The organism is Methylobacter sp. BBA5.1 (genome assembly GCF_000746145.1).
GTDB lineage: Bacteria > Pseudomonadota > Gammaproteobacteria > Methylococcales > Methylomonadaceae > Methylobacter > Methylobacter marinus.
Window position 1 is genome coordinate 1 of the sequence record NZ_JQKS01000015.1, and the last position, 57,671, is coordinate 57,671.

49 protein-coding genes and 2 pseudogenes (1 of these 51 running past the window's edge) are annotated in these 57,671 nt (G+C 55.0%); 20 read left to right on the forward strand and 31 right to left on the reverse strand.

Going from position 1 to position 57,671, the window contains the following annotated elements:
• From EK22_RS10135 to EK22_RS10145, 3 genes are all read right to left on the reverse strand, one after another.
• A partial coding sequence (locus EK22_RS10135) for a helix-turn-helix domain-containing protein (protein ID WP_161786418.1) occupies positions 1–319 on the reverse strand: 319 nt, incomplete at its 3' end.
• A gap of 447 nt (positions 320–766) precedes the next feature.
• Positions 767–1,261 (reverse strand): MerR family transcriptional regulator, encoded by a 495-nt coding sequence (locus EK22_RS23635; RefSeq protein ID WP_081917839.1) that lies wholly within the window; start codon positions 1,259–1,261, stop codon positions 767–769.
• 310 nt (positions 1,262–1,571) lie between these two features.
• Positions 1,572–2,429 carry a 3-methyl-2-oxobutanoate hydroxymethyltransferase gene (locus EK22_RS10145; RefSeq protein ID WP_036250624.1) on the reverse strand — a complete coding sequence of 286 codons (858 nt, stop codon included), beginning with the start codon at positions 2,427–2,429 and terminating at the stop codon, positions 1,572–1,574.
• Between the two features lie 153 nt (positions 2,430–2,582).
• Between EK22_RS10145 and EK22_RS10150 the strand changes: the two genes are divergently transcribed.
• The 3 genes from EK22_RS10150 to EK22_RS10160 are packed head-to-tail and all read left to right on the forward strand — an operon-like array spanning position 2,583 to position 4,989.
• Entirely contained in the window at positions 2,583–3,542 is a 960-nt protein-coding gene (locus EK22_RS10150; protein WP_051961840.1) for a methylenetetrahydrofolate reductase, read from the forward strand.
• 46 nt (positions 3,543–3,588) lie between these two features.
• The gene (gene nrtS / locus EK22_RS10155; RefSeq protein WP_152565070.1) at positions 3,589–3,879 is read left to right on the forward strand and encodes a nitrate/nitrite transporter NrtS; all 291 of its coding nucleotides are present in this window, start codon (positions 3,589–3,591) and stop codon (positions 3,877–3,879) included.
• A gap of 39 nt (positions 3,880–3,918) precedes the next feature.
• Entirely contained in the window at positions 3,919–4,989 is a 1,071-nt protein-coding gene (locus EK22_RS10160; RefSeq protein ID WP_036250626.1) for a cobalamin-independent methionine synthase II family protein, read from the forward strand.
• 82 nt (positions 4,990–5,071) lie between these two features.
• Here the strand turns inward: EK22_RS10160 and EK22_RS10165 are convergent.
• A pseudogene (locus tag EK22_RS10165) lies at positions 5,072–5,934 on the reverse strand (IS5 family transposase).
• Positions 5,935–6,234: 300 nt separating this feature from the next.
• Positions 6,235–7,032 (reverse strand): class I SAM-dependent methyltransferase, encoded by a 798-nt coding sequence (locus tag EK22_RS10170; RefSeq protein WP_036250629.1) that lies wholly within the window; start codon positions 7,030–7,032, stop codon positions 6,235–6,237.
• 615 nt (positions 7,033–7,647) lie between these two features.
• Here EK22_RS10170 and EK22_RS10180 point away from each other — a divergent pair.
• From EK22_RS10180 to EK22_RS10195, 4 genes and pseudogenes are all read left to right on the forward strand, one after another.
• A complete protein-coding gene (locus tag EK22_RS10180; RefSeq protein ID WP_036250634.1) occupies positions 7,648–8,244 on the forward strand; it encodes a hypothetical protein in 597 nt (198 codons plus the stop codon).
• Between the two features lie 380 nt (positions 8,245–8,624).
• Positions 8,625–10,292, forward strand: coding sequence for a multiheme c-type cytochrome (locus EK22_RS10185; RefSeq protein WP_036250636.1), 1,668 nt, complete (start codon positions 8,625–8,627; stop codon positions 10,290–10,292).
• Complete coding sequence (haoB, locus tag EK22_RS10190; RefSeq protein ID WP_036250639.1) at positions 10,292–11,287, forward strand: hydroxylamine oxidation protein HaoB; 996 nt, start codon at positions 10,292–10,294, stop codon at positions 11,285–11,287. The genes EK22_RS10185 and haoB overlap by 1 nt, the downstream gene beginning before the upstream one ends.
• 265 nt (positions 11,288–11,552) lie before the next feature.
• Positions 11,553–11,918 (forward strand): annotated as a pseudogene (locus tag EK22_RS10195) (conjugal transfer protein TraM); the annotation flags it as partial.
• Between the two features lie 197 nt (positions 11,919–12,115).
• Here EK22_RS10195 and EK22_RS10200 read toward each other — a convergent pair.
• The 6 genes from EK22_RS10200 to EK22_RS10225 all read right to left on the reverse strand — a co-directional run bounded on the left by EK22_RS10200 (position 12,116) and on the right by EK22_RS10225 (position 18,726).
• Entirely contained in the window at positions 12,116–12,562 is a 447-nt protein-coding gene (locus tag EK22_RS10200; RefSeq protein ID WP_152565071.1) for a hypothetical protein, read from the reverse strand.
• Positions 12,563–12,615: 53 nt separating this feature from the next.
• The gene (locus EK22_RS10205) at positions 12,616–14,901 is read right to left on the reverse strand and encodes an RHS repeat domain-containing protein (protein WP_051961843.1); all 2,286 of its coding nucleotides are present in this window, start codon (positions 14,899–14,901) and stop codon (positions 12,616–12,618) included.
• Between the two features lie 12 nt (positions 14,902–14,913).
• Positions 14,914–15,411 (reverse strand): RHS repeat protein, encoded by a 498-nt coding sequence (locus tag EK22_RS10210; RefSeq protein ID WP_036250645.1) that lies wholly within the window; start codon positions 15,409–15,411, stop codon positions 14,914–14,916.
• A 135-nt stretch (positions 15,412–15,546) separates the two neighbouring features.
• Positions 15,547–17,235: a DUF6531 domain-containing protein gene (locus EK22_RS10215; protein WP_081917841.1), complete on the reverse strand. Its 1,689-nt coding sequence runs from the start codon at positions 17,233–17,235 to the stop codon at positions 15,547–15,549.
• A gap of 255 nt (positions 17,236–17,490) precedes the next feature.
• Positions 17,491–18,072 carry a hypothetical protein gene (locus EK22_RS10220; protein ID WP_036250651.1) on the reverse strand — a complete coding sequence of 194 codons (582 nt, stop codon included), beginning with the start codon at positions 18,070–18,072 and terminating at the stop codon, positions 17,491–17,493.
• Positions 18,073–18,222: 150 nt separating this feature from the next.
• The gene (locus EK22_RS10225) at positions 18,223–18,726 is read right to left on the reverse strand and encodes a hypothetical protein (protein ID WP_036250653.1); all 504 of its coding nucleotides are present in this window, start codon (positions 18,724–18,726) and stop codon (positions 18,223–18,225) included.
• A 949-nt stretch (positions 18,727–19,675) separates the two neighbouring features.
• Here EK22_RS10225 and EK22_RS10230 point away from each other — a divergent pair.
• From EK22_RS10230 to EK22_RS10255, 6 genes are all read left to right on the forward strand, one after another.
• Entirely contained in the window at positions 19,676–21,268 is a 1,593-nt protein-coding gene (locus EK22_RS10230; protein WP_036250655.1) for an arylsulfatase, read from the forward strand.
• 115 nt (positions 21,269–21,383) lie between these two features.
• Positions 21,384–22,403 (forward strand): HAD family hydrolase, encoded by a 1,020-nt coding sequence (locus EK22_RS10235; RefSeq protein ID WP_200882592.1) that lies wholly within the window; start codon positions 21,384–21,386, stop codon positions 22,401–22,403.
• A gap of 303 nt (positions 22,404–22,706) precedes the next feature.
• A complete protein-coding gene (locus EK22_RS10240) occupies positions 22,707–23,783 on the forward strand; it encodes a hypothetical protein (protein ID WP_152565072.1) in 1,077 nt (358 codons plus the stop codon).
• Positions 23,784–23,876: 93 nt separating this feature from the next.
• Positions 23,877–24,914, forward strand: a complete 1,038-nt coding sequence (locus EK22_RS10245; RefSeq protein ID WP_020161467.1) for a hypothetical protein — start codon at positions 23,877–23,879, stop codon at positions 24,912–24,914.
• A 341-nt stretch (positions 24,915–25,255) separates the two neighbouring features.
• Positions 25,256–26,383, forward strand: a complete 1,128-nt coding sequence (locus tag EK22_RS10250) for a sulfotransferase family protein (RefSeq protein ID WP_051954286.1) — start codon at positions 25,256–25,258, stop codon at positions 26,381–26,383.
• An 892-nt stretch (positions 26,384–27,275) separates the two neighbouring features.
• Complete coding sequence (locus EK22_RS10255; RefSeq protein ID WP_036250657.1) at positions 27,276–27,536, forward strand: hypothetical protein; 261 nt, start codon at positions 27,276–27,278, stop codon at positions 27,534–27,536.
• Between the two features lie 57 nt (positions 27,537–27,593).
• Here EK22_RS10255 and EK22_RS10260 read toward each other — a convergent pair whose 3' ends face one another.
• Complete coding sequence (locus EK22_RS10260) at positions 27,594–28,493, reverse strand: bile acid:sodium symporter family protein (RefSeq protein ID WP_232216417.1); 900 nt, start codon at positions 28,491–28,493, stop codon at positions 27,594–27,596.
• A gap of 356 nt (positions 28,494–28,849) precedes the next feature.
• Here EK22_RS10260 and EK22_RS10265 point away from each other — a divergent pair, with 356 nt between their 5' ends.
• Both EK22_RS10265 and EK22_RS10270 read left to right on the forward strand, forming a co-directional pair.
• On the forward strand, positions 28,850–29,245 hold the full coding sequence (locus tag EK22_RS10265) for a Rap1a/Tai family immunity protein (RefSeq protein WP_036250660.1): 396 nt from the start codon (positions 28,850–28,852) through the stop codon (positions 29,243–29,245).
• Between the two features lie 12 nt (positions 29,246–29,257).
• Positions 29,258–29,542 (forward strand): glycine zipper domain-containing protein, encoded by a 285-nt coding sequence (locus EK22_RS10270; protein WP_036250662.1) that lies wholly within the window; start codon positions 29,258–29,260, stop codon positions 29,540–29,542.
• Positions 29,543–29,622: 80 nt separating this feature from the next.
• Here EK22_RS10270 and EK22_RS10275 read toward each other — a convergent pair whose 3' ends face one another.
• From EK22_RS10275 to EK22_RS24255, 14 genes are all read right to left on the reverse strand, one after another.
• Positions 29,623–30,186: a lipid-binding SYLF domain-containing protein gene (locus EK22_RS10275; protein WP_036250665.1), complete on the reverse strand. Its 564-nt coding sequence runs from the start codon at positions 30,184–30,186 to the stop codon at positions 29,623–29,625.
• Between the two features lie 47 nt (positions 30,187–30,233).
• Positions 30,234–32,486: a tetratricopeptide repeat protein gene (locus EK22_RS10280; RefSeq protein WP_235209282.1), complete on the reverse strand. Its 2,253-nt coding sequence runs from the start codon at positions 32,484–32,486 to the stop codon at positions 30,234–30,236.
• A gap of 63 nt (positions 32,487–32,549) precedes the next feature.
• Positions 32,550–32,909 (reverse strand): SpoIIAA family protein, encoded by a 360-nt coding sequence (locus tag EK22_RS10285; RefSeq protein ID WP_036250670.1) that lies wholly within the window; start codon positions 32,907–32,909, stop codon positions 32,550–32,552.
• Between the two features lie 47 nt (positions 32,910–32,956).
• Complete coding sequence (locus EK22_RS10290) at positions 32,957–33,481, reverse strand: hypothetical protein (protein WP_051961845.1); 525 nt, start codon at positions 33,479–33,481, stop codon at positions 32,957–32,959.
• A gap of 143 nt (positions 33,482–33,624) precedes the next feature.
• The gene (locus EK22_RS10295; RefSeq protein ID WP_152565073.1) at positions 33,625–35,994 is read right to left on the reverse strand and encodes an arylsulfatase; all 2,370 of its coding nucleotides are present in this window, start codon (positions 35,992–35,994) and stop codon (positions 33,625–33,627) included.
• Positions 35,995–36,554: 560 nt separating this feature from the next.
• Entirely contained in the window at positions 36,555–37,460 is a 906-nt protein-coding gene (locus EK22_RS10300) for a transporter (protein WP_036250813.1), read from the reverse strand.
• A 98-nt stretch (positions 37,461–37,558) separates the two neighbouring features.
• Positions 37,559–38,359, reverse strand: a complete 801-nt coding sequence (locus EK22_RS24250; RefSeq protein WP_152565074.1) for a hypothetical protein — start codon at positions 38,357–38,359, stop codon at positions 37,559–37,561.
• Complete coding sequence (locus tag EK22_RS10310) at positions 38,356–39,204, reverse strand: DUF2092 domain-containing protein (RefSeq protein WP_081917842.1); 849 nt, start codon at positions 39,202–39,204, stop codon at positions 38,356–38,358. Before EK22_RS10310 ends, EK22_RS24250 begins: the two co-directional genes overlap by 4 nt.
• A 214-nt stretch (positions 39,205–39,418) precedes the next feature.
• Complete coding sequence (locus tag EK22_RS10315; protein ID WP_036250672.1) at positions 39,419–39,880, reverse strand: glycine zipper domain-containing protein; 462 nt, start codon at positions 39,878–39,880, stop codon at positions 39,419–39,421.
• Between the two features lie 57 nt (positions 39,881–39,937).
• A complete protein-coding gene (locus tag EK22_RS23155; RefSeq protein WP_051961846.1) occupies positions 39,938–40,648 on the reverse strand; it encodes a DUF3313 domain-containing protein in 711 nt (236 codons plus the stop codon).
• Between the two features lie 503 nt (positions 40,649–41,151).
• Positions 41,152–42,345 (reverse strand): patatin-like phospholipase family protein, encoded by a 1,194-nt coding sequence (locus EK22_RS10330; protein WP_235209283.1) that lies wholly within the window; start codon positions 42,343–42,345, stop codon positions 41,152–41,154.
• A 163-nt stretch (positions 42,346–42,508) separates the two neighbouring features.
• Positions 42,509–42,670 (reverse strand): hypothetical protein, encoded by a 162-nt coding sequence (locus EK22_RS24700; RefSeq protein WP_156965698.1) that lies wholly within the window; start codon positions 42,668–42,670, stop codon positions 42,509–42,511.
• The gene (locus EK22_RS10335; RefSeq protein WP_152565075.1) at positions 42,667–43,680 is read right to left on the reverse strand and encodes a TIGR03118 family protein; all 1,014 of its coding nucleotides are present in this window, start codon (positions 43,678–43,680) and stop codon (positions 42,667–42,669) included. Before EK22_RS10335 ends, EK22_RS24700 begins: the two co-directional genes overlap by 4 nt.
• Positions 43,677–44,015 carry a hypothetical protein gene (locus tag EK22_RS24255; RefSeq protein WP_036250677.1) on the reverse strand — a complete coding sequence of 113 codons (339 nt, stop codon included), beginning with the start codon at positions 44,013–44,015 and terminating at the stop codon, positions 43,677–43,679. Before EK22_RS24255 ends, EK22_RS10335 begins: the two co-directional genes overlap by 4 nt.
• Positions 44,016–44,620: 605 nt before the next feature.
• Here EK22_RS24255 and EK22_RS10345 point away from each other — a divergent pair.
• A complete protein-coding gene (locus EK22_RS10345) occupies positions 44,621–46,354 on the forward strand; it encodes an asparagine synthase-related protein (protein ID WP_036250825.1) in 1,734 nt (577 codons plus the stop codon).
• A 553-nt stretch (positions 46,355–46,907) separates the two neighbouring features.
• Here the strand turns inward: EK22_RS10345 and EK22_RS10350 are convergent.
• Genes EK22_RS10350 through ade form a run of 5 tightly spaced genes read right to left on the reverse strand, consistent with a single transcriptional unit; the run spans position 46,908 to position 53,638 of the window.
• Positions 46,908–47,855 carry an XdhC family protein gene (locus EK22_RS10350; RefSeq protein WP_036250679.1) on the reverse strand — a complete coding sequence of 316 codons (948 nt, stop codon included), beginning with the start codon at positions 47,853–47,855 and terminating at the stop codon, positions 46,908–46,910.
• Positions 47,848–48,330, reverse strand: coding sequence for a hypothetical protein (locus EK22_RS10355; RefSeq protein WP_036250682.1), 483 nt, complete (start codon positions 48,328–48,330; stop codon positions 47,848–47,850). The genes EK22_RS10350 and EK22_RS10355 overlap by 8 nt, the downstream gene beginning before the upstream one ends.
• Positions 48,318–50,570: a xanthine dehydrogenase molybdopterin binding subunit gene (locus tag EK22_RS10360; protein ID WP_036250684.1), complete on the reverse strand. Its 2,253-nt coding sequence runs from the start codon at positions 50,568–50,570 to the stop codon at positions 48,318–48,320. The genes EK22_RS10355 and EK22_RS10360 overlap by 13 nt, the downstream gene beginning before the upstream one ends.
• The gene (locus tag EK22_RS10365; RefSeq protein ID WP_036250686.1) at positions 50,560–51,963 is read right to left on the reverse strand and encodes an FAD binding domain-containing protein; all 1,404 of its coding nucleotides are present in this window, start codon (positions 51,961–51,963) and stop codon (positions 50,560–50,562) included. The genes EK22_RS10360 and EK22_RS10365 overlap by 11 nt, the downstream gene beginning before the upstream one ends.
• Positions 51,964–51,967: 4 nt before the next feature.
• A complete protein-coding gene (gene ade / locus EK22_RS10370) occupies positions 51,968–53,638 on the reverse strand; it encodes an adenine deaminase (protein WP_235209284.1) in 1,671 nt (556 codons plus the stop codon).
• A gap of 292 nt (positions 53,639–53,930) precedes the next feature.
• Between ade and EK22_RS10375 the strand changes: the two genes are divergently transcribed.
• The 4 genes from EK22_RS10375 to EK22_RS10390 all read left to right on the forward strand — a co-directional run.
• Positions 53,931–54,311: a Rap1a/Tai family immunity protein gene (locus tag EK22_RS10375; RefSeq protein ID WP_036250692.1), complete on the forward strand. Its 381-nt coding sequence runs from the start codon at positions 53,931–53,933 to the stop codon at positions 54,309–54,311.
• A 469-nt stretch (positions 54,312–54,780) separates the two neighbouring features.
• Complete coding sequence (locus EK22_RS10380) at positions 54,781–55,923, forward strand: MlaE family ABC transporter permease (RefSeq protein ID WP_232216418.1); 1,143 nt, start codon at positions 54,781–54,783, stop codon at positions 55,921–55,923.
• A 19-nt stretch (positions 55,924–55,942) separates the two neighbouring features.
• Positions 55,943–56,731, forward strand: a complete 789-nt coding sequence (locus tag EK22_RS10385) for an ABC transporter ATP-binding protein (RefSeq protein ID WP_036250693.1) — start codon at positions 55,943–55,945, stop codon at positions 56,729–56,731.
• Positions 56,728–57,671: the 5' portion of an MlaD family protein gene (locus EK22_RS10390; RefSeq protein WP_036250696.1), read on the forward strand. It continues 49 nt past the right edge of the window; only the first 944 of its 993 coding nucleotides appear in the window; its start codon is at positions 56,728–56,730; its stop codon lies beyond the right edge, outside the window. The genes EK22_RS10385 and EK22_RS10390 overlap by 4 nt, the downstream gene beginning before the upstream one ends.

Below are 57,671 nucleotides of genomic sequence, written 5' to 3' on the forward strand. Positions count from 1 at the left end.
GCTGTTGTTTCGCTCGCTCCAACGCGGCTTCTAATCCCTTTTCAACTAATCGCTGCCTAACTCTCTCTACCGTGCGCGTTGAAATGCCGAAGGCTTCACTGATCTGGCGATCTGTCCACTGACCTCCCAAGGGACTGACATCCGCTTTCAGGAGTATTTCCGCATGAAGCCTCTTGTAAGCCACCGCTTTTCCTCGCCGTACCAAGCCTTCCAAATCATTACGTTCTTCTTTACTTAGCCGGACTATATATTTCTTTGCTGCCAATTTCTCGGTTCCATTAACGGGGAAAGCAACAGATGTGGGGGCAATATCCGACATATCAAGTATGACTAAGTACTAGTTGCAAAACGCAATAAACCTGGGCATGAAATCCGGCAGGCCGTACAATGCATACAGTTCGGCCTCCGACAAAACTGTCAATCTCTCACTTTTGGCGATCATCGCGTATATTTTTGGATTGAGAATGTATTCCGATGAAATACGCCACCTATTCCGAATTGAAGACCGCTTACCGGTTTACTGATCACTTTATGATGATGTTAAGGAACGTGAATTTTATAACTCCCGCAACTGACTTGTCTTTCTGTCCCTCTTCGGCGTTGCGCAAACAGTTACATAGCTTGCTATGCGCCTGTTTGCGCGCCTTGAATAGGAACAGAAATCCTGCCTCAATTGCGGGTCTTATTTCATTCCCGTTCCTAAGAATCGTTATGGAGGTAAGATGCTTTACATTTTTGTGTAGCTAGCAAAGTAAGTTGTCCGTTTTTAAGATGCATCAGGATCCCAAATCAGGCGGGCAATATCGGTCAGATCAACATTCTTATCGACCGGACAATGAGGACAGTCCTTACGATTTGGGCGATTCGGACAATCACTGCATTGCCGGATCAGCATGTCGGCCCGCTCCAAATCCCGTTCCAGTTGTTCCAGATCTTCCAGCAGGCCGTGAATCCGGTGACGCAAGTCGTCCAGCAACGGTTGCATGGCTGCTGAGGCCGCTTTCCCCGAGCTGCATTCCTGGCGGGTGCACGCAAGCCGCTTTAGGAACTCCAGATCGATTCCGCACCGCCCCAGGCGTAGCGCGATAGCCATACGCTTCTTGTCTTTAGGGCCATAGAGACGCGTACCGCCTGGCGTACGGTCAGGAACAATGACGCCTAATTCTTCATACAAGCGTATGGTCCTAGGGGTTGTTCCTAGTTCATCAGCCAATTCACCGATTTTAAGGAAATCACGCTGTTCTTTCGGAGGTAGACGCATTACAAAATATGACCATTAGGAAAAATAAGAGTATCGAAAAGAGGTAGATTTAGTCGGGAAAATTTATGTTTTCTTAATAAAATTATTTCACAAAATATGCCCTATGAGTCAATATTTTCAATTAAATTCCTGTTCGGGCACAGGGGGACAAAACAGGGAGCAAACTTTGGAGCGCAACGCCATTTCAGCAATGCCTCGCTTTTTGAAGAGGCCGCAGATTTGGCCATGTTTACTTGGTATTTGACCAAACGATCACGTTCCAATTCTGCGGCACGGTGACTTGCTGACTGAATAGGGCTTGTATAGAAAACTAAGACTTGGCGACCAAATCCAGAAACTTTTCAAACTCGCCTTCCCGCATATGATGGGAATCTTCAGGATTCGGATACGAGCCTGAGCGGGCCGCTTCATAATACTTGCTGTAGGCATCTTTCATGTTTTGCCAGACATTTCCGAAGGGGTTACGCTTGGGCGGCGTAGGAAAAGCCGAGCAGCCGATAATATCGGAGGAAACGTGAAAAATGCCGTGCGCATAGGGGCCGGAACCCAGGCTTGCGACCGGCACCGGCAGATTTTCGTAACACCACTTGGCCAACTCTTCTGACGCGTGCTCCAGCAATACCGTGCTGATACCGGCATCAATGCAACTCTTGATGAGCTTGACAATGTCAGCGGCATCTTCCGCCGTGCGTCCCCTCGGTAAATAACTGCCTACCTGAGACCAACGTTCGCCTTGAACGCCGAAATGCCCGATGACCGGTATGCCCGCCCCGACGATAGCTTCAACCATTTTGACGGTTTTGTGATGAGGCTCGATATGCACCCCATCCGCACCGCGTCGTTGAATTTCCGAGGCATTGCGCACGGCATCGGCTTCGGATACGCAAGCGGTTGTATTAGGCATATTGCAACAAATAAAGGGGGTTGATGCGCCTCGCAGCACCGCCTCCAGAAAGTAGAGCTGTTCCTGAAAGTCCACAGTATTCATGCTCTTATGACCAAACAGCGCCATTGGGCCGGGACTACCCACGCATAAAAGATCCATGCCAAGTTCTTCCGCCATGATGGCGCTGGGCGTGTCATGGCATTCCATGCCGACAATCTTCTCGCCTCTTGCGATCTTATCGCCCAAGGTTTTGATGGTGACCTTTTTTCGTTGTGTGTTCATGTTAATGCTCCTCCGTTGTGTTGATATTGGAATCACGTCTTGGACGCGCTAACATAATATTACGTCAACGTTATATTATGAAATAAAAAAATAGTATATTATGGATATTTAAAAAACTAAAAACTTACATTAACGTAAAATAATGGTAGAGAAATGTTTATCCCTAACCTACAAAATCACGATGCGAACGACTTGGAAGCGCCCAACGACACTGAAGTAGCCACAAGGCTCAGATCGATACTTTCGGGGTTCAGCATCGAAATAACGACACGGGAAGCGTCAAAGATCGACGATTTTCGCCATTACCTGGGAGCAGGGACGGAGGTCTACATCGTGTCTACGCCAAACACGCAACCTGAAGAAGTTGTGGCCCTGGCAAAGCGCTTAAGAGACGAAGATATGGTGCCAGTCCCGCATATCGCGGCACGTGCGATAGCCAGTGAAGATAAATTGAATCGTTGGTTAGAAAATTTAAATCGGCAAGCAGAGATCAGGGCGGCGCTGGTGATTGCCGGGGGAAATTATGATCCGCCGTTGGGACCTTACAGTTCCTCTATGAGTATGGTTAAGAATGGAATTTTGGAACGCCATGGGATCTTCGATCTGCGCTTTGCCGGTCATCCGGAAGGACACCCGATAGTCGGCAGTACCGATCTCATGAATGCATTACTGGAAAAACAGGAGTACGGAGAGAGCAGGCAACTGTCTGTGTCTTTGGTTACCCAGTTTTTCTTCGACTTTGCGCCGGTAGCCGAATGGGCTCAACAGCTGAGTCGATCAGGCATCCGCCTTCCGATCAAGGTTGGCTTGCACGGTATATCGACCCTATCCGGTTTGATCAAGCAAGCCCGCTTCTGCGGGATCGGTGCATCCATAGACACGCTGGCAAGACATCCGGCCAAAATGCTCAGACTTGCCGCCGTAGCCGCTCCTGACAGCCTTGTTCTATCCATGGTTAAGCATTCTATGACTGCAGAACAAACCCATTTTTCCGGTTGCCATCTTTTTTCTTTGGGCAACTTCGAAAAAACCGCGCGATGGGCTTCGGCTATTGCCGGCGGCAACTTTGAGCTTGACGGCAAAGGAACCATAAAACTTCACGCAGACCTATGATCAGGCAATACAGGCGTGTTTAATTTTTTCAGAGGGCATATTGGCTGTGACTATCTCCAGAAATCAATGGTCGAATTGGCTGAATCTTCACCGGTTAAGCCGGCAAAATGGCACTTATGGCCGCTCATTCCGCGTCGCAATGATTGTAGGGACCGTCCAAAACCTGATCAACCAACCGGATGCCATGGTAAGTCTGGTTTTTCTCGATTTTCATAGCATCCAACGAACCCATGTGGTAAAGGCAGTATTGACTTACATAGTCCCATTTCTGGTGGCGACTTATGGCGCAATTACGGCGCTTCGCTTGCAATCGGAACAAGACAATTCGTCCTTGTAAACCATCTTCCATTAACAATAACACTAAAAGGTAAAACATATGTCAATTCCTACCGAATCCATAGGCAGCATACCCCGTCCACCTCAATTGTTAGATGCACTCCGTGAATTTCGGGAGGGACGGCTTTCGCGCGAGCACCTGGACATCTATTACGACGCAGCATTACGGGACACTATCGAGCGTTTCGAGCAGACCGGATCGCCTGTAGTTTCCGATGGCGAACAGACCAAACCCAGTTTTGCCACGTATCCGTTGCACGGTCTAAGCAATATTGCTCATGATGGTATGGTAATAACTTTCGCCGATGGCCATACGCGGCAATTGCCAAAGCTTACCTCCGGACCATTCCGTTACGGCGTTCATGCAGGCGATTACGTCCGTGCCGCCAAACGCTACACAAAGTTGCCGGTAAAACAGGCTGTCATTTCGGCTTCGGCGCTTAGCCTCCTCTACCCGCAAGAGGGCTTGGCCGGCTACTCGCGGGAGGCTTTCATAGATGACTTAATCAAGGAAACCGTGGCGGATATTCGCAGTTGTCTGACTCAGGGCGCACACCATGTTCAGATTGATTTCACCGAAGGCCGTTTGTCGGTCAAGATCGACCCGTCCAAGCAGTTGCTCCGGCAATTTATCGATTTGAACAATCGGGTGTTGGAGCATTTCACTTTAGAAGAACGCCGGTTGATCGGCGTACATACTTGTCCAGGCGGCGACCACGACTCTACCCATAGCGCCGACGTTGATTATGCCGATCTTTTGCCCGATCTGTTTCAGCTCAAGGCCGGTCATTTTTACATGCAATTGGCCAGTGAAAAGAACCTGGATCGGGTATTGGCAGTTGTCCGAGACAATATTCGCCCCAATCAGAGGGTGTATGTCGGCGTTATTGACGTGCTTAATCCGGAGGTGGAAGAGCCGGAACTGGTGCGTGATCGTATTTTGCAAGCCGCCGAATACATCCCGATAAATCAACTTGGCAGTACCGATGACTGCGGATTTTCCCCTTTTGAAGATGACCGATCTACGGGGCGAGATACAGCGTTTGCGAAAATCGAAGCAAGAGTCATCGGCACGAAACTGGCCGCATCGGCGCTCAAATTCGGATCGTAATGATAATGGCGAATCCGTCGAAAAAACGATTCAGGCTAACATCGGGTACAGCCGACATACAAGTAAAAATAGGACTTAGAGCTTATCCGTAAATAATATTGGGTTGGTTTTGTCGTTTAATTTTACGAAAAACAATTACAGAAGCGGCCAGCATCAATAGCCCCAGATAACTCCGCTCCATTTTCTCATAGCAGACCAGTATTTTCCGGAACCGATTAAACCAGGAGTGGCAGACTTCTACCACCCAACGTTTCGGCTTAAAATCGGGGTTCCTGGCTTTTTCTTCGACCTCTTCACCTCGGGGGCGAATATGGGGTACATAGTTTCTATCCAGCACCTCTTGTCTTGCCTGTTCACCGACATAGCCCGCATCCAGGCAAAGATGTGTTGCCTACTTTCTTCGACTTCTGGACGCTCTATGACAAGGGCGTCCAAAGTGGCTGCCAGTAGCTTGACATCATGCTTATTGGCACCGCTAAGGACAATAGATAATGACACGCCTTTCTGATCCGTCAGGAAACTGCGCTTGCTACCTTTTTTTCCCCGATCCGTCGGGTCTCTGCCCATAGACTCCAATGCCAAAGGCGCCTTGACCATCGCCCCATCCAAATTTTGCCATTCCCAGGCTATGCCTTCCATTTCATCGTATTCCCGCAGACTGATTTGCCATAACTGCTCAAATAAACCGGCGGCTTCCCAGTCCAGAAAATACTGATGAACCGAACTGCTGCTCCCGAATTCGCTTTTCGGCAGGGCCTTCCACTGGCAACCGGTTCGTAACACATACATGATCCCTTCAAAGACTTGCCTCGGGGGTAGCGGTTTTCTTCCGCCCCCGACTTGGCGTTGGTAAGTTTTGTTGGGATCTCACTGTGGTTGAGGTATCAACGGCTCTACACGTGCCCAAAAATCATCGGAAACTTTCCAGCTAGCTAATCTGTTCAAATTATGACGGTACTTAAAGCGTTAAAATCCGCAATTCTTCCATATGCAAAGTCTTTTTATAAACTTATTTACGGATAAGCTCTAAGTAATGGGCATGAAATAAATCAGGAAATTGTAGGTGCTATGCCCTATGGGTACTTGTGCCCTTCAGGGTATTCGCACCTACACCGGAAATCCATCCGCGCACTTGAGGAAGTTATTTTATGCGCGTTCCTAACAGATCATCCTGCATTGAGTCCCCTCTGCGCCTTGGTTATACAAAGATCAATTCCGATGACTATTTATCGCCTGAGAGCCGATTCAAATACAAATATCGAATAGCCATGCACCAGGGGTTTTCATGAACAGTTTCAACAGCAGCATCGGCGCTTTTACCGATCCGTATTCCACAGCCTTAGCGACGATGGAATGCTTTTGAGTGACCTGATAGCCGCAGCGGCAGAATAACTCGGCGGGATTAGGCAAGGTAAACCTGAAATCGGCGCCCAATCTGCCCAGTTTTTGCTGCAAGGTGAGGCTGTATTTGTTGAAAAACTTTTCCGTCACGAGGTCGCAGATCAGTTTATGCGCCGGAAACAGCCGATGTAAGGTTTGCAGGGTTTGCCTGACGGCATCCTCGTGCAGATAGATAAAAACACCTTCTATGACGACGATGACGGGCTCATCGGTGGAAAACGCCTGCAGTCTCGCTTCCAGCGATTCGGTTTCAAAATCGATCGCGATGCGTTGCAGCCGATTCTTGCATGCTTCAACCGGCAGTCGCTCGTTTTTATAGGCGATGATTTGCGGCTCATCCAGTTCGAGCCATACACCGCCGTCTAGCCGATAGGCACGGCTGTCAAAGCCGGCGCCGATCAGCACAATCCTCAAATCGGGATTATCAACCAGCGCCTGCCGTATGCAGTCGTCGATAATCCGATGCCGCGCCACATTGCCGGCGTTGGGATTGGTTTCCTCCTGGAAATCGGAAAAAATCCTCATCCCGGCCTCATTCATAAAAACTTTGGCATACGTGTCTTGGCAAACCGGGTTCGCCGTTTCGGCATCTTGCATGCGAACGCCGCAGCAATAAAAAGCGGTATTGGATATCGGTTTCATAACGTCCTTTTTGAGATAGAGAGAAAATGCCTGGTCGATTTTTGCTGATCCACAGCCAGCGGCATACTTGTGGACAGTACGCCGGGTAGCGGGTGCCAAAGCACTTGCGCGGCAAGGGACGTTATAAGACCAGGGACATAAAACGCCCCGACTGCCTGAAAAAACAACGGCAGCCGTTGCCGCTCAGCACCCGCGCTAGATTAAAGTTTAAGCACTTTCTGAATCGGGATCAATCCGGCATTCGCCCTTGGAAATATTCGCTAAATCCGCCCATCGGGCGCTTTTCGCGCAATATTGCGTGAAATCACCCGGTTTTGGTGCGTGAAATACCATAGTTTAAGTGCCACGCTCCGGGCGAATACCGCGGCGGCGCTGGTTTTTCGCAGGCAAAACTAACAATACAATGCAGGCTGCATGCCAATTGTAGAGACATTTTGCCGCGCGTCATCATGTCGCATTTTCAACGGGTTGCAGGATTAATACACTAACCGCGACTCTTGTATGCGCTCTTTATTGAGAATCAGAGTTACTCTATCCTTCCTCTCAAATGCGGACGAAATGTCCGCATTCTTTTTCGGCTCAATTTGAGTCCGGGCTGAATTATTAAGGAGTGTTATGACTTTTTCCGATAATCCGAATTTTCTATTTCCTAAAGACCTTGATCTGGAGAACAAGCTGTTTTTGCCCACATCGAGACTCTTTTCGCAATTGAACCTGCAATTGCAGGCGCTCTATCAGGATATCCGCACGGCCTTGATCGATTTCCATGCGTCGATGGCGTCATCGGCCAGACAATTGTACGACCAGCCGGGTCCGACTCTGGCGGCCTGGTATGATCAGGCGGCCAGGCGCTCCGATGAACTTTACACACGGATGAACGAAGAGCTGTTGCCGCAAGCCGAGGCCTCCTATCAACAGCTTGTGGCCAATGTGAACGATGCGGGACGGGAAACTCAGCTTTATCTGCAGAATTTCATGGAAAATCCCGAGGCGGTTGCGGCGGAAGCCATCGCGCCTGTCATGGCATATCTCGATGCGGCGACCAAAGCCACCGAACAGGCCTTGCTAAACAGTTTTTATGCCCTGAGCGACCTGTTCAACCTGTTCATGGAGCAGCCTACCGAAACCCTGGAGTCCACGTATTATTACCTGATGTCGGAACTGCTGGACCTTTATTCTCAGACCGTCTATTCATTACTGATGCAAATATAGCGGCCTCCATGTTCAGCCTCGCGTATTTTTAGCGCAAACCCCGCGAAGTTCACGATCCCAACCAAGCGTCAGACCTTACGCCGACTGCGGGGGCGACTGCCGGCAGCAGGCGCTTGACGTGAAGTCGTCCCCCGCAGGTAATAAAACCGCCTCCCCTTGCCGGACTTTATCCCTTCCCCTGCCGGCGTGAAAAGACCAATGAGCCAAATCGAGGCTTAAACTTCGAGTTATTGATCATGCGCAATCAATGCAATTAAACAGATTGCAACCGATGAAAGCCGCTAGTCCCCCTTACAATATTTGTTTTATTATGGATCGTATTGCGCTAGACTTTAGTTTCGAATCGATACAATAATTAAAAACGGCCATAGGGGTGTAGTATGAAACATAAGACGCTTAGCTTGCTGAGCCTGTTGCTATTCAGCTTGATAGGGTTCAGCTGTATCGGGTTTGCCAGCACGGAAACGCCCGATTTTAAACAACTCAAGAAAAACTATTATGACGCGCACCCGGGCAAGGGGTCGCACGCCGATTACTGGGAACCGATTCCCATCCAGAAGTACTGGAACCCCAAGGATTTTTACAAGCCGCCCACAACCATTAAGGGCGAATTCGGCCGCAACGACTGTGTCAGTTGTCATGAAGCCGCCACGCCGGGCGCTTTTCATGCCTGGAAAAACAGTGTCCACAGCGACCTGGCCGCGATTCGAAACCTGTCGGACAGCGATGTGCGCGCCTATAAGAAAGAAAAACTGGTGCAAGTCGAAGCCAACCTGGTCAAACTGGGCTTGCTTGAAAAAGGCCAGCAACTCGATCAGGTCGGCTGTATCGATTGTCACGGCGGCGTCGGCAAGGAAACCATCAACCACGCCGAAAATCTGGTAATGCCTGACCGTGCCACCTGCGGCTCGTGCCATTTGAATGAATTCGCCGAAGCGGAATCGGAAAGAGACCAGGAATGGCCGCAAAACCAATGGGGCAAAGGCCATCCTTCCCATGCGGTCGACTGGGAAGCGAACGTCGAAAACACCGTCTGGGCGGCCATGCCCCAGCGGGAAGTGGCGCAAGGCTGCGATATGTGTCATTACCAGCAAAACAAATGCGACGGCTGCCATACCCGCCACAGTTTCTCCGTCGCCGAGGCCCGGCAGCCGGAAGCCTGCTCCACCTGTCACAATGGCGCGGACCACAACGAGTTTGAAAACTTCATGATGTCCAAGCACGGCACCCAGTACCAGACGCAGGGAAAAGCCAAATGGAACTTCGAAGTCCCGCTGAAAGACGCCATCACCAAGGGCGGCTACACGGCGCCAACCTGTCAGGTCTGCCACTTCGAGTACAAGGGCGAATACTCCCACAATCTGGTGCGCAAAGTCCGTTGGGCATTCAACCCGACGCCGGCCATCGCCGACAACCTTGGCCATCCCTGGTTTGAAGACCGCAAAAAGGCCTGGATCGACACCTGCAGCCTGTGCCATTCGGCTAGCTTCGCCAAGGCTTACCTGGACGCTGCCGACAAAGGCACTATTCAAGCTCTGGACGTGGAACAGGAAGCCAAGAAAGTGGTCACCAAACTTTATGATGACGGCCTCTTGGTCGGCCAGAAAACCAACCGCCCCAACCCGCCGGCCCCGGAAAAAGACGCACCGGGCGGTTTCTTCCAGTTGTTCTGGGCCAAGGGCAACAACCCCAGCCATGTGGAACGCATCCATGCCGATATGTGGGAACATGACCTGATCAAGCACTATAAAGGTATTTTCCACGCCAATCCCGGCGGTTTCACCTACACCGAAGGCTGGTCGGAACTGCTGAAGGACTATACCGAAATCATGGACGAAGACACGCGCCTGCGCGAAGCGGCAGGTCAAACGACTGCAGCAGCCTCGCCCGCCTCAGCCAGCAAAAAAGACGAAGGCGGCAACAGCCTGCTTATCAGCGGCGTAGTGCTGATCTTGTTCGGTCTGGGCGTAGCTTATATGGTTCTGAAGCCCGGCCGGATTAATAAACCGGAGGATAAGGCCGACGAACAGGACAGTGAACAGGCGTGATGTCACGGAAAATAAGGAACGGGCTACTGCTGTCTCTCAGTGTCGTGCTGCTTGCAATGGGCAGCGCGATACTGTACCGGCAACTGGCATCTCCGACGGATGGCGGAAGCGGCGGCGACCAGCTCAGCGTCCGCCATGCGCCGGAAGCGCCAGCCGATGTGCAAGGCCATTTCCCTGCACAGTCGATCGAGCGCTATACCTTCAGCCAGGACGGCAAGAACCTGTTCAGCTTGCTGCTTGCCCGGTATCAGGACGATGAAGGCCGCCAGCAGGGCGCGGTGCTGTTCCCGAAGGACGCGCAGGCGATTGCTTCCAGCCCGACCGGGTTGCGGCACGATATCTGGCAGTCCGCTGCCGACATCATTGCCCGCAAGGCGCCGCGGGATGCCCTGTTCCTGAGCTGGTGGGACGACGGCCAGCGCATTCATTACCTGAGCGGCAAGGAGGCCTGGCTGCGCGAGCCGTCCGACCAGACCTTTGCCCATAATCCGGTGTGGAAAGCATTGCAGGACAGGTTGCCCGCGGCCTCGGACGGGGGGCGCACGCGCCTGGCGCAAATGGCGCGCTGGCTGACCATGGACAGCGACAAAGCCCTGGCCGAGATCGGCGCGCATTTTGGCGCGTCGCGGCCCGTCTATCTGCTGGTCAACAATGATCTGCTGCTGTATCTGGCCGAGTTCACCGCTTACGGCGGCACGCCCTTATCGCTGAACTCAAAAAATATCCCGTCGGGCAACGACCTGCACGGAGACATCAGACAGGTCAAGCGTTGGGCTTATGAAACCGGCGGGGGCAATTATCTGGCGCAGAAAGAAGGCAGTTATTACCGTGTCTGGTCCACGCCCGATGCGCAAGCCAAAAATACCTTGCTGGTCAGGCTGCTGCCGTTCGTCGATTCGCTGAAGCAGTTGCCGGAAGGTGTCAGTCTGGTCTACCAGAGCCATTGGGGCGGGTTTTTGTCCGTGTATAAAATCGATACCCCGCCAGCACGTTAAAATGCAAAACCCGGGCGGAGCTGACCGCTTTCAAGCATTTCGTGACGGCGCGGTTGAGAGTTTAAAACTGTCGCCTTAGCGAAATCGTTTTGCTTGGGAACGTGAATAAAATAACTTCCTCAAGTGTGCGGATGAATTTCTGGTGTAGGTGCGGATTTATTTATGCCCTATGGGTACTTGTGAATTCGCACCTACAATTCCCTGATTTATTCCATGCCCATTACTAAGGCAAATCCACACTACGTCTCATCCGCCATACAGCCATGATCCGATTTTGATTCTGCAAACGATCAATGAACGGTTGATGCAGGACAGCGCGGCCGCTCAGCAAGAAATTCTGGATCGCTTCAAGGAAGAGATGGAAGCCATCGCCCATCGCTGGGGCGATGACGCCAAAAACAAGGCTGAAAGGACGCTCAACGCAGCTCTGACAGCCAGCCGTGAAGCAATGATGACAACCATGCATGACTGTGCAATAGCGGCGCCAGAGTCGTTGCGCTGCGAAGTGGAATCAACTACAACCCGGCTCGCTTCCTCGATCCGTGAATCGCGGCGTGTCGCTACCATGAACTTGATAGCTGCCAGCATGACGATTTTTGCAGCAGGACTTGTTCTTTGGGTCTTGGGGTAAGGTGACCATGAATCCACAAATTATCGTAGATAATCCGGTAAATGGCACCGCCTTTGATCATATAGTCAGATAGCAGCAAACCGCCATTTCAAGCAGGCCAGTAATATTGCGGAGCATTGCGGTTCTAAGACTCCGTTTGTGGTGGATTGCCAAGGCAAATCCATCATACGATTCATCCGCCATATGGCCATTACAAGTTATGGGTTAAGCCAATTTTTAAGCCATTGATTATTTTCTAAATGTGGGGCAATAGAATAGGTAATATTCAAAAAGCTTTCTAGAAATTCAGACAACATATTTTTTAATTCCAAAGCATTTATTGTTTCATTGCTTGGATCAGGTTGCCAATTGGTCTGGCTAATGCAAGTTAATTTGTAGAAATCGCCATTCGGCTCTAATAAAAGCCTTCTCTCAATACCTTGTTCATAGAACTCAATTTCAGTTGAATTGCCAAGGGAAATTTGTTTTATTACGTTCGGCAATTGTTCTAAAAATACAGGCAAATCTGCATAGACTGTAACCGGCCAATATTCTTGACCGAACCCTGAAATTAAAAATTTGCACTTGTTTTCAATAAAATTACATATATCATTTAATATCGAACGAACATCGTCTAGCTCTGGGCTGTAAGATTTCGCTAGCATACGTTCATTCTTATTTAAATTATTCAGCGTTAGTTCTAGTAACATTTCTTATATTAGGGGATTGGATAAGCTGTACGTATTCCATCGGGTCCAGGAACTATAGTGGCTCGCGTTGCATTTACAATCGAACCATCCGGCATAACAACTTGCCCTAGCCCTTCCGGTATTTGGACAGATGCAGGGCCATCAACTCCAGTTTTAGTATCATTTAAAAACTCGGCTGCTTTTTCATTATCTTTCCATTGCCCTTGTGGATTACCTGTTCCTCTTGCTCTGTCAGCGAGTCTATCTGTGTTTTTTGCACCTGCCCCATGTGTATTAAAAGTATGTCCAAATTGCTTTACACTTTTCCAATTTACAGACTTGACGACTTTAGTAATTCCAGCCGTTATAGCCGCAATACCTTTAATTTGTGGTAGTGGGCAATTCTCCAAAAAATCTTCTGCTGCATTACCAGGCAAGTAATCAGCTTCCGATTCTGGTACACACTTGCCGCGCTGCCCTTTAGATTTCCAGGCTTGACCTTCAGGACATAACCCATCCGGATCGATTAAATTAAGCGGGTTATTCGCAACATAAATGTAAGTATTCAACCCACCCGCCAGCCCAATGGGGTCGCTCTGGCTATACCGCCCGGTCCGCGGATCATAATCGCGAAAGACATTGTAATGCAATCCGGTCTCGGCATCATAATACTGCCCCGGAAAGCGCAGATTGAACACAAACGTGCCCAGGCCAGAGGGGTTCTGATCCGGCAGGCTGGCGCCGAACGCTTCCGATTCCCAGGCCCAGACTACTTTGTTGTCGCCGGGCCGGCTGATCTGCCGCGGCGTGCCCAGCGTATCAGCATGGATATAGTAAACGTCAACGGTAGCGCTGACTGGCACGGTCGGTTTCAACACCGCTACCGGCAAGTCGCCCAGCCAGACGATCTCCTGGAGCAGCTGGCCCGAGGCGTTGTATTCGCCGGCCAGATGGCTCTGTTCGTCATAAAAGTAGCGCGTGAAGGGGCCGCCGATGACATTCTTTTTGACCCGCTGGCCGAGCGCATTATAGCCGTAGCTGATGACCCCGATGACGCTGGTGCGCCGCCCTTCCGGGTTATAGCTGTAACTGTGAGTGCCATCGCTGACCAGCAGGCCCATCTTGTCGTAGCTGTAACTGACGGCCTGGGCACCGCTCTGGCTTTGCAGCCGGTTGTTGCTAGCGCTGATGTTGTAGTTGTAAGTTGTGGCGTTGTCCAGGATTTTGCTGGTGCGGTTGCCGTTCAGATCGTAGCTGTAGTCGATGCGGCTCTGGGCCGGTTCGCCCCGCTCGCTGCCGGTCAGGCGGTCCAGCCCGTCATAGTCGTGCTGCTGGTTCAGGCCGGGATTGCTGTCATCGGTCATTTGGATGAGCCGTCCGGCCGCATCGTAACCATAGTGGCGGCTGTTAGGCAGCTGGGCGGCATTGAATCCCAGGCTGGCGAGCACAGGGCGCCCGACCAGGTCGTAGAAGCGCTCGTGCTGCTGGCCATTGCCCCAGGTCCAGCCGTTAATCTGACCATCCGGTTCGTACCCGATCTGGCTGATCAGCGTCTGGCCGTTGACCGTGATCGCGTCGATCTTGCCGTTCAGCCAGACGTAGCCGATGGTCTGGCCGCTCGGCGTGACCGTCTGTTCCCATTGGCCCTGTGTATTGTAGCTGTAGCTGGCAGTCAGCGTATTCATGCTGACCGATTGAGTCTTGCTGGTAATGCGGCCATGACTGTCGTAGCTGTAGCTGACAGTGTCGTAGTTGTTGGCCAGGCTGCACAGCCGGCCGATGCCGTTGAGGCAGTTGTCCCAGCTGTAGGTGACGGTCTGGGAGTCATAAACAGCCTGGGTGATGCGGTTGAGGCTGTCGTAACTGTAGACGGCGGTCTTGTTGCGGGCATTGGTGCGGGTTTTGACGTTGCCGGCGGCGTCATAGGTAAAACTGGTGGTGCCGGTATCGGGGCTGATCTGGCTGGTCAGATTACCGAGGCTGTCGACCTGATATTGGGTAGTGAGATTGCGCGGATCGGTGACGCTGGTGAGCTGGCCCAAGCTGTCATAGCCGATATCGATCTGTCCCTGGGTGCTACCGACGACGGTCGGATGCGGCTCCAGCTGGCGCACCGGCTGATCCAGGGGGTCATGCTGGTACTGGCGGATGCGTCCGAGCGGATCGGTGGACTTGATCAGGTTGCCGTTGGGATCGTATTCATACGTATTGACCGCCGGCGCCGCGTTCGCGGCGCTGATGAACTGCACCGGCAGCGGTAGGCTGGTCAGGATCGAGGCCAGTGTTAAAAAGAAAATTCTTGCCGTTAAGTTCATTAGGGAAACTCCTTATTCCGGTAATACCAGGTTTTGCAGACGCGACAAGGCGTCGTAGACACGGCTTTGGCTGCGGGCCAGCTGGCCTGTGGGATCGCGCACGTCCTCCTGGAGCCGGTTGCCCAGGGCATCGAGGGTATAAGTGACAGTATTGCCCAGTTGGTCCTGAATGCCGGTCAGGCGGTGGGCGTCATCATAGCTGTAAGCCAGATAGGCGCCATCGGGACCGGTGATACGCGTGAGCAGCCCGGCCGGATCATAACTGTAAGTGGTCGTTTCATCGCCGACCGTCAGGGAGGTGAGGCGCTGGCGGGCGTCGTAAACCAGGGTCGTGACCAGACCGTTCGGATCGGTCAGTTCTTCCGGCTGACCGTGGGCATTGTAGCGGCCGATCTGCGTGACATAGCCCAGGGCATCGGTGATTTGTTTGAGCTGGCCGCGGCAGCCGAAGTGGCCGCCCGCACAGGCGGCATCGTCCGGGTAATAGTCATAGGTCGTGACATCGGACACATCCGTGCGCGGGCCGTCTTCGACTTTGCTCAGCAGGTTGCCGGCGGCCGCATAGGTATAGGTGGTCGCCCAGCTGCGCGTCTGCAGGCTATTCAGGTCCTTGAGGCTTTTCAGTGTGACCTGGCCTTTGTCGTCTTAGTTGTAGCGGGTCTCCAGGCCCGGTTCGGTGAGCTTGACCGGCAGGCGGAAAGTCGGATGCCAGTCGATACTGGTTTTACGTTCGCTGCTATTGGCCGCAGGCGTGTAAGCCGCCAGATCGGCCGGACAGCTTGAACCGGGCGCCAGGCCTTCGACCCAGACGGTTTCCAGGTTGCGGCTGGTGTCGTAGGCGTAGCAGCTGAGATTGCCGTTGAAATCGGTGCGGCTGGCGACATTGCCGTTGGCGTCATAGGTCAGTGTCGAAGCCGAGGCATTGCAGCCGGAACCGCCGGGCTGGTCGCTGCCGGTGGGCTTGACCACGCCCAGAACGGTGGTGAAGTGGGTGGTGCGCACCGAGCCTAAAGGATCGGTGATGCTGGTATGGCTGCCATCCGCACTGTAAGACAGGAGGTATTTGTCGATGCCGCCGGTGGCATGTTCGGATGAAATAGCACGACCCAGGTTATCATAGTGCCAAGTGGCAAAGCGGGCATTATTTTCATCGGTAATCCCCGTCAGGGCGCTAGGGAACAGTATTTCCTCATAGTGATAGGTTTTTCGTGGATTATCGGTGAGATCAAGAGGGGTCGTGTCAGCGTAGATAACCTGGGATAAATTGCCATTCGCCAGATAGGCGTAATGAATCTCGGTGGCATCGGGGAGTACGATATGATCCAGGTTAGCGTTTGCAGCGGCGGAAACATAGAAAAACCCTAAAGTCTTGCCAAAGGTATCGATGACCTGGGTGAGCCTGCCTAGCGCATCGTAGCTTAGCGTTTGTCCCAAGCCATTACGGAGCTGGATGGAGATCAGCTTGCCTGAGCTATTATAGGTTTCAATAGTGTCGTCATCTTGAATAAGACGCCATTGACCGTTTGCAAGTGACGCCAGCTTCAGGCTAATGTCAGCATCAGGGATCCAGACGCCGTTTTGCAAAAGGAATTGATAAGCCGCCCCCGATGCACGCTCAGCGCTTATTTTGGTTGGGGTTATATCCAGCCGGTCGGAGAACGAACTGCGCCAGAACTTGCCGACCGCACTCGTCTCTGTCGCCTTGCTGTTGTAATGACGTTGAAATACCAAAGGATAAATGCCGGCGCCTTGGTAATCTGTTTCCAGTTGAACTTTATTGCTGGTTCCACCATTGATTGGGTTTGTGCCATTGCACGTGGCTGGAGAAGGGCCTTGGTTTTTCTTGGTTGCTGCAGGAGTGGGATCATAAAAGATCACCCGCGTATCAGAAGCACTGCATCCTGCTACGCTACCGGTCACCACTAAGGTATTGGCCCCGGGTTGTAATGTGACTGAAGCTGCACCTGAGCCCAAAAAATTGATCAAAGTCGTGAAAGTTCCGCTTTGACTAAAAAAGACAGTTCCGTTTACTGTTGCCGTTACTTGCCCCACATCATTAGGGTTTGCAGTTCCAGAGCCTGTGCCGGTCACTGTAATAGTGGGGGTTAAAAATGTCGCTCCTGCATCTGGTGAGGTAAAACTCAGGGAGCATGATTGGGCTGGCAAAGTGAAGGTGTACAGAAGAAAAATGGTAATAATGCCAAGTACATTAGCATGAGTAAAAATCTTGGAATTGCTTGCTTTTGAACTTAGCTTGCCTGTTTTCCTGACTTTTTGCCCATGCTTGAGGTCATCGCTCCAATTACTTTTCCGCGCGTTGTTTAAGCCAAACATATTTTAACTATCCTTAAGTTTTAAAAATCGTGCGTTGTGATGGCAATAGATTATTAATCAGCGCATCAACCCTAACAATCCATAAGATATCAACAGGATTCAATCCTATTAGGCATCATCCGTTAAGGCGGCCATGCCTTTCAGTCCGGCGACTATGCTCATGAGGCGCTAAGGCATTAAGACATTAAGCGCCAAAACCCTAACGTTCAAAATACTGCTCCAAAGCATAGTGGCTTTTGGGCTGTTGTCCTGGGTCTATCCTGTGAGGCTTAAATAAACGGCAACCTTTTGTTGTTTTTTGTGACTCAACCGATGTTTTACGGCAAATTCGACGAGAACGCGGGGTATTTTTGGTCTGAGATTTTTCAGTTTCGTAAAGAAAGAGAACGACAAGAGAACAGGGCAGGTCTTGCAAGCCAGTAATATCGCGGAACATGACGGTTTTGGCTCCGTTTGTTGGTGGATTGCTAAGGCGAATCCACCATACGATTCATCCATCATACGGTCATAGGCCATGCCGCCCTTCCCATCCGGTTGATCAATGCTGTTGCACGGTTGTTTGGATTTTTTGACATCGCAGGTGGTTGTGCGGCTTGAATCGCTGCTGGCCGTATAACCTTGGCCATAGACGCTCTCGGCTTGGGCAATGGGTGCCGGTTGCCAATCAACCCCTAACTTGATGCCGCTTTCCGGCACTAAAAAATAGCCACTGGCTTGGGCGTTGATCGCATCGGCGGTAAACCAGAGATCTTGCCCGAATGTCGGGTCTTGGATATGGTAAAGCTCGCCTTGCTTTTCGACGATGGCGGCGTAATGGTTAACGTTCCAATGGACCACGGCCGGTACCGGAATACTTTACCCGGCAGCACGGTAGACCGTCCGATAATGCATTTTTGCTTGTTCGGCCAATTGGCCCAATTCAATCAAATTAACGCCATTGACACCCGAGCGGTAAGCATCGAGCACTTGAAGCCCTTCGGCATCGGGTTATTGCCATTTGAGGAGGGAGTAAAGCGCTTTGGGACCGCACAAATAGGTGATGCCCGGATTGTTGCGCATCATCCACAGTCCTTCTTCAGCCCCGGCGACGGCGGCTGTGGCCGGACCGGTAAACGAGCGGCCTTTCACGGAGGCTAATAAGCTTTCCACCCGGTTCGCATGGCCCAACCGGGCATGCATGCGGATTAATTCGCCGAAAGCCCGGTCGGCTAAGGCTTTCGCTTCTGCTTCTGCTTCCTTGTGGTCTTTGCTGAGTGTCCACGCCTTTTCGAAGGCGTCGAAGGTTTGGCTAAAGTAGCCGTTGCGGTAATAGTCCAAACCTAAATTCAATTGAATGGAGGCTTCCCAAGGCGTATTACGGTTGAGCGTCTGATATTGGGACAAGCGTTCCAAGTCAGTATCCGAAGCCTGCGTTTCCGGTTTTACCAGGGGGATCAAATCTGCTGCCGCTGCATTGAGATAAATTAACGGCTCGTCAAATCCGGGAACCACGACGGGTTGAACAGCGGAAACGGCGCGAGGGATTGACTCTCGTCGCGCTTGGTGTTCAGGCCGCTAAATAGAGCCAAAAAAACAAAACGAACAAACCTTGACAGAAATGGTGAACTTTCATGAAATGCTTCCTTACTTCAATGGTGACAGGGCATTACCCGATCTTGGCCCTGAGTCGAGCCGGGGAACTTGAACCAGTTCCGAAGCTCATCCACCAAACTCCATTCCGGTTCGTTCAACGTCGCGCCGTTCCGATGCTGGTACTGTACATGACGAATGGGGGCAACTTATATCATATGCTAGTACTCAGTCAACCTTGTTCTGACGAGTAAAATTTGCAGAGCATTCATAGCGTGCGAATAGTGCGAATGAATTCGCACCTACAATTTACCCGCCATAATTAAATTGACTGAGTACTAGTACTCAGTCAGCCTTGTTCTGACGAGTAAAATTTGCAGCGTATTCATGGCGTGCGAATAGTGCGAATACCCTGAAGGGCATAAATAAATTCGCACCTAAAATTTAACCGCCATAATTAAATTGACTGACTACTAGTCCGCTGCCTTATGATCGATCATGGCCTCTCTGCTTTATTCTAAACATTGACACCGCGCCGCTTCCGTCGTTCCGATGCGATGAATTCCAGTTTGACGGGACTCGCGCCATTGGGATAAAGCTATAGTGACCAGATAAGGATTCGGCAAAAATAACCTCCGATATCCCTTCAGGTTAAGCCCCTTTCCGGCCAATGGCCGTCCCCGCGGCAGGCTTCGGAATAAAAAGAGTCAAGCTATGGCAGTTTGTCCCGCCCCCGGTTTCGACCCAATCGCGCAAATTGAACAACGCGCGATTCTAACTATCAAAATGAGGCGATAACCCAGGGCCTTTCGAAGTTATTTTTTAAACATTGCGTTGTTCATTTGCACCACCTTGAAACAAGGAGAAAAAAATGACTTGCATCAAACCTGCCCCGCTTGGGATCATCCTGATAATCAGCCTGATATTTACCCATGGATCCGCGGCGGCCCAGACTACCGCGCAGTCGCCCGAAAAGAAGCCGAACATCGTTATCATCTGGGGCGACGACATCGGCCAGTCCAACATCAGCACTTATTCAAAGGGGTTAATGGGCTATCGGACTCCCAACATCGACCGGATAGCCAACGAAGGTGTCACTTTCACCGACTATTATGGCGAGCAGAGCTGCACGGCAGGACGTTCCGCTTTCATCACCGGACAGAGCGTATTCCGTACCGGCTTGAGCAAAGTGGGCATGCCGGGCGCCGATTCGGGCCTGCGCAAGGAAGATCCGACCATCGCCGAGTTATTAAAAGCCCAAGGCTATGTCACTGGCCAGTTTGGCAAGAACCACCTGGGCGACAAGGACGAGTTTCTGCCCACCGCTCATGGCTTCGATGAATTCTACGGCAACCTCTACCATCTCAACGCCGAGGAGGAACCGGAATTGCCGGACTACCCGAAAGAAGCCGACTTTCCGGAATTCCGCAAGAAATTCGGCCCGCGCGGCGTGATTCATAGCTTCGCCAATCCCGACGGTACTCAGAAGATAGAAGATACGGGTCCACTCACCAAAAAGCGCATGGAAACCATCGACGACGATATTGCCGCACGCGCCGCCGAGTTTATCGACAAGCACGCCAAAGCCGGCAAGCCCCTATTCGTCTGGGTCAACTTCACCCACATGCATTTCCGCACTCACACGAAACCCGAGAGCCTGGGCAAGGCCGGGCGCTGGCAGAGTCCGTATCATGACACCATGATCGACCACGATAAAAACGTGGGCACCGTACTGGCCAAGCTCGATGAACTGGGCATCGCCGATAACACCATCGTCATGTACAGCACCGATAACGGCCCGCACATGAACACTTGGCCGGATGGCGCCATGACGCCTTTCCGCAGCGAGAAAAACACCAACTGGGAAGGTGCCTACCGCGTGCCGGCCATGGTGCGCTGGCCGGGCCACATCAATCCCGGCACGATCTCCAACGACATCATTTCCCACCTGGACTGGGCGCCCACCCTGTTGGCCGCAGCCGGGGCGCCCGACGTCAAGGACAAGCTTCTCAAGGGCTACAAGGCCGGCAGGAAAAACTTCAAAGTCCACCTGGACGGTTATAACCAACTGCCGCGTCTGACAGGCCAGGAACAAAAAAGTCCCCGCCAGGAGTTCTTTTACTTCTCCGACGACGGCGACCTGACGGCGTTGCGCTACGATAACTGGAAGCTAGTGTTCGCCCAGCAGCGGGAAGCGGGCACGCTGGCGGTATGGGGCGAACCCTTCGTCAAAACGAGGATTCCATGGCTGTACAACCTGCGCACGGATCCTTACGAAAAGGCGCCCATCACCTCCAACACCTACTGGGATTGGTATCTTGACCATGCCTTCCTGATGTTGCCGGCCCAGAGCAGCGTCGGCAAATTTCTGGCCACGTTCAAAGACTATCCGCCCCGCCAGAAAGCGGCCAGCTTCACTATCGACCAGGTCATGGAGCAACTGAAGACGCCGATTAACAGGTGACATCCGTTTGACAGGTTAATCGCGGCCGCCGAAAAAAACCGGCTGCCGCGTTTTTGGGCTTAAGTGTTTTAAACCTGGAAGCTTCCATGCCATTCAAAATGTTATAGAGGACAGCATGAACCCGTCATACCGCATGCGAACCGATAATGGCTGCCACGGTGTCCTGTGGCTGTTATTGCTGACATTCTCGATAATTACTCATGCCCGAACCGCAGATCCCCTACCCTCGTGGAACAGCGGACCGGCCAAGACCGCTATCGTAAAATTCGTCACAGAGACGACTCAAAAAGGCGGCAGGCATTTCATAGCGCCCGCCAAACGCATCGCCGTGTTCGACAACGATGGCACCCTGTGGTCCGAACAGCCTCTGTATGTTCAGCTCGCTTTCCCGCTTGATCGCGTCAAGGCGCTTAGCCCTCGGCATCCTGAATGGAAAGACACGGAGCCGTTCAAATCCGTGCTTGACGGAGACCTGAAGGCTGTGATGGCAGGCGGTGAACGCGCTTTGCTGGAACTGGTCATGGCCTCTCACGCGGGCATGACCACTGAAGAATTTGCTCAAATCGTCAAAGACTGGCTCGCTGAGGCAAAGCATCCGAAACACAACCGGCGCTATACCGAACTGGTTTATCAGCCGATGCTCGAATTGCTTGCCTATTTGCGCGGCAAAGGTTTCAAGATGTACATCTTATCCGGCGGCGGCATCGAGTTCATGCGGCCATGGACCGAGAAAGTGTATGGCATCCCGCCGGAGCAGGTTATCGGCAGCAGCATCAAAACCAAATTCGAATTTCAGGGCGGTAAACCGGTGCTTATGCGCCTGCCGGAGGTCGACTTTATCGACGACAAGGACGGCAAGCCAGTGGCTATCAATAAATTCATAGGTCACAGGCCAATCGCCGCATTCGGCAATTCCGACGGCGATCTGCAAATGCTGCAATGGACGACAGCCGGCGATGGCCCGCGTTTCGGGCTTCTCGTTCATCATACCGACGACAAACGCGAGACGGCCTATGACCGGCAATCCTCCATCGGGCGGCTTGACAAAGCGCTTGATGAGGCCGGGCAGAAAGGCTGGACTGTGGTTGACATGAAAAAGGACTGGAAGCGGATTTTTCCCTTGAAGAAACCCTGATCGGGCGCCCGTTCCCGTATTTTAAGCAGCAGCGTTTTATCCTGAAATGCCCCGCCGGATCTCAAAGAAATCTTCAGATAATAAACAAGAATTTGATAGCCCCGCGCTTTGGTCAATCACTCCGCGCGCTTCCGCTTCATCCATGCATATCATATTTTCATAAACCGCGCATTCCCGGAATGCAAGACGAATACGATAGGTATTTTACCCAAGTTATTTTGCCGGGCTTTTCCTATATTCTTTGCCGAAGCACAGTTTCAGATTTGCTTCCTCGATATCCCACAATACGATCGATCTTCCGTTATGGACAAATCCTACCGTGAGGTTTGTAACATACAGATAAAGCGCACAGTGATCGTTACCCTGATCGCTGTGGTGAGCCTGTCTATCTACGCGGCTGATTTGATCGATCGTCGGACCGGTCAATCCAGGGCGGACTATAGCGCATGGAGCAAAACCAACAAGCCGGCCAGCCTGGAAGATCGCCTGAAAGGCCCCGCGTTTCCGCCGACCGACGAGACAATGTTCCTGTCCCAGGTCTACCCTTCTGATCGGCCGGCAAATCCCGCCGCAGCCTCCGGCACGCCGATTACGGAGCAACAGTTGAGAGCCCAGGTCAATCAAATAGCCGGGCAGCCTGGACTGAAGATCATGGATGATCCCGCAATCCAGGCCAAAACGCGGGACCTTCTGTTGCGGGCGGCCTTAGCGACGACTGTCGACAGCACAGCGGGAGGGACGGCGGACGCCATCAAAAGCGACGTTTATTCCAGTGTCGCCTTCGGGCGTCTTGCAACTGGCGATGGTGTGGCCGCGCATGTTATTGACGATGGAACCGGGCACTTTAAAATCATTGTCAATGAGAACTACCGGCACGAGGATATCCGCCTGTTGGGCATCTTATTGGGGCATGAAGTCCTGCATCAGGATGCCAGGCTGTCCGTTCGGGAAGAATTGATAGCCCATACCTTTGAAATTTTGGCTTATGTCCGGCATGTCATAAAAGACCCCAGGCTGGCCAGCCAGGGTACGGAGCTGGTCCGCTTTTTGAACACTGTGGCGATGGGACTCCTGAACAGCCGGCGGCCTGACGGCTTGATCCATCTGCTGGAAGGGCGGGATGAAGCCATCTGGCCGGGATCGAACAGCTCAGTGGCTTATCTGGCGCAGAATTTCATTGAAGCCGGTTTGGGCCTCGACACGCCGGGCAACGAGGCCTTGCTTTACGCAATGCGCCAATTGACCGGGAATAAGGAAATAAAAGAAGCCAACTTTGACGACGACACCCTGATTTTGCTGGATGAAAACATCAACACCCTGCTCAGCCCTGAAGACTGGATCGCTCTGGCTGAAGCGCTCAAGCTGGATACCGGCACCTGAAATGACCGTTTAGCCGGATTGTTTTTCCCTACCCATGAACGTTTATAGTTTATTTTACTAGCCTGCACAGCTTGAAGATCGAGGAGTCGCACAATGTCAGGAATATTAAATCATGCTGCCGCCATCGCATGCCTGTTAGGCATCAGTTTTATTGTGACGGGAATTCCTGCTTTTGCTGAACCGCCGGCGGTCGAGGAGGTCTTGAGCGTATTGGAAATGGATGAGCGTCAGATTAACGAACTTGCACAAGGACAACCCGTCATTTATGCCTTGAGCGAGAACCGCTCCGATGAGATTGCCGCAGGCATTGCCTGGTATCTGCCGGTTCCCTTGGCCAAGGTGGCCGGACATTTGCGGACGGATAATCCGGATTTGCTCGACGTTGATGTCACTGTCCATGGGATGTTGACGGCGCACAGTAAAGTGGATGCCTTGTCGCCTGTCGTTCTGTCTGACGAAGAAACCGAGGCTTTGTTGGATGCCGAACCGGGCGACAAATTCAATCTCTCCGGCCACGAGATCGAGAAATTAAAAACTCTCAAGCGCACTTCCAATGGCTCCCCCCATAAAGCCATCCGGGACACAATCGAACAACGCTACCGTGAGATTCTTTTCGATCGATTTGAAGCCTACCAACGCAATGGAACCTATGCAATAGCCTCTTATGCGCGTGAGAAGAACCTGAATATCAAGCCTTCCGTGGAACTTGACCAGGCCGCAAACGCAAGCGTCATCCTGGCGCGCTACGTTCCAGACTTGCACAAAGCCTGGATAAACTACCCGACAACATTGCCGCCCAAAACGAACGAGATGTTCCAGTGGGTCGAAAAAAACGTGCAAAACCGGCCGGCCGTCATTCTCAGACACCACGTCAATTACGATTGGAACGGCGGGACATTGATTCTAACCCGTGAATTCTATGCGTCGCATTCATACAATTCCAGCCAATGGATCACCGGCTGTCTGGCGTTTCGCGATGGTACGGTGGTCTTTCAGCAAGTGCGCAGTTATGCCGATCAGTTAGCAGGAGTTGCAACCGATGTCAGGCATTTAATAGGCCGGAAGTTATTGAAAAACAAAATGCTCAAGTCTTTTGAACGGCTTTGCGGAGTCCTGGGGCAGTGCCATTGATTGACTGGCACTGCGGTTTTCAATCCACCAGGCCAATTGTCCTGGCCATCAGCCTGCCACGGCGATACAGTCCTTGCAATCCATAGCATCGCATTAACAAACAACAGATCGCCAACAGCGATTCAACCTTGATCACTGGCTGTGCCCGGCATCATCTGATCAATTGGCTCTGATTGCTCGTTGCATAAGAATTTTTCTTGCCATTGAAGGGTCTATTCAATGAGTTGACAAGATTATCTTATTTGATTGGCGACATACTTTAAATGCTAGAGACTTGTCATGAGCTCAGGAAAGCCAAACTGTCCAGATGATATCCATCGCCAACAATGGAGACTCCAGGTATGTATTTCAACTATCGCGATTTCCTTAAAGCCTTGCGTATTGCCCTGTTACAGAAACATTTCCGTTTACGCCGCTGGCTCTATGTCCTGTTCTTCAGCAATCTCTTTCTTTCATTCATAGTTTTGTTGGCGTTCTTCAGATGGCTGGACACCCTCTTGTTCCCCGGCTTTCGGAAAATCGTAGTCCGTCAACCGGTATTCATCATCGCTCCGCCCCGTAGCGGGACGACTTTTCTCCAACAAGTGCTATGCCAGGACGAGGAACGCTTCATCTACTGGAAAATGTACCAGACTATCTTCCCTTCCATCTGTTTTCAAAAGCTGATCGATGCTCTGGTTTACCTTGACCATAAGCTGGGCGGCCTATTCAGCAGGTTCCTGGATTGGTGTGAAAAAAAGTGGTTCGGCGGATGGGATGATCTGCACATGATGCGGCTGGACCAGGCGGAAGAGGACGGAGGCATCTATCTCTACGCGTTCGCTTCCGAAGCCATCTACCTGCTGTTCCCCTTCATAGAGCAACTTTGGAATGTAGGTTTTCCCGATGCCCTTCCAGCCGAAAAACGCCAAAAACTGATGGCCTATTACCGGAACTGTCTGCAGCGTCAGATTTATATCAACGGCCAGGGACGCACGATGCTGATAAAATCGACCCAATCATGCGGGGCAGTCGAGTCCATCAAAAAGGAATTCCCGGATGCGCGGTTCATTACTATCATCCGCGATCCCTTCGAATCAATTCCTTCCAATGTCAGCCTGACTGTTCCGGCCTGGCAGGCCCATTCCCCGGAAATTGCCAAGAATGGCCCAGAGTCTCGGTCTTACGCTGATCTGGTGGTGGAATGGTATAAACATCTGTTCCGTTTTCGCTCGCAAGTCTCTTCGGAAAATTATTTCTGCATTGATTACCGCGATCTCAGGAACGATCCCGTCGGGACTATTGAGAGGCTGTACGACCATTTCAGCTGGACCATGAGTGAAAGCTTTCGGGACAAGCTGAGGACTATCGGAGCCCGGAATCAGAATTATCAAAGTAATCATCACTACACACTGGAAGAATTCGGATTATCCCGCCAGACGATAGAAAAGGAACTGGCGCCCATACTGGAAGCTTATGGTCTAGTCTGAGCATGTGCCGAGTGATAAAGATAATGTCCAAAGTGACAAGTTAGCCTGAATATTTCACCACGAAGGACACGAACGCCTCCAAGGACAGGAAATGATCCCGTCATTTCTCTGCATTCACCCCATCCATGGGGATTATGGAGGCGGTAGAATTGCGTCTGGAACAGCAATCGAGTACACGAAGGCTTTTCAATTCAAATACTTAGAAATATTTCATGATGAGCTTATGAAGTTATCGGTGATAAATGATAACACCATGATTTTCTTCGTGTTCTCGGCAACTGCTCCTGCGTTGCTCTACCTCCCACATCCATGCGGTCGTTCGTGTTCTCTGTGGTTTCATGAAATATCCGGGTTAGTGTCAAAATGCCGACACAGATAATGTCAAAATCTTGCACTTTAGCTTTTATGCTGTGCTCAGGCAAAAACTCGGACGTCTGGCAACTTATCCGGTAGCTGATGACTGTTCGTCATATCGACGTGCTGAGGTTTGGGCAGGTTCCGTTGCTGAGCAAATAGTCGCCATCGGCACAGACCGTGTCAAAACGCATAAAATTTTCAACATTTTTTATCCGACCGCTGGTGATGAAGCCATCAGGCGGAGTTATCATGATTTTGGGCTTGCCCCAAAATAGGGTCATTACTGAAAACGGCTTCAGCAAGTTGGATAAGCCGTCGTACCAATAGCAACAGTCTGGGCCAAAATCAGCCACTCATGTGTTCGATCCATCCGCCATCTTATTCGCCGCAATGGCAAGCGCCGCGCTTCGTATACCTTCCGCAGTCTGCTCAACTAACGCCTCATCCGCTACTGCACGCGCCATGGTGACCTGAAATCGAGCTGACAACAAGGTTTATCGGCGGTGACGGACTTGTTCCGGTCAGTAAAGATGAATTGATCGTCATTGCCAACCGCGCATCAGGCAAAGTAACCGAAACTGTTTTTTCAGTCCGCAGTGACGACAATTGGAATAGCGCCAAAGTTACAGATGAATATAAGTTCGGAAAGGTTTATTTGACGACAGGTGCAATAAGAAAAGACCAGCTTTATGTCTTGCATAGCGATCTTGTTTCTTTGATTCAGGCTCCTCAAGATCAAAAAGCTAAACTGCGAACAAAAGCTACTATTCAACAGGTAGCTAACATTAGGCAGTAAAACATAGCTGTTAGATTAATCCGGCACAGTAAGGCGCATGGCTGTAGATCGACTACATCAACCGGTGGAGTCGGTATTCTTTTTTCTATCTGCCAAGCGATAAAAGGCAACATGAAGAAGCCCCAGAAAAATCAACAGGAGGCCATTTGATACAACCGCCGCCACCACCGGCGTGCCAACGAAACTGTCTATGGCGACAAGCAGCGCCAGGGCGATGTTCCGATTGGCAGTTCCAAAGGCGATCACTTGCCGACTGGCCGGCCTTGAACCGCCCAACGCGAGCCCTAACAAAAATGACAGTTCGCCCGCCAGGGCCATCGCCAACAGCGATTTCAAACCTGTCGCCACAATGCTCTCAAATTCCACATAGGTGACGAAGGCCAGAGATGCAGCACCGGCAGCTTCCGCCAGCCGTTCCAGAGGGCTGAGCATTCGGCAGGCCAAGACGGGTAATGCCTGGCGCAGAGCCATTCCTACAAGGATCGGAAGCGTCACTGTGTTAAAAAGAATTGCCAGGCTCTTCAAAGGAAAAAACTTTAGTGCATCGGCGTAGCCGGCATAAGAGAATCTTGAGAGGCTCGCCTCGAAGACCAGCGGGGTAAGAAAAGTGGAAAATATTGGGAAGATCGCCGTCAGGCCAGCGGCGAGCGTCAGATTGCCGCCAGCCATTTTGACGAAAACCGGCACGACCGGAGCAAACGGCGCTGCAGCCAGCAAAAGCATGCCGGCAGAAAGTTCCGGCGGCAGATCGAAACCCCACACGACAGCGGAAACCAATACGGGAACCAATATGAAATTAAGAGGCAAGACCACTAACAGCCGGCGCGACATAAGGGCCCGAGCCACGGACTGAAGATCGAGCCGCATACCGACCGCAAGTAAAAGTCCGCCAAGAGACAGCATAGTCAGGACGCGTATCAGGGTTTCAGGAGGGAATGGAATAAAATCAATCGACATTTAGCTTTAATGGACAATCTTTTAAAAATAATTGGAACAAGTGCAATATTAGATCACGCCCTGTGCCCCTTTTGATCCAGCGATTAAATAATCGCCTTCATTTTTGCTTTAGTTTCCCTTATTAACCGGAACAAGATAAGCGCAATGACATCCAATGTATGACACAAAGTAACCGCTTGAAGTAGATGTTTGCTATAGGCAATGTGAAAAGGATAGGGAGGAATGACTACAGAAATACACCACAGATAAGGAAGATGCTCTTCTTCAAATTGATAGAGCGGCGCATGTATAAATGCGATTTTCCTGTTGTAGAGAATTTATTTCCCATTAAAGCAAAAAAACTGAGGATATAACTTATGCAACTCAAACATCCCGCCCCCTTCTTCTTATTGCTCGCTTTATTTGTCACTGGCGCGGCAAAAGCCAACGTGACCGAGAATGATTTCGTAGCCAAGCAGACACAAAACCTAATCAATCTCTGTACGGCATCGCCGCAAGACCCCCATTATCGGGATGCCATCCATTTTTGCCACGGTTATCTGGTCGGCGCTTTCCATTATTATCAGGCCGCGACGGCAGATGAACGGGAAGTAAAGATACTCTGTCATCCGGAGCCCAAGCCCTCACGTAATGAGGTAATCGATATGTTTGTTTCATGGGCTCAACAACACCCTGAATACATGAATGAAATGCCGGTCGAAACGGAATTCAGGTTTTTAGCCGAAAAATATCCATGTAAAAAAACATATTAAAGGGGATATGACATGAAAAAATTTTATATTTTAGTCCTGGCAATACTGGCCTCTATTAATCTGGCAGGTTGTGCCGGCATGTCGGATACTCAGCAACGCGCTGTCACCGGAGGTTTGGGCGGTTCTGCCGCCGGCGCTGCCATCGGTGCAATGGCAGGCAATGCCGGCCTGGGGGCGGCAATCGGTGCAGCCGCCGGCACCACGGGCGGTTTTCTGTATGGCAAACACAAGGAATCCGAACAGCGGGCCTATCAGCAAGGACAAAGGGATGCCCTACAACAGGCGCCACGTTATTAAATCCATAAGAGCAGCACGGTAGGATGCAGTTACAATAGGAATCGCATCTTGTCGTGTTGTGTCATCAATGTCATATCCGGTTACGGATTGATCCTGGTGATCTTTGATCCCTCCAAATTAATACCTGCCATCAAGCCTCTCTGCCCGAATATGAATGCATAGACATCATCCTTGAGAGTCGTGGTACTCAGATTTCCCGCCGCACCTGCGTCCAGTACAGCCACTGTCGGACCTATGCCGAGTTCAAATCCCTCGCTGCGATCGAGATAGGCAAGCGCCTCATCGTTCATAAAGAACAGTGCATAATCAAATGATTGCACCCCGGCTTGCAGACCGAATGATCCTGCCACGATATTGTAATAACCCGCTGTCTGGCCCCTCTTGCGCAAAGCGCCTTTCCCGTACTGAGCGCCACCGATGAAGCCGGCCTTGACGATATTCGGAAACACCAGGATACCCTTCGCCTTGGACGCCAACAGTTTGGCCGAGGGCGTGGTTTCGTAAAGCTTCGCCAGGGCGGCGTCCACATCGCGGTCGATCTGAGCCGCATCTATCGCATCGGCTTGATTATCGCCGGTGGACTGGCAGCCGGTCAGCATCAAAAGAGTAATCAGCAACAGATTGATTATGAATGTCGGTTTCATGTGTGTATTCCTTTAGTTTCAGAATATTGCATTGAGTGGCAGTGTATTTATCGCTTGCTTATCTCCTTCGCCAACTGAGACCGTAGTTCGTTCAGTGAAAGATCACCCGGCGTCCGCATCAGTGCGGTCTCGACGATGGCCCTGGCCTCCCGCGCATGCCCGGCGCTCTGCAGGGCCACTGCATAAACATAGCTAAAGCGGGCATCATCAGGTGCCAATTCCAACGCCCGTTTCAGTGAACCCAGAGCCGCAGGCAGATTCTTCCGCCGCACCTGCAACAATCCGAGGCTGTGGTGCAGAATGGCCGCTTTCGGCTGGCGCGCCAGCCCTTCTCGTAGCAGAGACTCCCCTTCCCTATCGCGGTTCGTCTGGCGGTAGAGATCAGCGAGATTGACGTAGGCAGGCAGCCAATCGGGGTCGATGACGAGCGCCTCCCGGTATGACTGTTCAGCTTCCCTGGATTCGCCGCGCGCCGCATGGAAATTGCCCAGATTGACCTGCGCGGCCGGTTCGTCGGCGTTGAACCGCAACGACGCCAGATACTCGTCGATGGCTTTACTGAAATCGGCTCGTTCGCTCGGAGACACCTGTTCGATGCTGATTCCAGCCAGCGCGTCCGCCGCGAGCATACGCACCGTTCGCACCGAATCCCGCAGCAGCGGATGGACAAGCTGCCAAAGCTGTTCCGGCGGCAGCGGCGCCAAGGACTCGACCGCGGCGGCGCGCACGCGCGGATCGGCATCGCCAAGCGCTTCGGCCAGCACCGGGAGCGAATTTTCGCTCAGCCACTGACTCAACTCACCAGCCGCCGTGGCCCGCGCGATGGCCGGCTGTTCCTTATCGCGCAGCAAGGCGAGCAGACGCGCCTCGGCGTCGATTGCCCTCGTCCGTGCCGCGTGCAGGGTTTCGGTGTAATTCTGATAGCCCTTGGGGTCATGGCCGTACCATTGCCGCACTTTGTCCTCCGCCCAGCGGGCCGGCTTGTTGGCGTGGCAGTTCGTACAGGCATTGGGTGTCCCGAGCCGCGCCGAAAGGTCCGGGCGAGGAATGCGGAAACTGTGGTCGCGGCGGGGATCGACGACCATGTAGGTCTTGGCCGGCATGTGGCAATCGACGCATTGGGCGCCGTCAGAGCCGGTGCGGTGGAAATGATGCTTTTCGGTATCGTACTTGTTTTTGTTATGGCATTGCAGGCAGACCCCATTCCCCGTCGCGCGCAGCTTGAGACCGTGGGGCTCGTGGCAGTCGCTGCAGGTCACGCCGGCCGCGTACATCCTGCTTTGCAGGAAAGAGCCGTATTCGTAAACCTCACCCTCGATCTGGCCGTCGGCATGATATAGCGTCTCCTGCAACAGCGAAGGCAGATGGGTATCCATCAGTGGGCCATGGCGGTAATCGCCGGATAGCTGAGCGCGCCGCGCGTGGCAGCGGGCGCAGACCTGGATTTCCTTTTCGGAACCGCGCGGAGCGCCGCGCCTGGCATTGCCCGATGCAGGATCGATCGTCCATTGAACTCCCTGGCGATCATTCAAAAGGACGGTCAGGCCTCTGGTCCCGGCATCGATGCGCTCGTAGCCAGGCTTGCGTTCGGCCCAGGCCACATGATTGGAACCGGGTCCATGGCAGGCTTCGCAGGCCACGTCGATCTCTGACGCGGTAGTGCGGTAGGTGCGACTGGCCGGATCGTAGTTCTTTTGCAGGTTGATCGAATGACACTCGGCGCACATGAAGTTCCAGTTCTGCGAGCGTTTCGTCCAGTGCAGTTCGTCTGTGTGGTCGATTTTTTCGTTCGGATAGAGGTGAAACCAGCGCTGGCCGCCCTGCTCCTTCGGCCGGCTGTCCCAGGCGATGGACAGGGCCTGAAGCCGCCCGCCCGGAAGCTCGACCAGATACTGCTGGAGCGGCGTAAAGCCGAAGGTGTACTTGATCTCGAAATCGGCAGGCTTGCCGTCCGGGCCGTCGGTATGCACCATATAGTGTCCACCTTGACGGAAGAATCGGGTAACCACGCCGTCCTTCCTGAATTCGGCGTCGCGAAAATTCCCAAGCGCCGTCTCGTCGCTCGCCTCCTGCATGGCGAGGTCGTGGTGCGAGCCTCGCCACAGGCGATCCTGTTCGGCATGGCAACCGGCGCAGGCGTGGCGTCCCACATAGCTGGCATCGGTCTGGATCGGGGGCTGTACGAGAACCGGTGGAATGGCCGGAAGTTCGAGGTACGCGAGCCATCCCGCCGTAAGTACCGTGATCGCCAGCACGATAAGGACGGCCAGCAAGTACCTGTTACGTATAACTGCGGCCATTTCCGTGCGCCTTGTGCTTCGCGCGCAATGATTCTTGACGGACCTTGCGGACGCCATCCTGGCTCATGAACGTATCCATAACTCCGCCTCATCCAATGAAAGCAGCGGAAAAAACTCGATCTCGGTGGTCCGCAGTCCCTTGCCGGTAAACATGAAGACCTGCTCTTTCCAGCGTTCGTCGCCCACAATCGCCATCTTTACAATGGAGTCGCCATAGCCCGTCAGGAAGCCGACATCTTCCCATTCCTCCGCCTTTTCCCAGCCTTCAAAATTATCAGCCATCACCAGCAGCCTCGGTTTCATGCCCCGATCAATCAAATCACGGGCCGCTTGCTGCAACGCCTTTTGGTCGGCCAGCCTCATAACGCCTGAAATGCGGGCACGTATGATCTCGTTATCGATTCCTAAAATTTCGTAAGCCATTGATTAACCTCTCTTGTCATTATTCTTGGGAACTGAATTCCGCCTTCTTATCCCTTATCCGGGGTCGGCGCATCTCCGGGCGATGCCGTGACCAGTCTGCGAAGCGTCCCTTCGCCGAGACGGCGGTCGAGCCCCGCGTACAGGTGATACGCAAAAAACGCCAAACCGACACAGAGCACTTTGGCAAATATGAGGTTGCGATCCTTATGCTCCCACACATACGAGATAGCTTGCGTGAGCGTGCCGGTCTCACGATAGGCATGAAATAGTTTCTCCAGGTACAAGACGATAAACGTCACCAGGATATAGATCAGCGTCTTATACAGAGCAGCCAATCCCAGAGAATAGCCGGCGTCGAAGCGGCGGCCGGCATGAGTCTTGTCGAGAATGATCACAATTTTCGCGGCGATGAGCGCACTGATGGCCGCCGTCGAAAGGACTGAAACTTCGATCTGGTAGTCAGCCAGCAGTAGTTTCTTCAACGTGAGGAACACACTGAAACAAAAGAAAAAGTAAAGGGAAACCAGGCCTATTTCTTTGATTTCATGTTTCAACATGGGTGCCAGATTCATAATTTATTCTCTTCTCAATGATTGGCAACTTCATTCACATGCACACGGATTTCTTTAGTCCTGTCGGGAACAGTAGAGTGGCCATAAAGCGCACCATCCAATCTCCCGTCTTTCCAAGTAGTGCTCACCCCATTCTGCCGGGCTCATTTCACCTCGACCGTCACTTTCTCGATCTTGCCGGTGAAACGCGTTTGCGGGCCTTCGCCGATTCCTTCAACTACCGGTGTCGCGTCGTCGATGCCCACGTCGGCCGTTTCGTCGGCCGAGAATATCCTCGGTTGCGTCCGGTCGATTCGGCCTTCGGCGACTTTGCTGCCGTTGACGGACAATGTCCCGGTTCCGCCCTTGCCCATTCCTCCGCCGTCGTAGGCGAAGTCGAACACTAGCGTGGACTTGCCGGCCGGCAAGGCTTCCGTTGCGTTCACCGTGTATCGGTTCAGGCCGAGGAAGTTGTAGGTGTAAGCGGGCTTGCCGTCCTTCAGGTACAGGCTCCAGCCGCCGAACCGGCCGCCCTGGGCGAGAATGACGCCGTTGGCGCCGCCCTCGGGAATTTCCAGCTCGGCGGTAATGGTCTTGGAATGGTTCTTTACGTCGATAAAGACGTTTTCCATCATGCCGGTCATACCCTCGCCGAGAGTCAGCGAGGTGCGGCCGCCCATCACGTCAGGCCGCCCTACCTCGGCCGCTGTAATGCGTTCGAGCAGGCGGTCGTCGATCGGCAGAACGTTGTACTTGACCGCTTCAGTCATGAACAGCTTCTGCATTTCAGCGAGCTTCTGCGGATTGTCTTTAGTCAGGTCCTGGCTGAGGCTGAAGTCCTTGCGCACATCATAGAGTTCCCAGAGGTCTTCTGTCAGGGGGTGACGGGATTGAGACTCCCAGGGCGCCCGATGCACGGTGCCGGCCAGCCAGCCGTCGTGGTAAATGGCGCGATTACCGAAAATTTCGAAATACTGGGTGAGATGGCGGTCTTTGGCCTTGGCATCGCCGAACGTGTAAGCCAGACTCACCCCTTCGATGGGTTTCTGTATTGTGCCGTTAACCACTTTGGGTTCGGGGAGATGCGCCGCTTCGAGGATCGTGGGAGCAATGTCGATTACGTGGTGGAACTGGCTGCGGATCTCGTTTCTGGCCTTTATCCCTTTGGGCCAGTGAATGACCATGCCGTTGCGCGTACCGCCGAAGTTCGAGGCCACTTGCTTGGTCCACATGAACGGCGTGTCGAAGGCAACGGCCCAGCCTGCGGCCATGTGCGGATAAGTCTCGGGCCCGCCCCAGTGATCCAGGTGCTTGAGCTGATCTTCCACCGTTTCCTGCACGCCGTTGAAGTAGGTCATCTCGCTGAACATGCCGTTCATGCCGCCCTCGGCACTGGCGCCGTTGTCGCCGGCGATGTAGATGAACAGGGTGTTGCCCAACTCGCCCAGGTCCTCGATCGCCTTGACCAGGCGGCCGATCTCGTTGTCCGTGTGTTCGGCGAAACCGGCGAAGACTTCCACCTGGCGGATGAACAGCTTCTTTTCGTCCGGACTGAGCCTATCCCAGTCCTTGATGGCTTCGGGCTTGCCGGCCAGCGTGGTGCCGGCGGGTACAATGCCGAGTTCGATCTGACGTTTGAGCGTCTCCTCGCGCAGCTTGTCCCAGCCCTGGTCGAATCTGCCCTTATACTTGTCGGCCCATTCCTTGGGTACATGATGCGGCGCATGGGTGGCGCCAGGCGCGTAGTAAACGAAGAACGGCTTGTCCGGCGTCAGCGCCTGCTGATAGCGGACCCAGGCGATGGCCTGATTGGTCATGTCGGTGGTGAAGTGGTAGTTTGGATCGCGCGGCGGCTCGACCTTGGTCACGCCGTCATAAATCGACGGCGACCATTCGTTGGTTTCGCCGCCCATGAAGCCGTAGAACTTGTCGAAGCCCTGCAGGGTCGGCCAGCGGGCGAAAGGTCCCGAGATGCTGATTTCCCACGGTGCCGTTTCATGCCATTTGCCGAAGGCGCCGGTGCTGTAGCCGTTGAGCCGCAGCATCTCGGCCAAGGGCGCCACGCTGTTCGGCAGTACGCCGGTATCGCCAGGAAACGCCGTGGCGGTCTCCATGATCGAGCCGGTGTTGCCGGTATGGTGGTTGCGGCCGGTTTTCAGGGCCTGGCGCGTGGGCGAGCACAGCGCCGTGGTATGGAAGTTGTTGTAGCGCAGGCCGCCTTGCGCCAGCCGGTCCAGATTGGGCATGGCGACCGGGCCGCCGAACGTACCCGCCGTACCAAAACCCATGTCGTCGATCAGCACGATGACCACATTGGGCGCACTCTCCGGCGCCTTGACCTCGAAACGCGGCGGAGCCTTGGCTTTCCTCACGTCCAGTTCCTTGATCGGCGGATACTTGGGTTCGATAATGGGCAGGATGGTGCGATCGAGCTTGGCTGCTCCGGGTGCGGCCGCCCTTATTTCTGTCGGGTGAAAGCCGGCGAAGGCAAGCAGGATAAATAAGGCCATGATCAGATGCGCTTGTTTTTTCATTATTCTTATCCTTATTTCAGAATGTCTATGCTTCATCGATGGGGATAAAGATCAGTCCGGTCTGGATCGGCTGCATGTGCTTAAAGCGGCCTCAACGTGAGCGGGCCCTACGCTGGTTGACCCTCCCACCACCGCATCGGTTCCCGTATGCCCGCCCTAGTGGATGTAGGAAACAAAAAGCTGGCCATAACCAAACTTCATGTTTGTGCTGTATTTCTCCAGATTGCATCACATTCGGCGGTGAAGCTACCGCACACACTAACAAATAGACTACAGCGCCATACAGAACGTATTCGCCAAATTGTAGGAGCGACTTTATTTATGCCCTTTGGGATACTTGTGCCCTTTAGGGTACTTGTGCCCTTTAGGGTACTTGTGCCCTTTAGGGTACTTGTGCCCTTTAGGGTATTCGCCCAGGGCGACTTCCAACAGTAGGCGCTCTAGGCGAAGTCGCCCCTACAAAGGATTATTTATTCATCAAGATTCAGGGAAGTTATTAATTACCGCATCCTTAGTAAGTTTTTAGTTCATCATCGGTCTTTTCTAAATCGATATATCGATTAAAGTCCTCCGCCAAAGCGGTATTGCCAAAGGATCCCGGCCGCATCGAAATCGGTGCCGGCACGGGTCGACACACCTGTACTGAAGTAGAGCTTGACCGAATTGTTTCGGTTCACGGGCAATGCGAGTGTGGCCCCCAGACGCGTATTCTCCAGCCTGTTATTGCCTTTTACGCCATCCACGGTCGTCTGCCCGCCGGTATAAAATGTGGCGTCCATTGCCGCCCAGATGCCGTGACTGAAGCTGTAAATGAGGTGTCCCTGCACGGAGTAGATCGGATCCTGTTCGCGGACCTTGCCGCCGAAGAAGTCGTCGTTGTCGGTGTAGAAGCGGACGCCGCCGGCCAACTCCAGCGTCACCGATCCCAGATGCTTAGAAATCCCCACCTCCGGCTTAACCGACCAACGATTGGTACCGAGGTTGAGGAGTTTGTCGGCGTCGTACTGACCGCCGGGCGCAGTCACCTCGAGGCTGGCGCCGACGATGGTATCCTGCTGGTAGTTTTTGAAGTCTTCCAGGGAAAGCGCGGGGGCGCCGTAAAGGTTCACCGAAAAGCGCACTCTTGGATCGGCGAAGCCGGATACCTCGCGCTCCCGGAACTGCCCGATGGCCGTGGCGCTGCCTGAGGCCCAGGCATAGGGCACCACCACGTCGAACTTGGTGGACTTTCCGAAAACCTCCAGGGAGCGGACGTAGGCGAACACGGTGGAATGGACCTCGACCTGCGTGTTTTCGATCGGCAGCGCCGGATCGGTCGCCACGCCACCCTCCAGGTGGCCGTAGCCGGCGATCAGGAAATTGAGCCCGATGGGCGTATTGGCGTAGGTACGTGGTTCAAGATCCTGTCCGTGCAAGCCGGAAGCCACCGCGGCGAGCGATGCCGCGGCGAACCGAACGATCCGCAAGCCATCGAGTCGGCAATTTTTCTGTAGCCGACTGGATGTCCAGCCTATGAGATCGCTTCCCATCTCAGCTGATTAGACTCTGCCCTGACTACTTGCTATCAGGGCGGAGGCACGGGCATATAAACAGCGCCGCCGCTGCCGTAAGCTTGGGTATACCAAGTGGAACCGCACTGATAATAGGTCACGCCGGAAACGACCGTAGGGCTAGCCGCGCAGGGCAGGCTCGCGGAGCCCGAAGGTGGAGGTGGAGGTGCGGTCTGGATCACCGTCGTCGTGGATGGTGCGCTAGAGGCCGATGACTCGCCCGCCGCATGGCCCGCAACGGCACCCAGCGCCGCTGCGCCGACCGCCACGGCGGCGACTTCGCCATCGTCCCAATTATCATTGTCGTAGTAACCGGAGGGTGGCGGTGGATAATAGCCTGCCGGTGGGCGGTAGCCCTGTGGATACGCCCCCTGATAGGACTGCCCAGCTTGTTGCCGGCTTTGCTGTGCTTGTTGCTGCTGCGTTTGCCGACTCTGCTGCGACTGCTGTCCGTATTGTTGTCGGCTTTGCTGCTGTTGCGAGCGTGCCTGCTGAGCCTGTTGTTGCTGCTGCGAGCGTGCCTGCTGAGCCTGCTGCTGTTGCTGCGCGCTGGTCTGTTGAAGCTGCTGCTGTTGCTGCTGGCGGCTTTGCTGCATCTGTTGCGCCGAACCGGAAGAAGCCTGACGGGAAGCCCCTCCGCCCTGATAGCTTGACGCTCCAGACGAGAAGCTGCCGCTAGCCGCAACCCCACCTCGGGAATAGCCTCCTCCACCGCCACCCCCGCGGCCACGGGCGGCAGCTTCATCCACGGACCCTATGAGTAAAACGATGGTAGCCGTCATAGCTGTAACGATCACTGAAAGTCGGGGCTTCATTGCTGTCCTCCGGTTGGCTCCGATGGAGTTGTCCCTCGAAGCGAGAGTTGGGGCAGCTGTGCGAGAAAGGCGATCTTCTGCGCCCCTTCTGGTGGGGTGAATACGAATTGGGCGTCCTGGATTTCCGGCGAGAAGTTCCAATCGGCAAACTGCGCCCGGAACTGGGGCAGGCCCTCGGCATTCTTATAGGTCAGCACAATGCGAAGCGGCAACGGCTGGGCGCCCTCCGAAATCCAGACCTGATAATCCACCGTCTCGGTGCGGCCCGCCAGGTGATGAGCCGGTGTCCCGTCGATTGTGGTTCTCTCGACATAATCAAGCGCCTGGGTCCGACGTTCGAGTTCGGCTGGCAAGCGGCTGGTCAAGAGCATGGCGAGCGGCAAGCGCATGTGGAGATCCCTCAGGAAATACATGACCGCCTCGTCGATACCGCCGGGTTTGGCTGCCTGCGCATAGACGTTCTGCGACGGAGTGAACACGGTGATGTCCTTGCCATCATACAGGACGAGATGCTTGTCGCCATCGCTATGCTCCGATTCGACACGCAGCCCGTTGGGCCGGCTCACGATGATCTTCCGGCGCTCCCCGAATTCGATTTTCTGACCAGATGCCTGGACCGCGTCATAATTGTCTCGGAGATTCACGCTGAACCGCGGGGCATTGGCCAGAAACTCGGCCATGCGCATCAGGATAGCTTTAGGCTCCGTCGGCTCCGCCACGGCTTGCCGCGCCGATGTCTGAGCTGCCGCCGGTTCTGGACGTGTCGCCGCCCGCTCCTCCGCGCAGCCTGCCAGAAGCGCCACGCACAGCACGGCGAATAGTCCCGGATATCTTATTGGCTTCATGAACCGCCTCCTTCGATGATAGGGGTTGAAACTTCGTTAGCCCGTTGCCTTGGTCTACCGCCTTCCAGCCGATAGGGTCTCGCTGTTTTTTTCTCCTCCTCCCTTCGAATCATTGACACAGCACCGCGCCCATCGTTCCGGCGCGACGAGTTTCACATTGACGGACCTTACACCGTCCAGATGGAAGCAACGAGGAGCACAAGCCCCGATTCGGCTATTTCACGGAATAGCCTAACGCTTCCAGGCAGGACGCCATGGCCCGGTTATAGTTGTCGAGGCCGGGCGGGCTCGCTGCCGCATCTTGTTTTTGCTGGTCCCGCTCCTTGAAAGCACGGCCCATCCCGCCCGCAGTTGCGCCGATGGCGGCTCCCGTACCGGCGTCGCCCGCTATCGCACCAATAGCGGCCCCGGCGGCCGCTCCCCGTGCGCCGCCACGGAGAGCTTCCTTCCCGGTAGTGCCACGGCTCGATGACTGAACAGGCGGATTGGCCGGATCATAGCCGGACTGTTGCACCGCCCATGAATGACAGTGAGTCTGATCCTGTTGCTGCTGTTGGGGACTTTGCCCTGATTTGGGATAAATCATCAGGTCACCTTGCGCCGATGCGGACGAAGCGCCTACTCCGGCCAGAAATGAACCGATGACTATCGCTTTTCGAATTTGGCTGTTTAACATGCTCATTCCTCCGTATTCTCGATCTATATCGGATACTTGTTTGCCCTATCGGGCGCCTTACTCTTGTTCCGGCGGCATAGCGCCGCAGTTCGCCAACCGGTATGCCATTCGTCTCGCCCAAAAGTCAAAAGACTTATTCATACCGCCCCATTGCCGGGTATTGCCAGCGTGTGTTTGTTGCTCTATCCGGCGGTCGACAGCCGCGGCAATCCGCTCACCGGTCATGGCGTCGGTTATATCGACTTCGGCGCTGGCCTTGCTGACGAACTCCGCCGTTCCGGTCGCCAGTTCCCTGGGCTTGGACATGACCAGCATCTGCGGCATGAACGATGAGGAGGTATCCGGCACCGCCCAGGAACCTTCCGCCTCGGTGATCGCCGCCCTGATCCTTAATGTCCCGGGCTCAGGCGCCTGCACGATCTGATAGTATTTGCCCAGCTCACTCACCAGAGCCCCGTGCAGATAATTAACCAGGATCTGCCGATCTTCGGCCGGCAGATCCGCCAAGTCTTTATTTTCGCGAGTCCAGAGGGTGACAGGGTCGATCAGAACCTTGTCATAGGTCTTGCAGGCTTTTTCATAAGTTGGATTGATATAGAGTCTTCGCGCTTGTCCCTTTGCCCCTTCCTGAAGCATCGAGTAATCACCCAGGAAGCCGGATGACTTGACATCCCTCGCCTGCTCGGTCGAGGCGCATCCGCCCAGCATCAAGACGACTGGAAGAAGCCCGAAAATGCCATAGTTTTTTCGCTTGATAGTATTTTTCATCTTCAACTCTCCTGATTGATAAAAAACAGCTTTCGCCCTGACATAACCGCTTGCGGGCAAGAAAGACAGCCCGGAACGCCTCAGAGTATCGATGTCATGTCCGGTTACGGATTGATCTGAATCAGGTCTAAACGAGAATACTCAAGATCGAATCTCGCATAGGGCGCACCCGCGATGACGGCGGCAAATACCATCACATAAACCCGATTGCGCCCCCGGATATCTGCGCAAACAGGTTGGCGTTATACAGGGAATATTCGCCTCTTCCTGGTAAGTTTGTCTCGATTGATATCGCTTCAGTTCTAAAAAAATTGAAAGTTTCGAAATAGAACAGGGTCTTTCGCTTAGGAACGGGAATGAAATAAGACCCGCAATTGAGGCAGGATTTCTGTTCATTTTCAAGGCGCGCAAACAGGCGCATAGCAAGCTATGTAACTGTTTGCGCAACGCCGAAGAGGGACAGAAAGACAAGTCAGTTGCGGGAGTTATAAAATTCACGTTCCTTACAATCCCGGCGGTATTTTTTCCCACTGGTATCCTCTGACGGCCAGCTCGTAGCCGGTCTGGTACAGTTTGCGCATATAGTCCGTGTCGAATTCTTCCTTGTGAGGAGCATTGAAGCTTTTCGGAATGTAAGCCAGATTGAAATCGATACCATCCCGCTGAGTCTCCGCATAGATCCTGTATAAGTCACCTACGCCCTGACTTTGGATCAGTGAGTTAATGGCGCGACCGGCGATGTTCAGGGTGCGGCGTTCCACCTCCGCCCAGTCGGGGTCGAGGCGGGCATTGCGGATAAGATAGAGCCGACGCTGGCGGACAACGCCGTGCTGCTTGCTGATCTCGGCTACCTTAAGTGCAGGCGGGTAAAGAAACACCTGGGCCGTGGCGCCGCCGTCCACGTGCATTTCCTGGTAACGCTGGCCGTTCGCTTCCACGTCGACCATCACCGGCGGAAAAGTGCCCGGAATGGCGGCCGAGGCAAGCATGATCTTGCGGAACAGTTCCAGAGCCTGAGGATGGTCGCTGGCAGCGATCTTGCCCATGTTCCAGATGACCGCCTGGTTCGCATCCAGGTTGGTGGTGGCTATCAGCAGGAGGCGGCCCTTCGCATCCTCCTGGGCGATCTCCTTCAGCATGTCTTCTGTCACATATTTCTTCAGAAGCCGCTCCAGCGGCGCGTTGTCGGCCATGGCGTCTTCGAACGCCACCGCCAGGAAAGAGCGCATCTCCAGTATGTCCTCGGGCTTGCTACCGGTGAAGACCTCCTTGAGGGGCGCATCGTACTTCGACCCCAGAAACGCGAACGGCGCGATCAAGGCGCCGGTGCTGATGCCGGTAACGGCCTTGAATTCAGGCCGATCGCCGGCAGCGGTCCAGCCGGACAGGAGGCCCGAGCCGAAGGCGCCGTTATCGCCTCCGCCCGAAAGAGCCAGGAAGTAGGCCGTAGACGGCGTGCCTGTCTTGCCCTGCTGGACCAGGTAGGTGCGCTCCCGGTAGAAGCTTTCCATCGCATCCCGGATGAACCCCGGCATTTCGGCGCGAACCTCATAACGGACACCCGGCAGGCCGACCACTTCGGCTTTTTCGGACCAGGCTTGCGGGACGGCAGGTTGCCGGACGGGCAAGGAGCAGCCCGAGAGGATCAGGATCGTGCCGATAAAGATCGTAATGAGTGTGACAGATAGTCTATTCATGATGCTATTGCTGCCTTTGTATGAGCTTGTGAAAAAACCGATAGCGCCTTGGCGTGAGCCAAGCGACTGGCTTGACTCAAAAAACAGGCTTCGGCCAGCAATTTCTCGCAATTCGGTGACAAATTGTGGACTGAAGCCCACTCCCCTGTGATACCGCCATTTTTCACAGGCCCGGAAACTCTTTGGCCTCCATGCACGAGGCATAGGCCTGATTATAGGCATTGGCCGCGGCGGATTGCTGTTGCTGGGCAATGCTTTGGCATTCGGCTTCCACCTGTCTTGGAATCGTCCCAATTTGCGCCGTTGTATCCGATGTTGGTGTCACTGCACATCAAGGCGGCCATAGACCCCTTGCTGCTCATCGCCCGGCCCGGCGGTAAAAAACAGGGTGTTGACCGGTTGGTTCGCGAAGCCGTTGCCAAAGGCGAGCCCCCACAGACCGTCGATCTGAATGGGAAGATCGTTGGCAGCCTCGAGCTGGCCGGCAAACTCTCCAGTCGCAAGATCAAAGGCATTGATCTTGCCATCGCCGAAATTGCCTACCAAAAGGCGGTTACTGAATTTGCCAAAGCCTGCCGGGGCCAAGACCATCCCCCAGGGCGCGTTCAGCATTTGCCTTGATGCTGACTCGGCAGCCACGATGCGTCTGAGCAAAACGCCGTTGGGATCGAACACATTGACCAAGCCGAGTCCCGCGCCTTTCTCCTCGTCGTGCCGGTTGGCGTCCTGTTTGGCATAGGAAACATAAATGTTGCCGTTGATTGCCTGTATGCCAAACGGCGCGTCTACGGAGGGAACGGCCGGGTCCGTAAACGCGCCCTCCGGCAGGATCACAGGGTTGAACGAACTGTCAAAGACATCGATTTCCCTGTTACGGAAGTCGGTGGCATAAAGCAGGCCCCCGCTACCGCCCGCACTGAGGGCAAGTCCCTTGTACACCGCGCCGGTCGATGTCGAGTTGTCGATGACGCGGATCGCGTGGGTCGGATCGACATCGGGCGCCCAGCCCGCGATTATGCCGTCTTCCGTAGCGAAGATGAAACGGCTTGTCCCGGAGGTCGCGCCCTTTGATACCATGAAGCCTGGCGAGCCGTTATAGACGATCCCCGTTGGACTTCCTCCGCCACTGTCGTTGCCGGGCGATGGAATCTGGACCACCAGGGACTGGGCATTGCCGAAGCCGTCATACAGCGTGGAAACGCCGGTGCCATTGTTGGCCACCCACGCGAAGCCGAAGGGATTGAACGCAATCCCCCAGCTGTTGACCAGGTTGGGGTCGGTTTTGGCTGGCGGAGGGAAACTGCTCGGAATGAACCCATTGGATATATAATTCAATTGGTAAAAGTTCCCATCGACAGGGGTAGTAGGCGCGGCAAAGTCCCCCCGGAAGTGGCAGGTGCGGCAAGATTCCCATTTCCCTCGGCAGGGATGGTGGACCCGGCAAAGCGTTCCTCGGCAGGAGTGGTGGACCCGGCAAAGCGTTCCTCGGCACGGGTAGTGGACCCGGCAAAGCGCTCCTCGGCACGGGTAGTGGACCCGGCAAAGCGCTCCTCGGCACGGGCGCCGGGCGCGGCAAGGAATACCTCGGCAGGAGCGGCGGGCGCGGCGAAAGCCATCGCAAGCATCGAGAGCATGTAAAAGAGTCGTGCAATGATGTGAAATACTTTCATTTTTCAGCTCCCCATGCGAAGAGTTTGGAGAAAACCATCTAGAACAGGTGCCACCCGGCACTGAAACTACACAGTGTAGCCGGCACTCTTCCCACTAAAGAATCGAGCTCAACACAATTGGTTCAAACATTTTTTGGATTACGGACGCTCCCGTAATCCGTACATAGAAGCGTGCAGCAGTTCGCATTACTATACCCATAGGGCATAAAGGCAAGAGAACTGATGGCGCTGGGTCATGAAGTCAAGCCGCTCAATGCCTAGCGCGTTAAAGCCTCTGTCAAGGCAACAGAAATGATTTTAACGATGCGGAAGCGATTTTTGATGCGTTGTTGAGACCGAATGCCCGTACTATTACGATTAAAACGTTGGAACAACAGGATATCCAACTGATCCATCGCCTGCGGCAAGATGCGGAAAACGCCTTAACGGCCAAACAACTACCGACCGGCTTAGCCCCTTGCTGTGATGAAAAAATGGCCAAACCGGAATAAGGTCACAACTTCACCATGACCTTGTTGTCGTTAATGCCGAAACCATGGAAGATACCCGGAAATTTAATTGCCAGCCACCAACATCATCATCATCATCAAGGGAACGAATTCCGCATGTCCAAAGCCTTATACGCCTATAGTCGTCATGATGACTTTAATCAAACCATTGAAAACCGGTTAGCCAAAATCTGCGAGGCGCTCACACCTGACAACGTGAATCCGGCCTCCGGACATAAAATCCGCGTAAGAGGAAAAACGGCTTATGCCGTCACGCTGAATAACAGCGCACTGCATGAAGCCGACCTTAGCCTGCTGCTGGGCTGCCTTTATGAACAGTCGGACACGAACTGGAGCACGCCGGGGTTCGGCTATCCGGACGGCAACTATGCCATTTTCAGACATAGCGACGAAGCAATAGAAGTCGTTAGCGATGGCGCCGGATCCAGGACTATCTGGTATTACCAGGACGATGACCTTTTCGTGGCGTCGACGTCGCAACGGGCCATCATTCTTTTTTTAGGGGCGTTCGTTTTTGACGAAAGCGTCATCCCCTGGCTGCTGTCCACTGGTTCATTGGGACCGCGGCTTTCCTGGGACAAACGCGTCAGGCGGCTGCCGGCGGATGCTTCCGTGCTGCTCGACAAAAAGACCTGGGCACTCTCGGTTAATCAGAACCCTATTGTATTTTCCGAGGCAAGCCGTACGGACAAGGCGCACAAGGAACAATTGGCCGACACTATCAGGCAGACCGTCAAGCAGCTTGAATCCCTTGATTTCAACCGTTGGCTGCTGCCTCTTTCCGGCGGCTACGACAGCCGGGCGATATTATGTTTTATCAAGGAGCAGATCGGCATCCCCAAGGCTTTGAACACGGTGACCTGGGGATTGGAATCGTCTCTAGCCGAAGATAACAACGATGCCAAAATCGCCAGGGAACTCGCCCAATCACTGGGCGTACAGCATGAATATCATCATACCGACCTGTCTCCCGAGCCCCTGGAGACGATTATCGACCGGTTTCTGCTATGCGGCGAAGGCCGCATCGATCACCTTTCGGGCTACATGGATGGGATGGCAATCTGGCGGAAGTTTCATGACGACAAAATCACCGGCGTGATCCGGGGCGATGAAGGGTTCGGGTGGTCGCAGGTATCGTCGGAACTGACCGTGAGGCTATCCGTCGGCTGCGCATTATGTACGGACTTTGAAAATCTTAAAAACATTGTGGAGGATTTCGGCCTGCCCGCGCAACAACTGCCGGCGGAGCTTGAAAAAGCCGACAACGAAAGCCTCAGCGCATGGCGGGACAGGCTGTACCACGCATACCGTATTCCCACCATTCTTGCCGCGTTGTCGGATATCAAGTTCTCCTATGTCGAACAGATCAACCCGTTGCTGTCCAAAGCCATCCTGAGTATTGTCAGAACGATGCCGGATGCGCTGAGAACAGACAAGTTTCTGTTCAGGGAAATCGTCAATACGATTGGGCCTGATGTGCCGTTTGCCACCAGGGACGCCAATGCCGATCCTAAAAACATACTCCGAAACAAATCCTTCGTTAATCTGCTTAAAAGTGAAATCAGCAGCAGTTATGCGGCCCAGCTTCTGGGGCCGGAATTTATCAAATACATTCTTGACGGGATCAGGGAAGAGACGCCCGCATCGAAGACTCGAAAGCCGACATTAAAGGAAAACATCAGCTCGCTGCTCCCCAAGTCCGTCAAGAACTGGCTGCGCGATAAAGCCCTGTCTGCACGGGTCGACGGCAATGTGCTGGCGTTCCGCGTGTTCATTCTTCTCAGGATGCACAAAACCTTTCAGGCCGATGCCGTCGCATTAAGCAACTGACTGGGTCAGTCAATCTTCTTCTGACGATTTTCTGGTTCCCGCGGTCCTCCGTGGGAACCGATACCGGGCTTTGAAAGCGGCACGTCGTATGGCCCGGTATGCGTTCCCAATGAGGAATTTTACTCGTCAGAACAAGGCTGACTGAGTACTAGTAGTCAGTCAATTTAATTATGGCGGTTAAATTGTAGGTGCGAATTTATTCGCACTATTCGCACGCCATGAATACGCTGCAAATTTGTCAGAACAAGGTTGACTGAGTACTAGCCTGTCGCTGTAATTCGACCCGATGCTTTTCAGAAGGCGGCGGCGCTTTTGAGTGCGAATACCCTGGCACAAGTACCCGTAGGGCATAAATGAATTCGCACCTACGCCAGTATTATCAAGGCCTAACCTGAATATTTCACCACGAAGGACACGAAGTACACGAAGGCTTTTCAATTCAATTACTTGCAAATATTTCATAATGAGCTCATGAAGTTATCTGTGAGAAATGATAATGCCATGATTTTCTTCGTGTTCTTCGTGTTCTCTGTGGTTTCATGAAATATCCGGACTAACCGCCATTCACCAGCTGAATCAACTCGGCCGCGATGCTGATAGCGATTTCTTCCGGCGTATGGCTGTGGATCGGCAGGCCGATCGGGCCGCGGATGCGCTGCAGGGTTTCGATCGGCAATCTGGCGCTCAGGTTGGCTTTGAGCTGGGCGATTTTTTTCCGGCTGCCCAGTATGCCCAGATAGCGCACTTTTTTGCCAGCCAGTCTTTCGGCGACTTTTTCATCGGTTTTGTGACTGTGCGTCATGATCAACACGAACACCTGACGGCCTTCCGGTATGGCATCGGCTATGTCGCGGTACGGCACGATCATTTTGTGATGCGCCTCCCTGTTGCGCGCCAGCGTGTCCAGGTTGTCGCGCTCGTCGATAACGGTGATCTCGAAATCGAGCGTGGCGAGAATTTTCGACAGCGCCAGACTGACATGCCCGCCGCCGATCAGGTAAGCCTGTTTGCGGACGCCGATGTTTTCCTCGTAGCGCCATTCGCTTCCGGCTTGCAAAGCATAGTGTCCGGTCAGGGTGCGCGCCGGATCGAACGCCATGCCGGCCGGCGACAGGGTCAGCACGCCGCGCATCTTGCCGGCCAGCTGCCGGCACAGCGCGCTGTCGCCGGACCGGCAGCCGTACACCAGGACGGTCTGTTCGCCGCCGCAGAGCATGCCGGTCGCCTGCCCTTCGCCCCCGTACAGATTGTGCCGCTGCCGGCTTAAAAAGGGCTGAAATTCGCCTTGCGCCAGCAGCGAGCGCGCCTCTCTGACCAGTTTATGCTCCACCGCGCCGCCGCCGATGGTGCCGAAGCACTCGCCGTCCGCGAACACGGCCATTTTCGCGCCGGCCTTGCCGGGCGAGCTGCCCTCGCTGCCGGCCACGATCATCAGCACGGCCGATCCGTGCTGTTCCAGCCCGTCCGCGACCCGCTGCCAAAATATTGCCTGATTAGCCAAAGAACCTCTCGCTCAATGCGTAGTAAACCGCCATCGAGGCGGAAAAAACCGCGCTGGCCGGAAAACGCCAGCGCAGCGGGATGAAATGCTGAATCACGTAATTGGCCACGAGGCCGACCGGCACGATCCGCACGAAGGATGCCAGCCCGACGCTCAGCAGATGCCACTGGATCTCGGCAAACCGGCCCGAAAAACAGTGAATCAGCGCAAGATGCCTGGCGATCCAGAGCGGGTTGAAGAACGCCTGGGCCATCAGGGCGCGCTTGATGCGGCTGACGTAATCGCGCCGGCCGAAGCGTCGTTCCAGCCAGGCGAAATACGCGGGAATTTCGATCGCGTACAAGGTACCGCCCAGCAGCAGCATGCCGATCAGGCGCGAAACCTGGAATTCGCCCGTCAGCAGCGCCGCGATGCTGTCGCCTGTGGCATAGACCAGCGCGCCGGACAGGCTGTTGCGCAGCGTCAGCAGCCGCATTCATACAGCGCCAGCAATACCTTCTCCGGCGTCATCGGCGCGCTGAAACCAGGCTGCCAGTCGGGATTGAAAGCCCGTATCGCCTTGACCAGGGCAAAATAGCCGCCGATGCCGTACATCAGCGGCGGCTCGCCGACCGCTTTTGAATGCATGACGGCGGCCGGATTGTCGCCGTCCAGAAATTCGACGGCGATATCCGGCGCGAAATAGAGATCGGGGATCTTGTACGCGGTCAGGCTGTCGGTCAGCAGCCGGCCCTGACCGTCATGCCGGACTTCCTCCAGAGTCATCCAGCCCAGTCCCTGCACGACGCCGCCTTCCACCTGCCCCCGGTCGACGTCAGGCGCAAGGCTCCTGCCGCCGTCATGGACGATGCTGACGTCGGTGACGCGATAAGTGCCGCGCAGGCAGTCGACCGCCACCTCCACGGCGGCGCAACCGTAGACGTGATAGGCGAACGGCCTGCCCTGCTCCCTGCTTCTGTCGAAAAAGACCTTGGGCGTCGCGTAATGGGCGTGCGCCGACAGCGGAGTGCGGGACAGATAGGCCTCGCTGACGAGCTTGTTCCAGCCTGTCGCCGTCGGCTGGCCGTTCAGACAGACCTGCTCCTGCTCGATGCTGATCTGCTCGGGTTCGCCGCCCGCCAGCCGGGCCGCGACCGTTTTCAGGCCTTGCAGAATCCGCTGACAGGCCAGCAAGGTCGCCTGCCCGTTGAGATCGGCGCCGACGCTGGCGGCCGTGGGCGACATATTGGCGATACGCGCGGTGTTGGTGCTTTCGACCTTGACGCGGGCTTTATCGATGGACAGCGCCCGCGCGGCTACCTGCCGGATTTTCTCCTTCACGCCCTGGCCCATTTCGACGGCCCCGCAGCTGACGCTGACCGAACCGTCCGCATAGACATGCACGAGGGCGCTGGCCTGGTTCAGAAAGGTGGCGGTAAAGGAAATGCCGAAGCAGATGGGCATCAGGGCCAGCGCCTTTTTCTCCAGGCTGTGGCCGGCGTTGAAGCGGTCGATGGCCTGCTGCCGGCGCGGCAGGTCGAACCGATCGTGCAGTTGCTGCCAGCACCGTTGCGCCCGGCAGTTTTCGGCCGGCATGCCGTAAGGGAACGGCTGGCATTCCTGCAGCAGATTCCGGCGCTGGATGTGGGCCGGATCGACGTGCATGGCCGCCGCGGCCTTGAAGATCGCCGCCTCCAGCGCGAACATCGCCTGCGGACCGCCGAAGCCCCTGAAGGCGGTGTTGGGCGGCAGATGGGTCCGGCAGCTGATGGCCGTGGCGCGCACGTTGGGGATGAAATAGCTGTTGCTCACGTGGAACAGCGTCCGCTCCAGGATGGCGAGCGACAGGTCGGCGACCGCGCCGGCATTCTGGTAGAAGCAGACCTCGTAGGCCAGGATTCTGCCGGTTTTGTCCAGACCGATTTTGAAGTCCGAATCGTAAGGATGGCGCTTGCCGGTCCAGCGCATGTCCTCGCCCCGGTTCAGCCTGACCTTGACCGGCTTTTGCAGGCGGACGGCCGCCAGCGCCGCCATGGCCGCCCAGCCGGTCGCCTGCTCCTCCTTGCCGCCGAAAGCGCCGCCCAGGCGCAGGACATCGACTTCCACCCGGTTCATGGCGCAGTCCAGCACCCGGGCGATGACGCGCTGCACCATGCCCGGCGACTGCGTGGCCGAGAAGACTTTCAGGCCATCGTTCTCCAGCGGATAGGCGACGGCGACCTGCGTTTCCAGATACACATGCTCCTGCGCCCCCGAGGCGGCCGAGCCTTCGACGATCACGTCGCAATCCTGCCAGGCCTGATCGACGTCGCCGAGTGAGAAAATACGCGGCGGCGCGATATGAAGGCCCTGCGCGTGCGCCGCGCGGGCGTCGAACACGGCCGGCAGTTCTTTATAACAGATGCGCACCAGTCCGGCCGCCTGCCGGGCGACGGCGTCGGATTCGGCCACGACCACGGCGACCGGCTGGCCCTGGTAGACGACTTCCTGTTCGGCCAGCAGCACTTCCCCGGCTTCGACATTGCCGATGTTGTTGCCGCCTGGAATATCCTTGGCCAGCAGGATCGTGACGACGCCCGGACAGGCCAGGGCGTCGTTCAGATCGACGCTTTCGATCAGGCCGTGGGCGATGCCGGATACGACCGGACAGACGTGCAGCAGGCCGGCCGGCTCAGGCATATCGTCGATAAACGTGGAGGCGCCCTGCGCGTGCAGATCGATATCGTTAGCGTACATGCAGTTGCTCCCAGCGGATGGTGTCGGGAAAAAGCTTGAGAAAATGCGCGAATATCAGCTGCCGCAGCAACAGGCGCTTGTACTCGGCGGAGCCGCGGATATCGGAGATCGGGGTGATTTCGCCCTGGGCGATCTCGACGGCTTCCAGAACGGTTGCGGGCTCGATGGTTTTGCCCTGCAGACAGGCGCCGGTCGCCGCCAGACAAGACGGCACCGGCCCGATGCCGCCGGCGGCCAGACGGGCCTTGACGATGCGCCCGTCGATCTGATCGATGCTCAGGGCCGAATTGACGCCGGCGATGTCGAGATGCGTGCGCTTGCTGACTTTCTCGTAGCTGAAATGCTGCGCGGCGGCGGTATCGAACAGGATTTCCCGGACCCGCTCGCCGGCCTGAAGATCTGTTTTTTTATAGCCCTGAAAGAAATCCTTCAGGGCTACGGTGCGAAGACCAGTTTCCGATGCGATCACCAGCCGCGCGTCCAGAGCCAGAAAAAACACCGTCAGATCGGCGATCGGCGAGGCATTGACCAGGTTGCCGCCGACCGTCGCGCGCGCCCGGACCGGCGCCGAACAGATCAGTTCGAAATCCTGCGCCACGGACGGAAACCACTGCCGGAACAACGGCGATGTTCCGAGCTGTTCGATCGTCGTCGTAGCATCGACAATACCATCCCTGCCCTCACGGCGAATGCCGTCGCCCGAAGCCGGCAGGAAATTCAGCGGCTGCGCCAGCAGCCAGTCCGGCTTCTGCACGAACAGGTCCGTACCGCCGGCCACCAGCACGGCATCGGGCGACGGCGCGGCCTGATTCAGCGGCAATGCGGCCAGCGTCTCGTCCGCTGTCAAAAAATAAGGCGGGAGGATTTGCCAGTGCACGAGTTCCTCGATCCGGCGCGCCAGCGGTGAGCCGGAAAGATCAAACCGGCGGCATAACTGGTTAATGGCGCGCCTGATGCCGGCGTAGCCCGTGCAGCGGCACAGATTGCCCGCTGCCGCGTCCACGGCGGCGTGTTCATCGGACGCCGGGCTGTTCAGGAAAAAGCCGGTCAGCGCCATGACCAGTCCGGGCGTGCAGAAGCCGCACTGAATTGCGCCGTTGTCGACCAGCGCCTGCTGGATCGGATTCAAACGCTCGCCGTTCAGGCCTTCGACAGTCACGACATGGCCGCCGGCCACGGCGCCCAGCGGCAGCAGGCAGGCATTGACGGCCTGATAGCGCAGCCCGCCGGCCTGGCGTTTGCCCAGCAGCATCTGGCAGGCGCCGCAATCGCCTTCGCGGCAGACGTCCTTGGTGCCGGTCAGGCCGCGGCGACGGCGTATCACATCGAGCATGACCGTGCCGGCCGGCAGTTGTTCCTCGACCGGGCGCTGATTGAGTAGGAACCGGCTCATGGCGTTACACCCTCAACGAGGTGAAAGCAAACGTCCGGCCGTCAAACAGGCCTAGGTCGCTCAGCTTCAGTTCGGGGATCACCAGCAGCGCCATGAACGACAGCGTCATGAACGGCGCGCGCAAGGGTGAACCCATCCGTCCGGCAGCGGCGTTCAGCTGTGCATAGCGCGCCGCGACCGTACCGCCATCGTCTGGGCTCATCAGGCCGGCGAGCGGCAGCGGCAGCAGCTCGACGCCATCCTGACTGGCAGCCGCGATGCCGCCCTGCGCGCCGATGACGGCGTTCATGGCCCGGCAGACGGCGTCGGCGTCGGTGCCGACCGCGATGATATTGTGCGAATCGTGGGCGACGCTGGACGCCAGAGCGCCCTGCTTCAGGCCGAAGCCCTCGATAAACGCCAGCGCCGGCCGGGCGGCCTGATAACGGTTCACGACGGCCAGCATCAGAATGTCGCGTTCCGGGTCGGGCACCAGCCGGCCGCTTTCAATTTTGGGCGTGTGCAGCGCTTCCTGCGTGAACAGGTCGCCGTCGCTCGCCTTGATTACGCGGATTTGCCCGTCGCCCGCCGCCACTTCCAGATGGGCCGCCGTGATCGGCTGGGCATTGAAGCGGTTGATGGGCTCGTGCCGGCGGTAGGGCAACAGGCTTTTGCCCTGCGAGGCGACCTGCTGTCCGGCTATCCAGGTGCTGACCGGCGCAAACGTTTTGAGGTTTTCGACTTCCACTGCATCCATGCGGTCGCCGACCCGCAGCTGGCCGGTTACCAAGCCGTAATGCCGGATGGGGTTCAGACAGGCGCAGCGCAGCACGTCGAAGACGGAATGGCCGTAAGCGACGGCCCTGGCCGCCAGCAGATTGATGTGGCCCGCGACCAGGTCGTCGGGATGCTTGTCGTCGCTGCAGAACATCACCTGCTCGGGATGCTCGCTGATCAGCACATGCAGGGCCTCGAAATTGCGCGCCGCCGAGCCTTCCCGAATCAGGACATGCATGCCGGCCGCCAGTTTTTCGCGCGCTTCGGCGAGCGTGGCGCACTCGTGGTCGGTGGAAATGCCCGCTTCGGCATAGCGCCGCATGGTGTCGCCGGTCAAGCCGGGCGCGTGGCCGTCGATCGGGCAGCCGTAGCGTTTGGCCAGATCGAGCTTTGCCATGAGCTTCGGATCCTTGTCGAGCACGGCCGGGTAATTCATCACTTCCGACAGATAACCGCTCAGTCTGTTCTCGAACAGATAGTCCAGCTGTTCGCTTTCCAGGCGCGCGCCGGCCGTTTCGAACGGCGTGGCCGGCACGCACGACGGCGCGCCGAACAGGATCGGCATCGGTGTCAGCGCGGCGTTGTCAAACATGTAGCGAATGCCCTCCAGCCCGAGCACATTGGCGATTTCATGCGGGTCCGAAACGGCCGCCACCGTGCCGTGCCGGCAGGCGATGCGCGCGAACTCGGCCGGCGTCAGCATCGAGCTTTCGATATGGACGTGCGCGTCGACGAAGCCGGGCAACAGGTACGACCGGCTCGGGTCTTCATCGCCCAGTCTGGCGATATCGACGATTTTGCCCTGCTCCCAGCGCACATCGGCCAGAAAAATCCGCCGCTCCAGCGGTTGCACGATATTTGCTGTCACACTGCCTTGGTGCATATTCGTCCTCTTATCTATCGGGTAGGAAACAATCATAAAAATAACCGGGACAAAGCATCACTCAATGCCTGCCCCTGACTATTGTAATCTTAAACTGATGCCACGGATTTTCCAGCGCCTTTTTTTGGAGCGGCATAAATCGCCCGGACGGTTCAATTAACTCAATTTCAGTTCAGCCGACCGCTTCATATCGCTTATTGATAAGTAATGTCGCGAATAGACAGCCGGCCATGACAATGAATAATCATGGCTAATTCACTCCTCCCCTGACGGGGTCTCAATAAATGGCTAACCAGCCCATTAGCGTCGAGTCAGCGAGGCCTACCTTATGCAATGCAAACAGCTAATCGTCTTAATTCCGCTGGCGCTGAGCGCGCTGGCCGCCGGAGCGGAAGTCGCGCCGGAAAACTTTCAGTTAAAAGAAACCCGCGACCTGGTGGCGCTTTGCAGCGTTACGGCCGACGATCCCAATAACGTCGCCGCCATACACTTCTGCGCGGGCTATATGGAAGGTTTCGACTCTTATCGCAATCTCGCTTTCGAACAGGAAGATGTTCGCGCCCAGTACTGCATGAGCAATCCGCTGCCCACCCGCGACCAGGCGATTTCCCTGTTTGTCGACTGGGCGAAGAACCATCCGGAGGAAATGAGCCAGCCGGCCGTTTTAGGCCTGCTCAGCTTCGTCAAAACGACCTGGCCCTGTTATTGATTGATGTTGGGCATGGGGCGTTTTATCGCTATTTCTCGCGCTGAACGCTGCAGCGCTGGGGTCCGTTGCTGGTATTCGGCAGAGGCATGTGTTCCTATGTGAGTGCGAATTGACATGTGCCTTTAAAGAGCGTCCCCTGTTCGTGCGAATGAATTCGCACCTACGGCAGTGCAGGTATTCGGTGCGTAACCAGCAGGAACGAGTCTGTTCATGTGCCTTTGCGGGGCATGGCTGAACGCAAAACGGAAGCTCTACGGATACAAAAGCCAGCCTTGTTGTCTCATTCCGTATCTTACTGATATATTCTCAAAGCCCGGTTACATTCCGGCAATGCCCTTATAAAAAGGACTTGCCATGAACCTTTTCTTAAAGCGGAACCGATCATGTTAGCGACAGGCATTATGAACTCCCCTTTGAACCTATGGACCGGGTCTTTATGCCTTGGCGCCAGTGCCTGCGAGGAATTGCCGTGAGCGCGGTCGACGCTGCCCCGGCTCCTATCGGCGTCAAACCCATTGACGACTCGACCGCGGCCATACAGGTGACCGGCGACTGGAGCCATGGCGCGGCAATCAAGCCGGCCGAGCAGGTGCTGGCGGAGCTGGACGCCACCAGTCCCAGTCGCGTGTTGCTGCAAGCGCATGAGCTTGCCGGCTGGGACAGCCGGTTGCCGGCCTATCTGCTCAAAATCATCGATTATTGCCAGGCCCGGCAGATCGAAGTCGATGCCTCCGGCCTGCCCGAAGGTATACAGGCGCTGCTCAAACTAGCGCGCGCTGTGCCGGAACGAACCGGTGCGCGCCGCGCGACGCAAAAAAAATCCATGCTGGCCGACATCGGTAAAACGGTCCTGAACGGACTTAAGGATGTCAGGGGGCTGATCGCTTTTATCGGCGAGACCATGCTGGCTTTCATGTCGCTGATCCGGGGCAAGGCGCGCTTTCGCGCCGTCGATTTACTTTTATGCATACAGGACGCAGGCCCCGCGGCTCTGGCGATCGTAACGCTGATCAGCCTGCTGGTGGGCCTGATCCTGGCTTTCGTCGGCGCCGTGCAGCTGGCCATGTTCGGCGCCCAGATCTATATCGCCGATCTGGTCGGCCTGGGCACGGTGCGCGAGATGGGCGCGCTGATGACCGCCGTGATCATGTCCGGCCGCACCGGCGCCGCCTATGCCGCGCAGCTCGGCACCATGAACGTCAACAGCGAGATCGACGCGCTCAAGACCATGGGCATCTCGCCGATGGAGTTCCTGGTCCTGCCGCGCATGCTGGCGCTGATCCTGATGCTGCCGCTGCTGTGCCTTTACGCCGACCTGATGGGCATTCTGGGCGGGGCGCTGGTCACGGTCAGCGCCTTCGATGTATCCCTGATCCAGTATTACAACGAAACCCAGAAGGCTGTGGACCTGACCGATTTCAGCATCGGTATCTTTAAAAGCCTGGTGTTTGCGCTGCTGATCGCCACGGCGGGCTGCATGCGCGGCATGCAGTGCGGACGTAGCGCCTCCGCGGTCGGCGATGCGGCAACGGCGGCCGTGGTCAACAGCATCGTCTACATCGTGGTCGCGGATTCGCTGATCACGTTATTGTGCAACCGGTTGGGCATATGAGCGACGCCAGGGACGCGCCATGAACACGCCGCATATCACCGTCACCGACCTGACCATGGCGTACGGCGATTTCGTGATTCAGCAGGATTTGACTTTTACCATCGACCATGGCGACATCTTCATCATCATGGGCGGCAGCGGCTGCGGCAAGAGCACCTTGCTCAAGCATCTGATCGGCCTGCAGCGGCCCGCGAAAGGCGCTGTCTTCTACGACCGGCAGGATTTCTGGCATGCCAGCGACGAGGAGCGTGTCCGCATCATGCGGCGCATCGGGGTTCTGTACCAGAGCGGCGCCCTGTTCAGTTCCCTGACCCTGGCCGAAAACATCGCCTTGCCGCTGGGCGAGTTCACCGATATGGGCTCTCGCGAGATCGCCGACATCGCATCTTACAAACTCGCCCTGGTCGGCCTGGCCGGGTTCGAGGACTATTATCCGTCCGAGATCAGCGGCGGCATGCAAAAGCGCGCCGGCCTGGCCCGGGCCATGGCGCTCGACCCCGAGATCCTGTTCTTCGACGAACCGTCGGCCGGGCTCGATCCGGTCAGCGCCAGGCTGCTGGATGACCTGATTATTAGCCTGCGCGATACGCTGGGCACGACCATTGTCGTTGTCACCCACGAGCTGGCGAGCATTTTCGCCATTGGCAGCAACTCGGTGTTCCTCGACCCCGAGACCAAGACCATGCTGGCGACCGGTGCGCCCAGGAAACTGCTAGCCGAGTCCAGCGATCCCAGAATCATACAATTTTTGACCCGAGGCGAAAGCAATGTCGATAAACCGACTAAGAAGGGAGCAATGCTGCCATGAGTAAACCCATCAATCCTGTCGCTATCGGCGGCTTCACGGTCGGCGCTTTGGCGCTTTTGCTGATAGCGGTCTTCGTGTTCGGCGGCGGGCGGTTTTTACGTGCCGATAAAGTCCGTTTCGTGATCTTCTTTGAGTCCTCGCTCAATGGGCTTGAGATTGGCGCGCCGGTAAAAATGCAGGGCGTCAAAGTCGGCGAAGTCACCGATATCGTTCTGCAGTTCGATCCTAAGACCGACAAAATCTACAAGCCGGTCGTGATAGAGATCGATCGCGATACGTTAACCGGTCCGGAAGGCGCAACTTTTCCCCGGGCGGTGACGCGTAAGGAGCGGGAGGAGAACCGGGACCGGCTCGTTGCCGCGGGTTTTCGCGCCCGGCTCGAAATGCAAAGCCTGTTGACGGGGCTGCTTTTCATCGACTTCGACGTGCATCCCGACAAACCGCCTGTGTTTACCGGCCTTGAATATCGGGAATTACTGGAAGTCCCGGCCATTCCGACGACGGCTGACGAACTGCGCAACACGGCCGAGGAAGTGGCAAGGAAAATCAACGAATTGCCGCTGGAAGACATCGTTCAGGATTTATCGGCCAGTTTGCGTGAAATCAAGACCTTTCTGTCTTCCGAGGAGATGAAGAAGTCCACCGTCGCCCTGGCCCACACCCTGGAGGAAACGGAAACCATGGTCAAGACGATCAATCGCGATCTGGGACCGTTGCTGGTCAATACCAACAACGCCATGGCCAACACTGGCGCCTTGATCAAGGATTTGCAGCCCATTATCGCCAACACCGACAAGACGCTGATGGCCGCCACCGCCGCTCTTGACAGGACGCAGGATTCGATGACGAAGCTGGGCGGCGCCGTCGGCCCTGAATCGGCATTGCAGGAAACCCTGGAAGCGCTCAGGGAGACTGCGCGCTCCGTCAGAAATCTGACCGA

Excerpts from the sequence above, each read along its gene's own strand:
- EK22_RS10365 (WP_036250686.1), bottom strand. The coding sequence starts at position 51,963 with ATGAGCCGGTTCCTACTCAATCAGCGCCCGGTCGAGGAACAACTGCCG.
- EK22_RS10315 (WP_036250672.1), bottom strand. The coding sequence starts at position 39,880 with ATGTTAAACAGCCAAATTCGAAAAGCGATAGTCATCGGTTCATTTCTG.
- EK22_RS10355 (WP_036250682.1), bottom strand. The coding sequence starts at position 48,330 with ATGCGGCTGCTGACGCTGCGCAACAGCCTGTCCGGCGCGCTGGTCTAT.
- EK22_RS10235 (WP_200882592.1), top strand. The coding sequence starts at position 21,384 with ATGAACCCGTCATACCGCATGCGAACCGATAATGGCTGCCACGGTGTC.
- EK22_RS10345 (WP_036250825.1), top strand. The coding sequence starts at position 44,621 with ATGTCCAAAGCCTTATACGCCTATAGTCGTCATGATGACTTTAATCAA.
- EK22_RS10260 (WP_232216417.1), bottom strand. The coding sequence starts at position 28,493 with ATGTCGATTGATTTTATTCCATTCCCTCCTGAAACCCTGATACGCGTC.
- EK22_RS10270 (WP_036250662.1), top strand. The coding sequence starts at position 29,258 with ATGAAAAAATTTTATATTTTAGTCCTGGCAATACTGGCCTCTATTAAT.
- EK22_RS10215 (WP_081917841.1), bottom strand. The coding sequence starts at position 17,235 with ATGTTTGGCTTAAACAACGCGCGGAAAAGTAATTGGAGCGATGACCTC.
- EK22_RS10330 (WP_235209283.1), bottom strand. The coding sequence starts at position 42,345 with ATGAATAGACTATCTGTCACACTCATTACGATCTTTATCGGCACGATC.
- EK22_RS24255 (WP_036250677.1), bottom strand. The coding sequence starts at position 44,015 with ATGAAAGTATTTCACATCATTGCACGACTCTTTTACATGCTCTCGATG.
- EK22_RS10240 (WP_152565072.1), top strand. The coding sequence starts at position 22,707 with ATGGACAAATCCTACCGTGAGGTTTGTAACATACAGATAAAGCGCACA.
- EK22_RS10150 (WP_051961840.1), top strand. The coding sequence starts at position 2,583 with ATGTTTATCCCTAACCTACAAAATCACGATGCGAACGACTTGGAAGCG.
- EK22_RS10245 (WP_020161467.1), top strand. The coding sequence starts at position 23,877 with ATGTCAGGAATATTAAATCATGCTGCCGCCATCGCATGCCTGTTAGGC.
- EK22_RS10170 (WP_036250629.1), bottom strand. The coding sequence starts at position 7,032 with ATGAAACCGATATCCAATACCGCTTTTTATTGCTGCGGCGTTCGCATG.
- EK22_RS10295 (WP_152565073.1), bottom strand. The coding sequence starts at position 35,994 with ATGAAAAAACAAGCGCATCTGATCATGGCCTTATTTATCCTGCTTGCC.
- EK22_RS10310 (WP_081917842.1), bottom strand. The coding sequence starts at position 39,204 with ATGAAGCCAATAAGATATCCGGGACTATTCGCCGTGCTGTGCGTGGCG.
- EK22_RS10265 (WP_036250660.1), top strand. The coding sequence starts at position 28,850 with ATGCAACTCAAACATCCCGCCCCCTTCTTCTTATTGCTCGCTTTATTT.
- EK22_RS23635 (WP_081917839.1), bottom strand. The coding sequence starts at position 1,261 with ATGCGTCTACCTCCGAAAGAACAGCGTGATTTCCTTAAAATCGGTGAA.
- EK22_RS10230 (WP_036250655.1), top strand. The coding sequence starts at position 19,676 with ATGACTTGCATCAAACCTGCCCCGCTTGGGATCATCCTGATAATCAGC.
- EK22_RS10160 (WP_036250626.1), top strand. The coding sequence starts at position 3,919 with ATGTCAATTCCTACCGAATCCATAGGCAGCATACCCCGTCCACCTCAA.
- EK22_RS10385 (WP_036250693.1), top strand. The coding sequence starts at position 55,943 with ATGAACACGCCGCATATCACCGTCACCGACCTGACCATGGCGTACGGC.
- EK22_RS10200 (WP_152565071.1), bottom strand. The coding sequence starts at position 12,562 with ATGCTAGCGAAATCTTACAGCCCAGAGCTAGACGATGTTCGTTCGATA.
- haoB (WP_036250639.1), top strand. The coding sequence starts at position 10,292 with ATGTCACGGAAAATAAGGAACGGGCTACTGCTGTCTCTCAGTGTCGTG.
- EK22_RS10360 (WP_036250684.1), bottom strand. The coding sequence starts at position 50,570 with ATGTACGCTAACGATATCGATCTGCACGCGCAGGGCGCCTCCACGTTT.
- EK22_RS10280 (WP_235209282.1), bottom strand. The coding sequence starts at position 32,486 with ATGGCCGCAGTTATACGTAACAGGTACTTGCTGGCCGTCCTTATCGTG.
- EK22_RS10290 (WP_051961845.1), bottom strand. The coding sequence starts at position 33,481 with ATGAATCTGGCACCCATGTTGAAACATGAAATCAAAGAAATAGGCCTG.
- EK22_RS10250 (WP_051954286.1), top strand. The coding sequence starts at position 25,256 with ATGTATTTCAACTATCGCGATTTCCTTAAAGCCTTGCGTATTGCCCTG.
- EK22_RS10285 (WP_036250670.1), bottom strand. The coding sequence starts at position 32,909 with ATGGCTTACGAAATTTTAGGAATCGATAACGAGATCATACGTGCCCGC.
- EK22_RS10180 (WP_036250634.1), top strand. The coding sequence starts at position 7,648 with ATGACTTTTTCCGATAATCCGAATTTTCTATTTCCTAAAGACCTTGAT.
- EK22_RS24250 (WP_152565074.1), bottom strand. The coding sequence starts at position 38,359 with ATGAAGCCCCGACTTTCAGTGATCGTTACAGCTATGACGGCTACCATC.
- EK22_RS10275 (WP_036250665.1), bottom strand. The coding sequence starts at position 30,186 with ATGAAACCGACATTCATAATCAATCTGTTGCTGATTACTCTTTTGATG.
- EK22_RS10185 (WP_036250636.1), top strand. The coding sequence starts at position 8,625 with ATGAAACATAAGACGCTTAGCTTGCTGAGCCTGTTGCTATTCAGCTTG.
- EK22_RS10145 (WP_036250624.1), bottom strand. The coding sequence starts at position 2,429 with ATGAACACACAACGAAAAAAGGTCACCATCAAAACCTTGGGCGATAAG.
- EK22_RS10205 (WP_051961843.1), bottom strand. The coding sequence starts at position 14,901 with ATGAACTTAACGGCAAGAATTTTCTTTTTAACACTGGCCTCGATCCTG.
- ade (WP_235209284.1), bottom strand. The coding sequence starts at position 53,638 with ATGATTGTTTCCTACCCGATAGATAAGAGGACGAATATGCACCAAGGC.
- EK22_RS23155 (WP_051961846.1), bottom strand. The coding sequence starts at position 40,648 with ATGAAAAATACTATCAAGCGAAAAAACTATGGCATTTTCGGGCTTCTT.
- EK22_RS10375 (WP_036250692.1), top strand. The coding sequence starts at position 53,931 with ATGCAATGCAAACAGCTAATCGTCTTAATTCCGCTGGCGCTGAGCGCG.